Raw genomic sequence first — 53,055 nt, 5'->3', positions numbered from 1 at the left:
AGTTCTCTACAGCCCCCGGCCCTCGGGAACGAGCAGCAGCACCGTCCCGGCCCGGACCGGCAGGGCCTCCCACGGCGCGTCCGGCGAGACCCGGTAGCTCTCGGCGGGGCGCAGCCGCACGAACTCGCGCTGGGGCAGGTCGAGCAGCGCCTCGCCCGTCAGGCAGGTGAGCCAGCCGGGAACGGGAGGGCCGCCGACCTTCCCACGCAGCGCCAGCACGCGCAGCAGGCCGCCGGGCAGCGCCACCCACTCCCCCGGCGTGCTCCCCGCGAGCCGGGCGAGGTGCAGCGCCTGGGGCGGCTCGCGGCGGGGCGGGCGGGTCGGCACCGGGCTACTCCCCGCGCGCCGCCTGGTTGAGCTTCTTGCTCGCCTGGAGGGCCATCCCCTTGGCCTTTTTCACGTCCAGCCCGAGGGTGGGGGCGACCTCCTCCACCCGGCGGCCCTGGTCGCGGGTCGCCGTCACCAGGGCGCGCTCCTGCTCGCTCAGCACGCCGAGGTGGGGTTTGAGGTCCGCCCAGGTGAGGGCCGCTTTGGTGGGGGCTGTTTTGGTGGGGGCCTGGGTCGCCGTCTTGGCCCGGGCAGAGGTGGCTTTGGCGGCAGGCTTCCTCGCCGCCGCCTTGCTCGCGGGGGCCTTTCTCGCCGGGGCTTTGGCCGCCGTCCGCGCCCCCGTGCCCCCCCGGGTCGCCCCAGTCTTCGCCCCGCCCGCTCTCGTGCCCGCCGCCTTGCGCGTACCCTTCCCCGCCTTGCCCTTGGGCTCCTTGCCGCGCTCCTCCAGAATCTCCAGCGCGCGTTCGGGCGTCAGGGTCCCCTCGTCCTCGCCCTTGCGGAGCGTGGCGTTGCGCTCGCCGTCGGTCAGGTACGGCCCGTAGCGGCCCGACTTGAGCGTGATGGGCGCCCGGCCCTGGTACTCGAAGGTCCGCAGGGGAGCCGCCGCCGCGCCCCTCGCCCGGAAGCGCGGCTGCATGAAGAGGGCCTCGGCCTCGGGCAGCGTCACCGTGAACAGTTGCTCGTGCGTGGCGAGGCTGCGCGAGTCGTTGCCGCGCTTCAGGTACGGGCCGAACTTGCCGTTCTGCGCCCAGATTTCCTCACCCTCCGAGACGCCGACGAGGCGCGGAAGGCTCAGCAGCCGCAGGGCGCGTTCCAGGGTGATCGTGTTCAGGTCGTCGCCCGGGAAGAGGCTCGCCGAGCGCACGGGCGGGTTGCCGTCGCCCAGCGTGACGTAGGGGCCGTAACGCCCCGCGCGGGCCACGACGGGGAGGCCGGTCGCCCCGTCCGTGCCGATCACCCGGTCGCCGGTCGGGCGGCCCAGCAGCTCGGCGGCCTTTTCCGGCGTCAGCTCGTCGGGGGCGAGGTCCTCGGGGAGGTTGGCCTTCTCCTCGCCGCGTTGCAGGTACGGCCCGTACCGGCCCACCCGGACCTCGATGCCCGTCCCGTCCAACTTGGGCACGGCGATGGTGGCGATGCCCCGCGCGTCGATCTCGCCCATCTTGGAGTCGATCAGGGGGCGCAGGGCCATCCCCTCGCCGCCCTCGCCCAGGTAGAAGCGGCGCAGGTACGGCACCCGCCGCGCCCGCCCGCCCGCGATGTCGTCGAGGTCCTCCTCCATCCGGGCGGTGAAGTCGTAGTCCACCAGGTTGCCGAAATGGTGTTCCAGCAGGGCGGAGGTGGCGAAGGCCGTCCAGGTCGGCACGAGCGCCTGCCCCTTCTTCACCGCGTAACCCCGCTCCTGAATGGTCCCCAGGATGCTGGCGTAGGTGCTTGGGCGACCGATTCCGGCGGCTTCGAGCGCCTGCACGAGTGAAGCCTCCGTGTAACGGGCGGGCGGCTGGGTCTCGTGGCCTTCCGGTTTCACGCTCTCGGCGGTGACGCGCTCACCCTCCTTGAGCGGCGGCAGCGGCGTCTCTCGGTCCTCCAGCGCGGCGGCGGGATCGTCACGGCCCTCCACGTAGGCGCGCAGGAAGCCGGGGAAGTCGATGGTGCGGCCCGTGGCGCTCAGGCCCACGTCCTCGCCGGTCCCCGCCCTCCCGGCCAGGCGCACCCGCAGGCTGCGGCCCCGCGCGTCGGCCATCTGGCAAGCGACGGTGCGCTTCCAGATCAGGTCGTAGAGGCGCCACTCGTCCCCGCTCAGCTCGCCGCGCAGGCTCTCCGGCGTGCGGAAGCTCGACCCGGCGGGGCGGATCGCCTCGTGCGCCTCCTGCGCGTTCTTCGCCTTCTTCGCGTACACGCGCGGCTGGGGGCTGAGGTACTGCTGGCCGTACATCGCCCCCACCTGCGTGCGGGCCGCATTCATCGCCTCCTGCGAGAGGTTGGTCGAGTCCGTCCGCATATAGGTGATGTAGCCCTGCTCGTACAGCCGCTGCGCCGCGCGCATGGTGCGGGTGGCGGCGAAGCCCAGCTTGCGGCTCCCCTCCTGCTGCAACGTGGAGGTGATGAAGGGCGCGTAGGGCCGCTGGGTGAAGGGCTTCTCCTCGGCGCTGACGACGGTGAGGGGTTGCCCGGTCAGGCCGTCCGCGAGGGAACGGGCCGCCGCCTCGTCGAGCAATCTCACCTCCATCCCCTTCTTCACCTGGCCGGTGAGGGGATCGAAGTCCTTGCCGGTCGCCAGCCGCATGCCGTCCACATCGGTCAGGCGTGCGGGGAAGGTTTCGCCGTCCCTCGTCGCCGCCGTCACCAGCAGGTCCCACCACGTCCCGCTAACAAAGCGCATCCGTTCGCGCTCGCGCTCGACGAGCATCCGGGTCGCCACCGACTGCACCCGGCCCGCGGAAAGCTTGGGCGCCACCTTCTTCCACAGCACCGGGCTGACCTCGTAGCCGTACAGCCGGTCGAGCGCCCGCCGGGCCTCCTGCGCCTCGACGAGGTTGGTGTCGATGTCGCGGGGATGCTCAATCGCGTTCTGGATGGCCTCCCTCGTGATCTCGTGGAAGACCATCCGCTTGACCGGGACCTTCGGTTTCAACTCCTGGTACAGGTGCCAGGCGATGCTCTCGCCCTCGCGGTCGTCGTCGGTCGCCAGGATGATCTCGTCGGCTTCCTGAGCGAGCTTTTTGAGCCGGGCGACCTGCTGGCGCTTTTCCGGCGAGACGACGTACAGGGGCTTGAAGTCGTCCTCGACATCCAGGCCCAGCCGCGCCCACGCCTTGCCCTTGTACTTCTCGGGGATGTCGGCGGCGCTCCGGGGGAGGTCGCGGATATGCCCGATGCTTGATTCCACCGCGTACCCCTTTCCGAGGTACTTCTCGATGGTTTTGGCCTTGGCGGGCGATTCGACGATCACGAGGGTTCTGGGCATAGGTGGTCACTCCCGGCGGGAATTGACGGTGAGGGTAGCACGGCCCCCCGGCAGGGCAAGGGGAGGCTCGTTACCAGCGTAGCGGCCCGCCTTTCCCCATGAGGCCGCATTTCCTTCATGCTACGCTCGTCACAATGCGCGCCCGGGGCTCGACCGTCACGCTGCTGCCGCTCGCCGTGATCGCGGCGCTGGCCCTCGGTTTTCTGCTGCTCCCCGGCGCCCGCGCCCCCCGCGCCGAGCGCCCCCACCCCGCCCTGATCGTGCTGGGGGCGGCCCAGTACGCCGGAAGACCCAGCCCCGCCTTCCAGCGGCGGCTCGACCACGCCCTCGCGCTGTACCGGGCGGGCGGCGTGCGGACCATCGTGGTCACGGGCGGACGGCGGCCCGGCGACCCCCACTCCGAGGGTGAGGTCGGCGTGCGTTACCTGGGCCGTCACGGTGTTCCGTCCGCCGCCCTGATCGCCGAAACGCGCAGCCGCACTACGTTGGAGAACCTGCGCAATGCCCGCGTGACCCTACCCCCCGGCACGCCCGTCACCCTCGTGACCGATGAGGCCCACGCCCCCCGCGCCCTGGCCCTGGCCCGCGCCCTGGGGCTGGATGCGAATGCGAGCGCCAGCCCCCTGAGCCCCCACCCCGACCGCCGCTACCTGCTGCGGGAGAAGCTGGCGTTGGTGGCGTATGCGTTGCTGGGGATCAGAGGGTAGGAATAGGGTAAGCCTCTGCAAGCAGATCGTAGATTACGGATTTGAGAGGGCAGCCTATGGCTGCCACCCCTCTCCCCAGCCCTCTCCCGCAAGGGGAGAGGGAGCAACAACGCCAAAGCTCCTGCTTCCCAAAACCGTCTATTGCGGACGGCCCATTCCCCCAAGCAAACTTGCGCTCGCACCGCCTTCACCACGTCGGCTCGCGCAGCGAGACGGTGGGCCCGCGGCTCAGCAAGCAACAAGATCAAACCTTGCGCGTCGAGAACACGGCCTACTGGCGAACTGGGCCGAGCCCCTTGCCGAGCGCAGCGGAAAGCTCCCCCCTGCCCCCGGTGGGGGTAGGGGGGCAGGGGGGGTGGGGGCAAAGCGTAGCAAGTTGCCCTGCCCCCAACACCCCTCCTTTACCGCCTCAACCGCCGCAACACCCCCGCTACCTCCGGCAGCCGTAGAGCGAGGGCACCCACCAGGTACACGCCCAGCCCGACACCCCCCGCCACCGCCAGCCCGAACACCCCGGGCACGATGAAGCCAGGAGCAGGCAGCACCCGCGAGACGAGCCAGGCAACGAGACCCGCAACGGCGGCCAGCGGCACGACCCGGCCCAGGTGCGCGAGGACAGCCCACGCGGGAAAGCCCAACTTGAGCCCATACATCCAGCCCAGCGCGGAAGCCATCAGCACGCCGCTCATCGTGGTACTGAGGCCGAACCCGATCAGCCCCAGCCGGGGCACCAGCAGGTGATAGAGCAGAACTTCCACCACGAAACCGGTCGCGCTGACGAGAACGGCCACGCGGGTGCGCTCGCGGGCATAGAAGGTCCGCAGCAGGATGGTCACGACCGCCCAGGGCACCAGGGCGAGGGCCCAGCCGATCAGGATGCCCGTTCCGGCCTGGAAGCGGGGCACGTCGAAACTGGGACGCAGGTTAAAGAGGCTGACCGCGTACGGGGCGAGCGCGACGAGCAGGGCACTCATGGGCGCGGCGAGGAAAGTGGTGGTGCGGATGGCCTGCACGGTGAGCGCCCGGAACTCGGCCCAGTTCCCCTCGGCGGCGTACTGCGAGAAGCGCGGGAAGAGGGCGAGCGCGGGCGAGACGACGAAGAGGCCGTTGACGGTGGTGAACAGCGTCTCGGCGTAGAAGTAACCGGACTGGGTGCCTGCCGGAAACTGCCCGGCGTTGCTGAGCAGGCGCGTGACATACAGGTTCAGGAACTGCCGCGCGCCCGCCGTCAGGGTGAAGGGGGCCATCTGCCGCAGCACCCGCCCGAGCGCCGGGTGCCCGCGCAGGGCGGGCGTGGGCAGAAGCCCGAAGCGCCGCAACGCCGGGAGCTGCACGACGAGTTGCGCCACCCCGCCGAGCAGCCACCCAAAGGCCAGCCAGGTTGCCGTATCCGGGAGCAGCAGCAGCACGACGATGCCCGCGATGTTGAACGCGACCGGGGCGAAGCTGCTCTCCCGAAAGTGCTCGTCGGCGTTCAGCAGGCCCATCGCCACCGACGCCAGGCTGATGAGCATCAGGAACGGCATGACGAGCTGCGTCATGTAGATCGCCAGCGCCCGGTCCACGTTCGGTGAGCCCGCCAGCAGCAGGTCCACGATCCACGGGGCGGCCAGGATGCCCAGGGCCATCAGCAGCAGGTTGACGGCGATCAGCACCCCGCTGAAGGCCGAGGCGAGTTGCCGTCGCCCCACGTCGTCCAGCGTCTTATACACGGGGATGAAAGAGTTGACGAGCGCCCCCTCCGCCAGCAGCTCCCGGAGCAGGTTCGGCACCCTCACGGCGATCAGGAAGGCGTCGAGCAGCGTGTTCCCGAACAGGGCCATGACCTGCGCCCGCACGATGCCCGAAAGCCTTGAGCCCAGCGTCCCTGCCATCACGATCAGGGTGTTCGCCCGCAGGGAGCGGCGCGGGGCCGGGGCAGGCGAAGCGGGACCCTGTGGGGACAAGCCGGGATCGGGAGCAGCGGGCGGGACGGTCACCGGCCAACTGTAGCGCCTGGCCCCCTCCCCAAGTGTTGGCCCCTGTGCTATATTCCCGTTTGCCCACCGGCCACGCCGGAAGCAGCCACACGCGGAGAGGTGCCAGAGTGGTTGAATGGGTCGGTCTCGAAAACCGAAGTAGTCGCAAGGCTACCGTGGGTTCGAATCCCACCCTCTTCGCCAAACGCTTCACCCCTGACCCAGCCGGTTGGGGGTGAAGTCCTTTTGGAGTTGGCTACAGCCCGAACTGCCTCCCCCACACCACCACCACGAGCAGTGCGGCCAGCAGGACCAGGGCGACGATCAAGCCGCGCTGCAATCTGGACGGGGCCAGGACCAGCGCCACCCCTCCGAAGGCCACGAGACACAGGAACGGCACCGGGATGAGCAGGCTCGGCCAGGCCAGCGCCCCGCCGGGCAGATTTCCCAGGCCGACCGCGAAGGCGAGCACGTAGGAAGGCAATAGGAGCGCAGCTCCCGCGATGCTCAGACCCGCGGCCCACCGCGCGGCGCGGACCCTGCCAGGAGAGCCCGGCGCGGCCCTCAGACCGACCAGAGCGGTCCACCCGGCGGCCAGCAGCACGAGCAGGGCCGAGAGGATCATCGGTTCACCGAGCCAGAATCCGTGTGGGAGGAGGCCAGCCAGCGAGGGCGCATACAGGAGAAGTGTAGGTGAGGAACAGGGAGGCTCCTGTCAGGCTCGGCCAACCGCCACCCACACCCTTCTAAACAGCACTCCTGCCTACCCCGCTACGCCACCCAGCCGATGTCCCCACGCCGCCTTTGTGGTAAACTGAGCGTACTGTGATCAAGTTTCTTAAGTAAAGGCACACCTTTTCTGCGCGGCTCCGACTTAGGCTGGGGGCAATGCCAAGACGTTGCTTTCCCCGCCGCGCGGACCTGCTCCGGGTGGCCTGGACGGCGTTTCTCCGCTCTCATAACCCCACGAAGGAAGTGACCTTCTATCGATAAAGTGCATGGCAACACGTCGGGCCTGCGCCCGGCTCAACTGAAAGCCCTCGGGAACCTGTACCGCCGCCGCATCGAGCCGGGGCGGATCGGGTCGCCCGAACTCGCGCGCAACCTCGCCGAACTGTCGGACGACATCCGGCGCGAGGTCAGCGTTCTGATTGACCGTCGAGGCCGCGTGATCTCAGTCAGCGTGGCGGATGCCAAGGGTGCTGAACTGCCCGACCTCCGCCTGGGCGAGCACCGGCTGGCGGGCTTCCACCTGCTCCACACCCACCCGCGCGGCGGGACGCTCAGCAAGGGCGACCTCTCCACGCTGTTCCTTAAGCGGCTGGACGCGGTCAGCGCCATCGAGGTGCGCAGCGAGGGTCAGCCCGGCCTCGTCCATACCGCGCATCTCACCCCGCCCGGCACGGTCGGCGAGGAGGAGGACTGGCGCATCCTCGACCCGGTGCCCTCCTTCCAGATCGACGACTTCGACCTGGGGGCGCAGGTCTCGGCGCTGGAGGAGGAGATCGCCCGCGCCGCCCGCACCCGCGAGGCGAAGAAGGACCGCGAGCGCGCCATCCTCGTCCAGATCGACCAGGGCGAGTTCGACGCCGAGGAGCGGCTGGAGGAGCTGAGCGAACTCGCCCGCACGGCGGGCGCCGAGGTCGTCCACAAGGAACTCGTCTACCGCCGCCACCTCAAGGCGGGCACGCTCGTCGGGGCGGGCAAGCTCGAAGAACTCACCAGCAAGGCGTACCACCTCGACGCCGACCTGCTGATCTTCGGGCAGGAACTCGGCCCGGCCCAGGCGCGCGAGATCGAGGCCGCGACCGGGCTCAAGGTGCTCGACCGCACGCAGCTCATCCTCGACATCTTCGCCCTGCACGCGCAGGGGGTGGAGTCGCGCCTCCAGGTCGAACTCGCGCAGCTCCGGTACATGAAGCCGCGGCTGCTCGGGGCGGGCGCTCAGCTCTCGCGCATCGGCGGCAGTGCGGGCAGCGCGGCGGGCGGCGCCATCGGCACGCGCGGCCCCGGCGAGACGAAGCTGGAGCTGGACCGCCGCCGCATCAACGACCGCATCTCCTTCCTCGAAAAGCAGCTTGAGGGCGTCGCCGTCCGCCGCGACGAACGCCGCAAGGGCCGCGCCCGCAACGACGTGCCCGTGATCTCCATCGTCGGGTACACGAACGCGGGCAAGTCCACGCTGCTCAACGCCTTTACCCACGCCGCCGAGGAGCCGCGCCGGGTACTCGCCGAGAACAAGCTCTTCGCCACCCTGCGCCCGACGAGCCGCCAGGGCTTCATCGAGGGCATCGGCCCCGTCATCTTCACCGATACGGTGGGCTTTATCCGCGACCTGCCCAAGGACCTGACCCGCGCCTTCCGCGCCACCCTGGAGGAGATCGGGGACGCCGACGTGCTGCTGCATGTGGTGGACGTGGCGGGACCCGGCGCCGACACCCGCCTGGACGCCGTGAACCGCATCCTGGAGGACCTCGGCTTCCGCGAGATGCCGACCGTCATCGCGCTCAACAAGGCCGAGGCCGCCGACCCCGACGTGCTGGAACGGGAGGTGGAGCGTACCGCGGGCATCCCCGTCAGCGCCCTGAAGAGCCTCGGCCTGCCCGAACTCAAGGAGGGACTGGCCGACGCCATCGGGCAGGTGCAGCGCCAGGAACTCGCCGCGCGGGAAGAGGCGCGCGAGCGGGCGGCGGACTACCTCTGAGGCGCGAGCCTCGCCCGACACGTCCCCGGCCCACCACCGGGGGCGCTTTGTTCACCATGCCCAGAGCAAAGCCTACAGACCTTCTCCCCTATCCGCGCTCCACTGGAGCCATGACCCGCTCGCCGCTCGACATCCGCCACATCTACCTGGAGCCCGGGGTGGAGAACTACGCCCGGGGCCGGGAGATTCTGGCGCGTTTCCCGGAGGCCGAGCGGACGGAGGTGCCGTCCCACTGGAACATCCCCGGGCTGCACGGCAACGCGGGGCTGGTGAAGGACTGGGTAAGGATCAAGCGGCAGGTTCTCGTGCTGGGCGTCCGCAAGACCTTCACCCTGCGCGAGAACGGGCGGAGTGCGGACTGGATCGCCCCGGGCCTCGCCAATGGGTGCGCGCTGGCCTGCGCCTACTGCTACGTGCCCCGCCGCAAGGGTTTTGCCAACCCCATCACAACGTTCGTGAACATCGAGGACGCCGTCAAAGCCCTGCGCCGTCACGCGGAGAAGCTGGGCCCGAAGACGGAGCCCAACCAGGTGGACCCTCACCTCTGGGTCTACGACATCGGCGAGAACAGCGACCTGAGCGTGGACGCCATGCTCTCGGACAATGTGCGCGACCTTGTGGCGCTGTACCGGACGTTGCCCAACGCCAAGGCCTCCTTCGCCACCAAGTACGTGAATCGCGAGTTGCTGGAGTATGACCCGCAGGGCAAGACTCGCATTCGCTTCTCGCTGATGCCGCGCCCCATCGCCCGGGTGCTCGACGTGCGGACCTCGCCCATCCGCGAGCGCATCGCCGCGATTAACGACTTCGTGGAGGCCGGGTACGAGGTCCACCTCAACTTCTCCCCCGTCGTAATTTACGAGGGCTGGACGGCGGACTATACGGAGTTGCTGCGGGAGGTGCGGGACTCGCTCTCGGACAAGGCCCGGGTCCAACTCGCCGCCGAGGTCATCTTCCTGACCCATAACGCCGCCCTGCATGAGGTCAACCTGGGCTGGCACCCCAAGGCCGAGAAATTGCTGTGGCGCCCCGCCTGGCAGGAGAACAAGCGTTCGGAGTACGGCGGCGAGAACATCCGCTACCGCCACGGCTTCAAGGGCAAGGCGGTGGCCCGCTTCACGGAACTGCTGGCGCGGGAATTGCCGGAGTGCCGGGTGCGGTACGCCTTTTAGATAGTTCCCCCTTCTGACGGATGACGCCGCCTTCCCCCGGGTGGGAGGCTTCCGGGCATGTGGCGCTCGCGGCTGGCCTGGGCCTATCTCTTCTTGGTGGCGCTGGGATGGTGTCTGGGCGCATGGGTGGGGGAGCGGACAGTTCCCACGCTGCTGCTCGCCTACCTGCCCCCCATCGTCTGGCTGCTGCCCGCCCCGTTCGTGCTGGGCTGGACGCTGCTCCGGCGGCGGGGCGTTCCGGTCGCCCTGGCTGGACTTCTGCTGGCAACCCTCGGCGCGGGCGTTCAGTTCCGGCCCCAGAGTGGGGGCACCCTGCGCGTGGTGACGTTCAACCTGGCGCGGGGAACGCTGGGAACGCCCGAGCGGGCCGCAGCCGTTCTCCGCGCCTCGCGGCCGGACGTGATCCTGCTTCAGGAGACGAACTTCGTGCCCGCGGACTACGGGGCCACCCTGCTGCGCCTGCTCCCCGGCTACCCATCCACCGCCGGGCATGAGGTGATGACCCTGACGCGGCTGCCGCACCGTGCTGGAGACGACGCTGCGGTGGCGCGGGCAGCCCCTGACGGTGGTGAACGCCCACCTGAACACCGTGCTCGTGTCTAGCGCGGCAAAGGGCAACTGGGACGCGGTGCGCAGTACGAACCGGGCGCGGGTCTGGCAGGTCGGGCTGCTGTGCCGTCTCGCCCCGGGGCGTTCCGGGCGGATGCTGGTCGGCGGTGACCTGAACACGCCGCCGCGTGGCCTGTTGTACCGTCAGCTCAGGACCTGTATCGGGCCGGACGCGCACGAGGAGGCGGGGCGCGGCCCGGGGTGGACCTTTCCCCGGCTGTTCCTGCGAATCGACCACCTGTTCGCCCGTGGGCTGACCCCCACCCGCGCCCGGGTTCTCCCAGCAGGAGGCAGCGACCACCGCCCCCTGCTCGTCGAATACCGCTGAACCCCCCGCAATCCTGCTGTCCAGCTTAATGCGGGAAGGAATACAGTCTTGCTATGACCCTCGACTTCCAGCCTGCCCCACCGGTCAGCGGCACGGACGTGACGGACGCCACGGTGATCTTCAACAGCAAGGCGGGCGGCAGCACCAAAGCCAGCCCCGACTTGCTGGTTGAGGCGCTCTACCGGCAGGGCTACCGCCCGGTCTACCGCGCGACCGACGACGAGGCGGATCTCCAAACTGCCCTTCAGGACGTGCGCGGCACCGTGTTCGTGGCGGGGGGCGACGGTACCGTGAGGGCGGCGGCCCTGCGCCTGGCGGGCCGAACGGAGGTACGCCTGGGCGTCATCCCCATGGGTACGGCGAACAACATCGGGCGGACGCTGGGCATTGAGGGCGAGCCGCTCGACGTGCTGGCGAGCTACGCGGGGGGCAGGGCGCTCCCCCTCGACCTGGGGCGCATCACGGCACCCTGGGGTGAGGACCTCTTTCTGGAGGCGTGCGGCTGCGGCGCCTTCGCCGATGTGATGGCCGAGTACGACCCGGAGGGGGGCAAGAGCCCGCTGCGGGCGCTGACGGCCCTGACGACCACGCTGGGCAACTTCACTCCCCTGGAACTGACCCTCACCCTGGACGGGCAGCCCCAGCCGGAGATGGCCTGCATGCTCGTGGAGGTGATGAACACCCAGGCCACCGGCCCCCGCCTGCGGCTCGCCCCCAGCGCCGATCCGAGCGACGGGGCACTGAACGTGATCCGGGTGGACGCCGGGGGGCGCGAGGGCCTGCTCGCCTACGTCGCCGCCCTGGCCCGGGGCAACTTCGAGGAACTCGCCAGCGTGCAGAACGACCTTGCCCGCCGCATTGACATTCCCTATGTGGGGCAGGCCTTTCACGTGGACGGCGAGGTGCGGCCCGCGCGGCCGGGAGGTTCCGGGGTGGTGAGGATAGAGGTCTGGGCCGGGGCGCTCTCGGTCCTCATGCCGAAGGGTCAGGAGGGTTGAGGATGCGTCCCCTCCCCAACAATCTCGTGTTCCGCGAGGGCGTGCAGGTCATGCGGATGGACCTCCACACCCACACCGAGGTCAGCCACGACTGCCGCACCCGGCTGCGTGACATTCCCGCCTGGATGCTCCGCACGAATACCCGCGTCATCGCCGTGACCGATCACGATCAACAGCGCGGCGGCCCCGAACTCGCGCGCATCGTCATCGACCTGGGCCTGGACGACCGCCTCAGCATCATTCCGGGCGAGGAGGTCACCACCTCGGAGGGCGAGCTGATCGGCCTCTTCCTGCGGGAGCGCATCCCGCCGGGCCTCACCCCTGAGGAGACGGTGTCCGAAATCAAGGCGCAGGGCGGCCTGGTGATGCTCCAGCACGGCTTCGATCCCCTCAAGCGTTACCGCCTGAAGCCGGAGGCGACCCGCCGCATCGCCGACAGCGTGGACATCGTGGAAACCTTCAACTCGCGCGTGTCCCGCCACCACTGGAACCTGGTGGCGGCGGCCTGGGCGCGGGAACGGAACCTGCCCGTGTGCGCTGGAAGCGACGCCCACACCCTGCGTGACATCGGCGAGGCGTGGGTAGAGACACCCTTCCGCGTGATCTACTCGCCCGCTGACCTCCTGGCCGCGCTGCGGGAAGGCATAGTCGCCGGAAAGTGGACACACCCCGTCTATGCCTACGGGCGCAAGCAGTGGCGAACGCTGAACGGGCGGTTCCGGCGGGATGGTGAGGGGCAGCAGGGTTAGAGCGAGGTGGTCGAACCATCGGGAGAACGCAAAACCGCACGGTTCCAAGAGAAGCCCTGCTCGTTGCTCAAGCATTCGATAGCCCGGCCATCCTCCAGCATCAGTCGCAACGCCGGACAGTCATTGAAAATGAATATCTCCAGTTGCCGCAAGGGCAAGCCATAGCACTCCTGCGCCACTTCTGTCACTGGGTAGAGATATTTAGGCCCACCATCCCACGAGACGGGCTCTTCGCCCCATTGACGGATGTGGAGTGCGTAACCTTCCGCAAACGAGCGCCACCACTGGCCTTCCATGCGCCAGTAGGCGATGTGGCAGCGACCTTCCTGAACTCCATTCTGGATCATGCCCTCGATGCGGAGGCCCTCCAAAACTCGGCCCTCGACTTCAGGCAGCACACCAACGAATTCCAACTCTGAGGGCACCATTCCGCTCCTCCTCTCCGACCCAGGATGAGCCCACATCGTGCCCAAGCTCAATATCCCGCCCGCCGCCCTCTGCTATATTTTGGTCGCCGGAGTGATCCGGCCGCTCTACCCGCTGGGGGTGACCCGGTTTCGACAGGGGAACTGAAGGCGCTGTTGCGTGTCGAGGTGCCGTTGGCCTCGTAAACAAACGGCAAAGCCATTAACTGGCAACCAGAACTACGCTCTCGCTGCTTAAGTGAGACAGTGACCGCCTAGCCCGGCCTTTGGCGCGGCGCGAACTGAACCAAAAGAAGGCTAGCCCCGGCGAGGTTCCATAGCCGAAGGCGAAAACAAGTGGGAATACGGTTCCGGGCAGTCCGCCCTCTGACGGCCCTGAACTCGACAATTAAACAGAGGGATACACACGTAGACGCACGCTGAACGGACTCTTGGACGGCGGTTCGACTCCGCCCACCTCCACCACCGGCCCCGCCCCCACAGGCGGGGTTTTTCATCCATTCTCCCTGTGCATTTTTTGTAAGGAGAGATGAAGTAGCCTCCATCATGCCCAAGGAAGAACGCCTGCAAGAGATCCTGAAGGCCTTTGTGGACACGCTGAACAGCTTCGCGGAGGGACGGCACTCCCCGGAAGTCCACGCGGCCACCATTGGGCGCCTCCTGGCCGAGGTTCGGGAACTCAAGGGCACGGGCGATTCGCTGGGAACTGTGGGTGCCCCCGCGCGCCTGTCGGCCTAGGCAGCGTCTTTAGCCACCTGACCTCGCCCCTTGGGGGAAACGCCATTCCAGCCGCCTGCTATACTCCGGCCCGGGCCGGGATGGCGGAATCGGTAGACGCATCCGACTTAAAATCGGCCGGGGCAACCCGTGCGGGTTCAAGTCCCGCTCTCGGCACCAGCAAAGTCCGTCCAGTACGGGCTTTTTCGTTTTCTATCCCGGGTAAGTTTACCTGCTGTCGCTCCCACACGGGCAGGGTCGCTCCATCCGACGACCCCTCCTCAGGAGGGGTGAGAACAGAGCCTCTTCCAAACAGGAAGGCATGTGTGCAGCCGGTGTTCCTCCCGGGGATACTCACCCCGCCCTCAGTAGGCGAGGCCTCCCCGTCTGAACTGAAAGCCCGCCTTGGTGAAGGCCACCATCACGGTGTGACCGTCGGCCTTGAACGTCAGCTCTGAGTTCTGGAAGGTCTTGTCCTTGCCCAGACAGGTGGCCTGGAGGTTATAGGTCCTGCCCTTCTCGAAGCGGGGCAGCGGGGCACTCTTCCCGACCGGCGAAACCTTCCCGGTCGGCAGTACGGCGACCTGAGACTTGAGCTGACTCCCCTCGTACACCCGGACGGCGACACTCAGGCAGGGGGAGGGGCTGTCGTACACAGCCAGCAGGCCGTCAAGCTGGAAAGTGTTGCCTGCCGCAGCCGCACCGCAGGTCACAGCGCCCAAGAGGACGACCGCCAGACACGCCGGGTGAACAAGGGGAAGGTTGGGCATTTGACCCAGGGTACGAAGGGATGACATGCAGACTTCTTACGGCCCCGCGGGCCCGCCTAAGCCCGCGCCTCGCGCAGCAGCTCGGAAAGGCGGCTGAGGCAGCGGCTGTATTTCTTGGCATAGGCGCCGTGGCGGTAGGTCTCGCTGAAAAGCTGCCCCAGCGGCACCCCGGTAAAAGCCGCCCGCAGCCCCAGGTCGTACAGCTTGTCGATGAAATGCACGAAGCGCAGGGCGACGTTCTGGTCGGGCATGGGCGTGAGATCGGTCACGCCCAGCCCCTCCACCCCGGCGAGCAGCCGGCCAAAGCGGCTGGGATGGACCTCCAGCAGGTGCCGGTTGAGGTCGCGGTGGCTGACAACCGCCAGGGTCGCGTCGGGCTGCCGGGAGAGCCACGCGCGGAACTCCTCGGGCGTGAGGGGCTGGGCGGGGGTGGTGCCGCGCTGGCGGTAGTCGGGGCCGTCGATGCGGTGCGTCTCGAAGCGCTCGGCGATGCCCTGAATCTGACGCTGGAAGTCGGCGGCGTTGAAGCGGCCCTGCCCCAGGGCGCCGGGCTCGGTGTTGCTCGTGGCGACCACGCTCGTCCCGGCGGGCATCAGTTGGCCCAGGAAGGTGTTCGCCATGTGGGTGTTGCCGGGATCGTCGAGCTCGAATTCGTCGATCAGCAGCAGGTCGTGGCCGCGAAAGGTTTCCACGGCGCGGGTCATGCCGAGCGCACCGATCACATACATCAGGTCCTGAAAGCTCATCAGGGCGCGTCTGCCCTCCGCCGCGTGGTAGGTGCTGGCGAGCAGGTGCGTCTTGCCGACCCCGAAGCCGCCGTCGAGGTACAGGCCCCGCCCCTCGGGCTTGGCGCGGCGAAAGAGGCGAAAGCCGCCGGGCCGCACCTGCGCCCCCTTCAGAAAGGCCTGGAGGCTGGCGCGGGCCTCCTCCTGGCTGGGGTAGGCGGGGTTGGGGCGGTAGGTCTCGAAGCGCACGTCCCGGAAGCGGGCGCTGGGGGCGAGGCTCGCCGTCAGTTCTTCCGGGGTGAGGGTGGGGGTGCGGGAGAGAAGGTCAATCATGGGTGAAGTGATGAGGCATAAGGGTGTGAGTGAGCAGGAGAGGGGGCGGGAGACACGAATGGGGAGGCTTGCGAGAGCGGGGGCACGTCCGCCCCACTCATCGCCGGGACCACGTCACCGGTGCACTTCCAGTTCCACCTTGAAATTGCCGCGCCGGGTCTCGTTCACCACGCGGCGGAAGTCGATGCGCCCGATCCCCTCGGCGCTGAGGCTGTCGCCCTCGCGGATCTCGGAACTGGCGCGGGCGGGCTGGCCGTTCAGGCGCACCTTGCCCCCGTCGATCCCCTGCTGGAAGTAGGCGCGGCTGACGCCAAAACCCTTGGCCCCCACCACGTCCACCCGCATGGAGGGCACCACGACCTCGCGCGTCTTGGAGCCCCGCCCCGCCGTCTCGCCGACCTCCTCGACCTCGACCTCGCGGCCCCCCAGTTCGGTGAGGCCTTCCAGCGTCTGCGCGGCCTTGCCGGTAGCAGCGATCAGGAAGGAGCCGCCGCGCTCCTCGCGCACGTCGCCGAGCCCGTCTTCGGGCAGGTTCAGGCGGCGCAGATGCACGGTGAAGTCCTGCACGTCCCAGGGGGGACCGCCCGCCTGTGGGGTTACGCGCAGCACGGTCACGCCGCTGTCCACCTCGGGAATATGAGCGGGATACAGGGTGAGGATCACCCGCCGGGCGTCGGGGAAGCCGCCCGCGATCACGAAGCGCACCTCGTCGTCCTGGAGTTGGCGGCGGTCGATGTCATCACCGTCGAGAAAGGGGGTGCGGACCACGCGCCCACCTCGCGCCTGCGCCACCAGCGTGGGGAGCTTCTGCTTCATGGGCGCAGGATAGCGTCGCGGGAACCGGGGACGCCGCGCGCCCGCTCCTCTACACTGGCCCCCATGCAGATCGCTGACCCGTTCGGGGTGCCCGGGGCACCGCTGGAGACGCTGCACGCCGTCCTCTCGCAGTTAGAGGGCGTGGACCGCGGGGGCGGCCGGCTCATCCTGATTAGCGACCGGCAGGGGGACCGCCCCGCCACCCGCTACGCGGCCCTCTTCATCTTGGGAGAAGACGCCCTCATCACCGCGCCCGCCTTCGGCCCGGAGTACGGCGCGGTGGGCGCCCAGGCCCTCGCCGACCTGACCCGCTGGGCGCAGGAGCGCGGCTGGCCGGTGCGCGAGACGATCCTGCCGCCCCCCGACTTCGTGCGCGTCCTCGCCGAGCCGGACGAGGGCGAGGTGGCCCGGCTGATCGCCGCGAGCAATCCCAGCGACCCCGCGATCTACACCACGCTGCCCAAACGCCGAACCGCCGACGAGTGGGAGGAATGAACCCCCGCTAGACTGCCCCCATGTTGCTGTACGGACGGAATCCGGTGCTCGAAGCCCTGCGCGACGGGCGCGTGACCGAGGTGCTTGTCGCGCGGGGCGTCGAGGAGGCGTTCGTGCGCGACCTCAAGGGTTTTGACGTGCGGGTGCGGTTTGCCCCCCGCATCGAGCTCGACCAGATCGCGGGTACGACCCAGCACCAGGGCGTCATCGCGGAGGTCGAGGACCTGGAATGGGCGACGGTGGACGACATCCTCGACCGGGCCGAGGCGCGGGGGGAAGACCTGCTGATCGTCCTCCTCGACGGCATCACCAACCCGCGCAACTTCGGGGCGATCATCCGCTCGGCGGAAGTATTGGGCGCGCACGGCGTCGTGGTGGAGGAACGGCGCAGCGCCCCCCTCTCCCCGGTCGTCGCCAAGACGGCGGCGGGGGCGACGAGCTACCTCCCGGTCGCGCAGACGAAGAACCTCCCGCGCCTGATGGAGCAGCTCAAGCAGGGCGGCGTGTGGGTCTACGGCGCGGCGGGCGAGGCGGCGCAGGACGTGGGCAGCACGGATTTCAGCGGCAAGGTCGCCCTGGTGATCGGTGCGGAGGGCGAGGGGCTGAGGCGCCTGGTCCGCGAGAAGTGCGACGCGCTCGTGCGGATTCCCACCCGGGGACAGGTGCAGTCCCTGAACGCCTCCGTCGCGGCGGGTATCCTGCTGTACGAGGCGGCGCGGACGAGGGGGGCGAAGTGACCTTCCGGGTCGAAACCATCGCCAGCGAGCGCCTGACACTGGAGGTACTGCCCGAACTCGGCGCGAGCGTGCTCAACCTCCGGGCCGCCTCGGGCCGTCCGGTCCTGCGCCCGGTGGACCTCTCCAAGGTGGAGACGAGCAGCCAGTGCGCCTGCTTCACCCTGCTGCCCTTCTCCAACCGCATCCGGGACGCGCGCTTCACCTTTGGGGGACGGGAGGTCCAACTCCGGGCCACAACGAAGGACGGCCTGACCCAGCACGGCGACGTGCGGAATCGGCCCTGGCAAGTTTCGCGCCCCTCTGAACAGCACCTGCGCTGTGACTTCGACAGCCGGGATTTTGCTGACATGAACTGGCCCTGGGCCTTCACCGCCCGGGTGGAGTACCTGCTGCACGGACCGCACCTCGATCTCAGCGTGACCCTGACGAATGCCGACACCTCGGAGATGCCCGCCGGGATGGGCCTTCACCCGTACTTTCAGCGGCGGGAGGACGGCGTGGACCCCCGGCTGAGCTTCGACGCGGCGCTGCTCTACGACACCGGTGAGCGGCAACTGCCAACGGCCGAGGCACGCCCCGTCCGGCCCGACGAGGACTACCGAACGTCCCGCGAGATCGGTAAAGAGCAGTTCGACCGGGTATACACCGCCTGGGACGGCACGGCCCGCCTCGACTGGGGTACGCGCGCCCTCGTCCTGACCGCCGACCCCGTGTTCTCGCACCTGGTGGTCTACACCGCGCCGGACGGCAGCCTCGCCCTGGAGCCCGTCAGCCACGCGACCGACGCCTTCAACCTGGCGGCGCGGGGCGTGGGCGGGACGGACATGCGGACGTTGAGCCCTGGGCAGAGCCTGGCGGGTGCTGCGCGGATCACGCTAGAGGGCGAGTGGTAGACGGCTGACCCGGCCGCCTCGCTACGCGGTCATCGTGGCGAGCAGCGCCCCGTCGTCGCCCCGCAGCTCGAAGCCGGGGCGGCCCCGGGTTTCCAGCCAGCGCAGGGCGCCGAGCAGGTCGTCGGTCTCGCGCACCGTCTCGGGACCGCCCGGACCCCGCCAAATCAGGCGGTAGGCGCGGGCGGCTGCGGGCGGGGTCCAGCGTTCGCCGCCGTCTTCCTTCACGAAGGCACGTGACATGGTTCCAGGGTTCGCCGCGCAGGTGAGGCGCGGCCCGGAGGAGCGTGATCAGGGGTTCAGGTCCGGGACCGAGCGCCCTCCGACGAGGGTGATGCGGGCCTCGCGCCGCTCGTTCCCCCGCAGGTAGCCCAGGGTGATCGTGTCGCCCACGCTCGCCTTGCGAATGGCGGTGATGACCTCGTTCGCGTCGCGGGTCCGCTCGCCGTTCACGCTCAGGATGATGTCGCCCAGCCCGCTGAGGTTGCCGTTCTCGTCGAAGGTGGCGCCGCGCAGTCCGGCCCGGGCGGCGGGACTGCCGCGCGCCACCCGGGAGACGACCGCGCCCGGCGGGTCGGTCTGCCCGCTGTGGATGATGTCGAGGTTCAGGCCCACCACCGGCACGTCCCGCTTCCCGCCCGCCCGCAGCGCGGCGATCAGGCGGTTGCCCTCGGTCACGGGCACGGCGTAGCTCGCGCGGGTCTGGTTGCTGTCGTCCACCCGGATGTAGCTCACCACCCCGATGGCCTGCCCGTTGCCGTCGAGGATCGGGCCGCCGCTGTCGCCGGGCGCGAGCGGCGCCGACATCTCCAGGGTGCCCTGCGGGAAATCCGCGCGCCCCGCCTCCACGTTCAGGCGCAGCAGTTGCCCCCGCCGGGGTTGCAGGAAGTCGCCGCCGCTGTTCCCGATGGCGAGGACTGTCTCCCCCACCCGGGGTGGCCGGGTGGCGAGGTTGAGGACGGGAAAGGGACCCCGGCCCTCCACCTGGAGGAGCGCCACGTCCGCCCCCGCGTCGTAGGCGGTCAGGCGGGCGGGGAGGCGGCGGCCCGAGAGGGTTTGCACCTGGAAAAGCTGCCCGCTCCCAACCACGTGGTACGCCGTGAGCACCTGCCCCGTCTCCGAGATGAAAAAGCCGGTGCCCAGGCCCGCCTCCTGGGTGCGGGCGTTGAGCGCCTCCAGCCGCACGACCGCCGGGCGGGAGCGCTCGAACAGCGCCCGCGTCTCCTCCGGGAGCTGGTTGGGCAGGGGCTGGGTTGCCGCGGGTGAGGACGGGCCCGTCACACTCGGCAGCGTCAGGCGTTCCGGCAGGATATAGGCCGCCAGCGCGAGCAGCAGCAGCACGGGAAGCCAGGGGGAGAGGCGCGGACGCACGCGCCGAGTGTAGGTCCGCCCGGCACGCGACAGGGTGCCCAAAGGTACGGAGCCCCCCGGGAACGCTAACCTCATCCCCTATGGCGCTCTCACCGCCGCAGTTCTGGCTGCTCAAGTCCGAGCCGGACGTGTTCGGATTCGACGACCTCGTGCGGGTGGGGCGCGAGGCGTGGAGCGGCGTGCGGAACTACCAGGCGCGCAATTTCCTGCGCCAGATGCGGGTGAATGACCTCTGCCTCTTCTACCACTCCAGCACGGCGTTGCCCGGTGTGGCGGGTGTCGCGCGGGTGGGGCGGGAGCCGTACCCGGACGACCTGCAATTCGACCCGGAGAGCGCCTACTTCGACCCCAAAAGTACGCCCCAGAATCCGCGCTGGAGCATGGTGGACGTGGTTCCCGTCCTGGCCTTCCCGGCGGTATTGCCCCTTGACACCCTGCGAACGCTCCCCGAGTGGCAGGACTCACCCCTGACACGCAGGGGGAACCGCCTGAGTGTCCTGCCCGTGACCCCGGAGCAGTTCCGCGCCGCGTTGAAAGCCGCCGGGATGGACCCCCGGGAGGTGGAACTGTGAGGGGCGTCAGCCCAACCCTGTCAACGTTCTGTCAGACCTCGGCGTTCACACTGGTGCATGGACCTCCTGCTTGCCGCACTGGTGATCGTCCTGTCGCTGCTGCTGACCGTGCAGGATGAGCGCCGCACCCCGCAGTCCAGCGCCGTGCATGTCCGCTCTGCCCGCCGCTGAAGAATCCGCCACAGACCACCCCAAATGCTCGCCCGTCCCACTTCCCCGGGTCGGGCGTTAAGCTGGGGCGCGATGACTGTGACCCCCGCCCACCCCCCCACCCTCTACCCCCTGGGCGACGGCCTGGGCAGCGTCAGCCTCGTGCAGCACGTGGGCGACGACAAGATGATTACGAATGCGGCGAGAGTTTCCTTTGGTGGTGATTCAGACACGCCACTCAACCAAAAGGATGAAAAGTTGATCCGCTATCTGCTGCGGCATCAACACGGCAGTCCATTTGAACATAATTTAATCACTTTCAAAATTGTTTGCCCTATTTTTGTGGACCGGCAGATGGTGCGCCACCGCATTGGGACCTGCTTGACTGGGGACACCGTTGTAACGTTCGTCAACATCAATGGCGAGGCTCTCCCGAGGCTCAGAAAGACGGTCTCCGAGCTGTACAGGATGTGGACCGAGGGCGAGGTACATACGATGACTGCTCGGCCTGAGCAGGTAGCGACCGCACTCCGTGTTCTTCAGGAGGAGGGGGGGCGATACGGCGGTATTGCCAAGGCAGTTCGGGCCTCCGGTCTCTCCCGAAACACCATCCAGAGGTACGTCGGGGGCAGTATCGTCGGTCACCGCAGCAGCCGGAAACGTCTTCAGAATATGCGGCTTCGTGTTCTGAACGAAGCCACGGGACTATTTACCACCGGCCATGTAGCGGAGGTGATGTACCAGGGCGAGCAACCTGTCTACCGAGTCACCCTGGCTGACGGCAAGGGCCTGACGATGACGGCCCATCACCGGGTCCTGACCTCACGGGGCTGGCAGACTCTGGGCGAGGCCGTGGGGCTGGAGGTTCAGGGGAACACAGCCACGATGAGCCGCGAGGCGTTCCTGATGGTGAATGGGCTGGAGGTCTACCGGGACCGTGAGTGGATGGCTGATCAGCGCGCACAGCGCAAGAGCATTCAGCAGATGGCTGACGAGGCCGGGTGCAGCTACCACACCATTCGCAAGTGGCTCAAGGTTCACGGCTTGCAGTTCTCGCCGGAAGAAACCCGCTTCCCGGAGGGCTTCAGGCCCTGGAATAAGGGCAAAGGCGGCTACCGAGCGCCACGTGTTCTAACCGAAGAACACCGCATGGCTATTCGTGCCGCCCGGAGTGGCGAACGCAGCAACTTCTGGAAAGGCGGGATCAGCAGCGAACGCGCGAACATCAACCGTTGGACCTGGGAGCAGTCCCGGCGAGTTCACGAGAAGTTCCACTTCACCTGTCAGAACTGCGGGGAGCGCAAACCCGAGCTGCACGCCCATCATGTCGTTCCTGTCTGGGCCGACCGCTCTCTGGCCTTGAAGTTCGACAACCTCGTTACCCTGTGCGGCGATTGCCACAGAAATATTCACCGCTCACAGGAAAATGAGCTGGCGTTCGCGCAACGGTTCGACCCAGACATCGTGATCTCCGGGGAACGTCCCAAACCCAGGGGGAGAAAGCTCAAAGCCCACCCCACCAAGGTCGTGAAGGTGGAGTACCTCGGCATTCAACCGACGTACGATCTGGAAGTGGCAGGGGATTGGCATAACTTTGTCGCCAACGGAATTGTCGTTCACAACAGTAAGAATGAGATTTCCGGCCGCTATGTCGAGATGCAGGAACGTAACTTCACGCCGCCCTCCTTCCGCAAGCAGGCGCCCAGCAACCGGCAGGCGAGTGTGGAGGATGATGGAACACTGGATCAGGCTGAGGCAGCGCGAGTTTGGGAGGAAGCCTGGCGCCATGCCTTTGGTGCGTATCAGGAACTCCTGCATCTCGGCGTGACGCGCGAGCAGGCGCGGGGGGTATTGCCGCTCTCGCTGTATACCGAATCGTATTACACCTTTAATGTCAGGAGCCTCCTTCATTTCCTCGAACTGCGTGACCACGAGGGGGCGCAGTACGAGACGCGCCTCTTCGCGCGGGCGATGGCGCAACTCGCCGAACCACTTTTCCCGGTCACGTTCAGGGAGTGGCGGGCTCTGCACGCGGGGGACTGAGCACGCTCCGCGCCGAGAAGGCATCTGGACGAGGCAGCAGTCAATAACTGTTCCTTTGGAAGGCGTCCTTTCCACACTCCACCGGTCCCCGTCTCCCAGGCGAACTGCTCAAACTCGTGTCGCGTCTGGCAGAGTGTGACGCCCCCGTAACCGTCCCCTGCTAGACTCCCTCCTGCACCACAATTGAGGGTTGGAAAGGGGGGAGGATGCCCACACACTGGTCGATCAGCAGGCCGGATGACGAGCGCGGCGCGGCGCCATGACGGCGGGCGCAGCCCTGGAGGCGCGCCACCTCGTCAAGGATTTCCGCGGGTTTCGCGCCACGAACGACGTGAGCCTCCAGATTCGGGAGGGCGAGATTCATGCGATCATCGGGCCGAACGGGGCGGGCAAGACCACGCTCTTCAATCTGCTCTCGGGCTTCCTGCGGCCCAGCAGCGGCGAGGTGAGGCTGCACGGGGAGCGCATCGACACGCTGCCGCCGTACGCCATCGTGCGGCGGGGGCTCTCGCGCTCCTTTCAGATCAGCAGCGTGTTTCCCAGCCTGACGGTGCGGGACAACGTACTCGTGGCCCTGGAGTCCCCGACCCGGCTGCCGGGACAGTTCTGGACGCCGCTCGCCCGGCTGGAGGCGCTGGGGCCACGCGCCGACCAGATTCTGGCGGACGTGGGCCTGGCGGGGGCGCATTCGCGGCTCGCCGCCGACCTCAGCCACGGCGAGAAGCGGCAGCTTGAAATCGGCCTCTCGCTCTCGCAGGACCCGCGCGTGCTGCTCCTCGACGAGCCGACGAGCGGCATGGGCTCGGAGGGGATTGGCCGCGTGATCGCGCTCGTGCGGCAGGTGGCGCGGGGACGCACGGTCGTCCTCGTGGAACACAACATGAGCGTGGTGGCCGAACTCGCCGACCGCATCACGGTCCTCCAGTACGGGCAGGTGCTGGCGAGCGGGACCTACGACGAGGTGCGGCGCGACCCCCGGGTGATCGAGGCCTACCTGGGCGAGGAGGCGCACGCGTGACCATGCCCGCCGTCTCCCCCGACCGCCCGACCCTGGGGGCCATGCCGCTGCTCGAAGTCCGTGACCTGAACGCCTACTACGGTCAGAGTCACGTCCTGCATGGAGTCAACCTGCACGTCATGCCCGGCGAGGTCGTCAGCCTGATCGGGCGCAACGGGGCGGGCAAGACGACGACCCTCAAAAGCATCATGGGCGTGCTGCGCAGCCGCACGGGGCAAATCACCTTCGAGGGCCAGGACATCACCCGGCTGCCCAGCAACCGCATCGCCGCGCGGGGCCTGGCCTGGGTGCCGGAGGAGCGGGCGATCCTGAGCAGCCTGACGGTGCGCGAGAACCTGGAACTGCCCCCGGCGCGGCCCGGCGGCTGGAGCCTGGAGCGGGCGTACCAGGCCTTCCCGGTGCTGCGCGAACGCGGCCACCACCCCGGCTCCAAGCTCTCGGGCGGCGAGCAGCAGATGCTCGCCATCGTGCGCGTGCTGCGGAGCGGCCCGAAACTCCTGCTTCTCGACGAGCCCAGCGAGGGCCTGGCCCCGGTGATCGTCCAGCGGATCGGCGACATGCTGGCCGAGCTGCGCCGCGAGGGGCTGGCCGTGATCCTGGTCGAACAGAACCTGAAATTCGCCACCCGCCTCGCCGACCGCCACTACGTCCTGGTGGACGGGCAGGTGGTGGACGAGGTGCGCGCCGATGAGGTGGAAGCCCGCCGCGCGGACCTCTTGCGTTTCCTGAGCGTCTGAACCTCTCCCCCATTCCTACGGAGGAACTTATGCAGAAAAAGACTTTCACCGCCCTCGTCTCCACCGCCGCCCTCGCCGCCGTGACGGTTGCCCTCGCGCAGAGCGTGAAGCTCAGCGACAACGTGGTCCGCATCGGCGTCCTGACCGACCTCTCCGGCGTGTACTCCGAACTCTCCGGGCAGGGCAGCGTGAAGGCCGCGCAGATGGCCGCCGCCGACTTCATGGCGCAGAACCCCTCCTTCCGGGGCAAGGTGCAGGTCGTCGGCGTGGACCACCAGAACAAGGCGGATGTGGCGAGCAACAAGGCCGCCGAGATGATCGACCGCCAGAAGGTGGACATGCTGGTGGACATGCCGACGAGCAGCGCCGCGCTCGCCGCCAGCGAGGTCGCCCGCCAGAAGAAGATTCCGGCCCTGGTGGTGACCGGCGGGACCACCGCCCTCACGAACGAGAAGTGCAACAAGTACACCTTCCACTACGCCTACGACAACTACATGCTCGCCAACGGGACGGGCACGGCGGTGACCAAGCGCGGCGGGAACTCCTGGTACATCATCTACCCCAACTACGCCTTCGGCCAGGACCTGAACAAGCAGATGACTGCGGCGATCACCGAGAACAAGGGCAGGATCGTCGCGCCGAGTGACGCCACCCCCTTTCCCAACACCGACTTCTCCTCGTACCTGCTCAAGGCGCAGGGCCTCAAGCCCAAGGTGTTCGGCACCATGCAGGCGGGCGCGGACCTGGTGAACGTGGTCAAGCAGTACAACGAGTTCGGGCTGCGGCAGCAGGGCATCGGGTTGGGGATCGGCCTGCTGTTCGAGACGGACGTAGCGGCGCTGGGCCAGGACGCCTTCGCGGGCGCGCTCGCCACCGTGCCGTGGTACTGGAACGTGGACCAGCGGGCGCGCGACTGGGCCGCGAAGTTCGAGAAGGCGTTCGGCAAGAAGCCCACCTGGGCGCAGGCCGGGGTGTACTCCGCGACCATGACCTACCTGAACGCGGTCGCCCGCGCCAAGAGCGACGGCGGCGACGCGGTCGTGAAGGCGCTCGAAGGCTTCCGCTTCAGCGACTTCTTCGCCCGCAACGCCTACATCCGCCCGCAGGACCACCGGGTGCTGCTCGACGCCTACACCGTGCAGGTCAAGCCCAAGGCCCAGGCCAGGGAGAACGGGGACATCTTCACGAAGATCGCTACCATTCCCGCTGCCCGGGCCTTTATGCCGCTGTCCGAGAGCAAGTGCAAGATGTGAGGAGGGTCCAGGGGTCAGAGCGAACCATTGGAGGAGGACTTGTCATGCTGAGCGCAGCGAAGCATCTGCGGAACACGTTGGAAGGCGAGGCCCTTCACTTCGTTCAGGGTGACACATCGGTTATCGCCCCTACCTCCAACCCGGTTCGGGAAACAAACCCCGGCGCTCTGACCCCTGACCTCGTGATTCGCCTATGAACACGCAACTTCTCCTCATTCAGGTTTTCAACGGGCTGGTGAACGGCGCCTTCTACGCGCTGCTCTCCCTGGGCCTGGCCGTCATCTTCGGGATGCTCAGGATCGTGAACTTCATGCACGGGGCGCTGTACATGCTGGGAGCCTTCACGGCGTTTGCGTTGGGGCAGGCGTTCGGGCTGGGGTTCTGGCCGTCGCTGATCCTCGCGCCGCTGATCGTGGGGCTGCTCGGCATGGGGCTGGAGCGCGGGCTGCTCTCGCGGCTGTACGGGCTGGAGCCGAGCTACAACCTGCTGCTGACCTTCGGGCTGACGCTGCTGACCCAGGACCTCGTCAAGCAGGTCATGCTCTCGCGGTTCGCGGTGTCGAGCGCGCCGTACACGCCTCCCGCCGCCCTGTCCGGGGTCGTCAACCTCGGCTTCGTGGTCTTTCCCAAGTACCGCCTGTTCGTGATCGCGCTGGCCCTCGTCATCTGTCTCGTCACCTGGTTCGTGATCGAGAAGACCCGGGTGGGGGCGATCATCCGGGCGAGTACCGAGAACCCGAACGTCACCCGCGCCTTCGGCATCGACGTGGGCAAGTGGGTGACGGGCGTGTTCGGGGTCGGCGTGGCACTCGCCGGGCTGGCGGGCGTGCTGGCGGCCCCGATCTACTCGGTCGAGCCGTACATGGGCGCCGAACTCATCATCACGACCTTCGCGGTGGTGGTGATCGGGGGGATGGGGAGCATCCTGGGCAGTATCGTCACCGGCTTCGCGGTGGGGGTGCTGGCGGCGGTCGGCTCGGCGCTGTACCCGCCCATCGCCAACACGCTGGTGTTCATCCTCATGGCGCTCGTGCTGCTCGTGCGGCCCAGCGGGCTGTTCGGGCTGCCGGAGGGGGCGCGATGACGGTCCTTCCCGGCACACCCGCCCGCACCGACCGGGGAAGGATGGCCCGCGCGGCGTGGCTGATCGGCCTGGGAATCGTGCTGCTGATCCTGCCCCGGCTGATCTATCCCGTCCTGGCGCTCGACATTCTCGCCTGGGGCCTCTTCGCGGTGGCCTTCGACCTGCTGTTCGGCTTTTCCGGCCTGCTCAGCTTCGGGCACGCGGCCTTCTGGGGCACGAGTGCGTACGTGACGGCCTTCCTGCTCTCACACGGGCAGAGCGTGCCGGTCGCCATGCTGGGCGGCACCGGGGCGGCGCTGCTCATCGCCGTGCCCATCGGTTTCCTGAGCGTGCGCTCGGTCGGCATCTACTTCTCCATGATCACGCTCGCCTTCGCGCAGATGCTCTCGTTCCTGGCGCTCCAGTGGACGGACGTGACGGGCGGCGAGAACGGGCTCCAGGGCTTCGCGCGGCCGAACTTTCTGGGGCTGGACTTCAGCGACTCGGTCACCCGCTACTACTTCGCGCTCGCGGTGTTCACCGTCGGCTTCTACGTCGCCTACCGCACCGTCCGCAGCCCCTTCGGGCAGGTGCAGCAGGCCGTGCGCGACAACGAGCAGCGGGCGCAGAGCATCGGCTACAACCCCGCCCGCTTCAAGTTCACCGCCTTCCTGATCAGCGCGGGGCTCGCGGGATTGGCGGGCAGCCTGTACACCTTCGGCCACGGGGTCGTCAGCCTGGAGGTCGTCAACTGGCGCACCTCCGGCGAGGTCGTGATGATGACCCTGCTGGGCGGCACGACCACCCTCTTCGGCCCGGTGATCGGCGCCGGGCTGGTGCTGCTGCTGCGCGACGTGCTGACGACTGCGAACCTCCCGGCGGGCATCGTCACGGGCGTGGTCTTCGTGCTCGTGGTGCTGTTCTTCCGGCGGGGGGTGGTGGGGACACTGCAATACTGGCTGCGGCGCCGGTAGCCCAACCCTCAACGGTCAGCCGTCAGCTTGAAAGGGCTGGCGGCTGAAAGCATTCCCGGGGCACCTCCACCCTGAACGAAGTGAAGGGTCCCGCCTTCCAGCCCTGCCTGGGATACTTCGCCTGCGGCTCAGCCTGACAACCTCCCGCCTACTCCCCCCCCTCCCGATCCTTCAACCCCTGAATCTCCTCGATAAATCTTTCCAGGCTGTCGAAATCACGGTAGACGCTGGCGAAGCGGATATAGGCCACGTCGTCGAGCGGGCGCAGGAAGGTCATCGCGCGGCGGCCGATCTCCTCGCTCCGCAACTCGGGCACGCCCACCTCGTCCTCGAAGCCGTAGGCGAAGGCGCGCAATTTCTCCGGGTCCACCGGGCGTTTCTCGGTCGCCAGGGTCAGGCCGCGCAGCAGCTTGTCAGGGTTGAAGGCCTCGCGCTGGCCGCCGCGCTTGACGACCATCAGCGGCTCAAGCTGGGCCCGCTCGTAGGTGGTGAATCTCCGGGCGCAGCCCAGGCACTCGCGGCGGCGCCGGATGCTGGCCCCGTCGTCACTGGGGCGCGAGTTGACCACCCGCGAGTCGGGCGCGGAGCAGTAGGGGCACTTCACCGCAGGGCCGCCTCGGGGGCACGCACCTTGGGCACGGGCGGCAGGGGCACCTCCAGCACCGCCCCGCGCAGGTGCCGCAGGGCCGGGGTGGCGAGCGCGAGCACCGCGTCGGCCAGCGGGCGGTCGAGCGCCTCATCCCCGCTGCTGGCGCGGGAGGGCAGCACGAGGTTCACCCGCAGGTCCTCGTCGTGGGCGTGTTCCACCAGGCCGCGCAGCGCCCCGCGCTGGGGATGCGCCTGGAGCCCGGCCTCGTCCAGGTGCGGCCCGACGAGGGTGAGCCAGGTGCCGGGCAGGCGGCGGCGCACGATCTGGGCGATGGCGACGCTGCTCTTCACGTTGCAGTTGAACAGCTCCATCCACTCGTTCTCGGAGAGCATCGTGAAGTTGGTGTGGGCGCGTTTGTCAGCCAGGTGAACGATGCCGTGGAGCGCCCCGAAAATCTCCAGGATGCGGTTCTGGGCGCTGAGCCAGTCGAGCGGCACGCCCACGTCGGCCTTGATGGGAATGGCCGTGCCGCCCGCGAGTTCCAGCCCGCTCGCGGCGGCGGCCAGCGTCTCGCTGTTGCCCCCGATCAGGACCACGCTCGCGCCCGCCCGGGCGAGCACGGCGCTGATCGTCCGGCCATACCCCTGGTCCGCGCCCGTCACCGCGATCACCTGTCCGGCCAGCACGGCTGGGCCGAGAGGGGAAGGGGATGAGGCGGCAGTCATACCCCCAGCATAGCGCCCCCACCGGAGAGGCGGGGGCGGGGCACCACTTCAGGACTTCAGCCCGCGTGGGGCAGGGGCCGCAATGCCCGGGCCGGGGGATCGCCCGCGCGGTGCCCCTTGCCGCAGGGATCGCACCAGTACGCCTGATCGCCGTCGCGCAGGTCGTAGAGGGCCAGCGGCTCGCCGCAGGAGGGGCAGACGTGGGCGTACCCGCGTCCGCTGACGGGATAGGAAATCGCCTCCTCACCGGAGGGCTTGTTACGTAACACCCGCTTCATATTCTGATTGTAGCAGAAGGAAGTGGGGGAGGTTCGGTGTGCCCAGGTAGGTGAACGGACGCGTTGATGAGGGGTTTTTCTCCCTCTCCCCCTGTGGGAGAGGGCCGGGGTGAGGGGGCGTGTGAGTAGCCGGAGCGCCTGCAAGATGGCTTGCTTTGTCTACTGGCCGCGCCGCAGGGCGTGCCCGCTCACCCCCTCCCAACCTCCCCCCTCAAGGGGGAGGAGCTTTGCCCACTCTCCTGAACGTGATTTCCTCGCCCAAGCGACTCATGGGCGTTGCTCAAGGGGGCTGGGATGCCGCGTCAAAGCGCCTTTTCACAGTGACCTACACCCGCGGGCTACAAATCCGCCTCGTCCGTCGGCTCGTCCGCCAGCTCGGGCTGGACGGCGCCGACACCCACCCGGCGGCGTTTGCGGAGCATGGCGGGTTCCTTGTCGAGGTTGAAGACGAAGTGCCGGGGCCGCCGCTCGCGCAGCCAGGTTTCAAGGGCGACCAGCCGGGGGCGAAAGCGGATGAACTCACGCAACTGGCGGATGGGCACAAATTTGGCCTCCTGCACGTCGCGGTCGGGGTCGCGGGGACCCAGTGTGCCGCCCACCTCGCGCCCGGTGTAGAAGAACTGGAGGTGATGCCCCCAGGTCTGCGCCTGGAACTCGACGATAAAGGCGAGGTCGCGCAGCTCCACGACCAGCCCGGTCTCCTCGTAGGTCTCGCGCCGGGCGCCCTCCTGCACGAGTTCCCCGGATTCCAGCCCGCCCTTGGGGAGCGACCAGCGACCGCGCTCACGCACGAGCAGGATCTCCTCGCCGCGCAGCACGATGCAGCCCACGCCAATGCGCGGCTCGGCGAGCGGACGCCCCTTCTTCTGCCCGCGCTTGCTGGGGGCGGCGGGCACCGGCACGCTCGTCGCGTTCGACACCTGGCCGGGCCCGGGCACCCGCGTCTGCTCGGGCGCACGACCACTGCGCCTGCGCCTGCGCCGCCGCCCCGTGTTCGCCCCCTCCGCCGCCTTCGCCTTCACGTCCTCCGTCATCAGACGCCCTCCGGCGCGAGGTCGTTGAAGCGCACGTGGGCAGAGTGGAACTGGAGTTTCACCGTGCCGACGGGGCCGTTGCGCTGCTTACCAATGATGATTTCGGCGATACCTTGCTGATCGGTCTCTTTATTATAGTACTCATCTCTGTATATGAACATAACAATGTCTGCGTCTTGCTCAATGGCGCCAGATTCACGTAAGTCGGAGAGCATCGGCCTATGATTCGGCCTCTGTTCTACAGCACGGCTGAGCTGACTAAGAACGATGATGGGCACTTCCAATTCACGCGCCAGCCCTTTCAACCCGCGTGAGATGGTGCTGATCTCCTGCTGCCTATTGTCGCTGCCGCCGCTGTTCTTACCGCCCGACATGAGTTGCAGGTAGTCGATCACGACCAGCCCGAGCTGCCCGTACTGCGCGGCGATGCGCCGGAGCTTGCTCCTCAGCCCGTTGAGGGTCAGGTCGGGCTCGTCGTCAATGACCATCGGGGCGTCGGCCAAGCGCCCCGCCGCGTGCGCTAGCCGCTCGAAGTCGCGCTCGTTGAGCTGCCCGGAGCGGATGCGGTTCATGTCCACCCTCGCCTCGGAACACAGCATTCGCAGGGCGAGTTGCACGCTCGGCATCTCCAGGCTGAAGACCGCCACCGTCTTCTCGCCGCGCAGGGCGACATTCTGGGCGATGGAGAGGGCGAAGGCTGTCTTTCCCATACTCGGCCTGGCCGCCAGTACGTTCAGGCTTCCCTTCTGGAGCCCCGAAATCTGCTCGTCCAGGTCGCGGAAGCCGCTGCTCACACCGTCGGGAATGCCTTTGTTCTGGTGCAGCAGGGTGATGTACTCGAAGGTATCGTGGACAACTGCGTCCATCGCCTGGAAGGCCTCGCCCCGCTTCTTCTGCTCGGCGACCTCGAAGATCATCTTTTCCGCTCGGTCAAGCAGGTCTTCGAGCGGCAGTTGCGCGTCGTAGGCGAGCTGCATCGCCTTGCCCGACGCACTGATGAGCTGCCGCAGCGTGTGCTTTTCCTGCACAATGCGCGCGTAGTGTTCGGCGTAGGCGGCGGTCGGCACCTGGTCCGACAGGCCGATCAGGTAGGTCAGGCCGCCCACCTCGTCGAGTTGCCCCTTGACCCGCAGGTCCTCGCTGAGGGTCACGAGGTCCACCGGCTCGCCGCGTTCCTGGAGGGCCCGCATCGCCGTGAAAATCTTGCGGTGGCCCTCTCGGTAGAACATGTCGGGGGTCACCGTGTCTCCCAGTTGGGTCAGCGTGTCGTTGTCCAGCAGGACACTTCCCAGAACGCTGATCTCGGCGTCGTTGCTGTGGGGGGGAACGCGCGGTGTCAGTTCCATGCAGGGCCTTTCGCGCACGCGGCAGGAAAAGCGCGTCGCCGGGAAGAGGCCCGGGCGCGCCGCGCGTGCAGAGGGTGGAATAGGGGTGGGGCTGCGTGAGCCCATTCGGGAGGCAAGCTCAGCCGAACTGCCGAGAATCATACCACTGCTGCCTGTCACGGGGCTGACAGAGCAGGCGGTGCCCCCCGAAGATCAAAGGGGGAAAGCGGGAGAACCGCGCCTGCCTCCCTCTCCCACGGCGATCAGGCGTCCAGCACGTCCGCGCCCAGTGTTCGCAGGTCGCCGTCAAAACTCGCCACCGGCAGGGCCAACGTCCGGCCCAGAGCCGCCAGGTAAGCGTCCGCGAAATCCACGCGCCGTTCCTTCAGCCGCCGCAGGGCCTCCGTCACGGCCTGTTCTTCCGGCACAACCGCGCCTGGTAGGTTCAGCACCTTGAGCAGGCCACTGGCGACCTCGGCGCGGGGCAACTTGTACAAGGTTTTCAGGGTGGAGAAGCACTCCGCGGGAACGGTGGGCGGAATGACGAGCTGCACGGCCCCAACCGCCGCACGCTCAAACAGGGCCACGGCACGGGGAGCGAGTTCCGGATGGTCCTCCAGCACAAAACGCGGAATCACATCCGCGTCAGTGAGGACTCTCAAGGGGCGTACTTCCCGGCCACCGCTTCCCCAAAGGCGGCGCGTTCTTCGGCACGAGTCGTGCCCGGCCGGGCCGCGTGCCCGAAAATCCCGCGCACGTCCTCAACCTTCGGCGTGCGCTCCACAGACGCCGTGAAGCCGTTTTCCGTGAGGCTCAGAATCAGCCGGTCCCCGGCTTGCAGGTGCAATGCCTCCCGGATGACTGCGGGGATCGTGACCTGGCCCTTGCTGGTCAGTGTGGTGCGCTTTATAGCGCCTCCTTCTTTACACGGTACGTGGCCTTACCTCCTGACAAGGTAAGGGACACCACCCCCCCCGATCCCCCCATGCACGCGTTTTCCATGTAAGGGCTCTGTTAGAGCCTCCTAAATAAGCTCATGCCAGCAAGGACGGGAGACACCCGGACCTGCAAAGCAATCCCCGGCTGGACGGAACTTCTCCCGATTCCTTATCCCGACAGCCACCAGGAGACCCTATGAAGAACGGAACCCAAGGCTTCACCCTCATCGAACTGCTGATCGTAATCGCCATCATCGGCATTCTGGCGGCGGTGCTGATCCCTAACCTGCTGAACGCTCGGCAGGCGGCGAACAACAGCGCAGCTCAGAGCTTCCTGCGTAACGCGGTGACTCAGGCTGAGTCCGCGCGCGCAAACGGTACTGCTGTTGGTGCAACGGTGGGGGCTGTCCTCAAGTGTACGGCTGCTCCGCTCTCGATGACCGAGCCTGCGGCTGTTAAGGCGGGTACTTGCGAAGTTCGTCAGGGACCGAACGAGACGACTGGCTACATTGAAGCGAGCACTGGCAACAAGTACGTTTTCAATGGCAGCACCCTTACCTCCACGACAACCGCTGGCGCTCCCGCTCCCACGGGCATCACGAGCACTCCCTAACATACTGTAGTTTAAGGCCGCCCCGACGCTACGGGGCGGCCTTAAACTACTCAATCTAAGGGTCTCCTCGACGAAGTTTCTTTAAAGGTAGCTGACCGGAAATGCAACAGGAGCATACAAGATCTGCCACTCCTAAGCGTCAAGGCTTTACTTTGATTGAATTACTGTCGGTTGTTGCAATTATTTCCCTTATATTGTTCTTCCTGTTTCCCAACATAATAAGTGCGCGCGCAGCATCTAATAATAATAGCGCTAAATCTTTAGCTCGTAATGCAGTAACGAGAGCCGAAATACAACGTAGTAGCGATAACGGTAAACCTATATACACTAATTTGACTCCCTGTGCGCCAGCCATCTTTTCCGAACTTCCTGCTAATGTATCCAGTTGTCAGGTACGGCAGGACGAAAACACTTCTTATGTCCTTGTCAAATCATCAGACGGTGCTTACTTCCAATTTGATGGACAGCAATTACTCGGCCCACTTGCCACAGCACCAGCTTCCTGGTAATCCTGTCAGAGCCTATAAGGTAGCTAGATATTCCTGTTAGATTACCCCCAGCCGCTTCTCCTCCTCGTACACCCTTTCCAGCACGAACTCCTTGAGGAGTGTCTGGTAGGAGGTGCCTTTCAGTTCGGCGAGGTGGCGCAGCCGCCGCTCCAGGTCGGTGCCCAGGCGGATGCTGGTGGGATTGGATTTGTGGGGCCGGGCGGGAGGAAGAAGATCGCCCTCCACGTTCTCTAGGCGCAGCAGATGTTCAGCTAGGGAGTGTGTGGCCCAGAACTCGGCCTCCTCGGCCTCACTTGTAAAGGCGGGAATGTCGTCCTGATGATGGATAATCTGCGTCCTCTTTGCCACAGAGTCCCTAGGAGTTCATCCGGAAAATCGTCACGGTCGTGAGGCGAGGACGGGTGACAACCTGAAGCAGTGCGGTTGACCGATGAACAGTGGGCGATCCTCGCGCCTCTGCTGCCTCCTCCTGAAAAGCAGACCCGCCGCGGACGACCGCGGCGGGGTGACAAAGAACTGTTGGAAGGCATCCTCTGGGTGCTCGGTACAGGGGCCCAGTGGCACCACCTCCCGCGTCCGGAGTACCCGCCTAAGTCCACCTGCTTCGAGCGGTTTCAGGAGTGGAACGAGCGCGGCGTGTTCCCGAACATCCTGGGACAGCTCTACGAGCTGTTGGAGGACCAGGGACTACTCGACCTGCGCGAGGCCTTCATTGACGGCACCTTCAGTGCCGCGAAAAAGGGGGCGCGAACGTTGGCCCAACCAAGAAGGGCAAGGGCACCAAAATCATGCTGATGGTGGATGCGAGCGGTCTGCCGCTCGCCGTCCACACTGAGCGTGCCAGCCCGGGGGAGGTCACGCTGGTTCACGCCACCCTGGAGGCCTCCTTCGGACTGGACTTCCCACAGCGGCTGATCGGGGACAAGGCCTACGACCGTGACCCCCTGGATGCGGAGTTGGCCGCGCTGGGGATCGAGATGATCGCGCCCAACCGCAAGAACCGGAAGCAGAAAACGCAGGATGGACGACCACTGCGCCGCTACAAGCGGCGCTGGAAGGTCGAGCGCACCATCGCTTGGTTACAGTCCTTCCGGCGTGTCCGAACCCGTGACGAGCGCAAAGCCGAGAACTTCCTGGGCTTCGTCCAGCTCGCCTGCATCCTCATTCTGCTTCGCCAAATTTCCGGATGAACTCTACAGGAAGATAGACCGGTCTACCCCGAACCGTTGCGCGAACGCTTCAGCCAGCTTCTTCCCCACACCTCGCTTGCCACTCAGAATCCGGCTGATCGTGCCTTGATCGGCCAAGTCGGCCAGGTCCGTCTGCTTGAGTCTGTGTTGCTCCATCAGGAAAGCCAGGACCTCGGCGGGGCTGGCATCGGCAGGAGGGTGGTGAGCCTCGTCGTAGGCACTCAGCTTCTCAGCGAGGAGGGCGGCGAGGACTGTATGGGGGCCGTCTCCGTCCTGTTCGGTCAGGCGGTCGAGTTCTTCCAGCAGAGCGGCAGCCTGATCGTAATCCTGCTCGGTGTCAATTCCGCGCAGGAGCCGGTGCAGGTCGCCATCCAGGGCGTTCCAGTGAGTCAGGGTTTGCTGAAGGTTCAGGGTCATCCCTTGCCTCCTTTGCGGTTCTGCTCGGTCCAGAGGTCGTATTCACGGTGGGTGAAAACGTGCTTGATATAGACCCGCTGGGCACTGTAGGCGACGAAGGTAATCAGACGGTACTTGTTGCCTCCGATATCGAACACGGTGGACTCAGGCGGGACGAAATCGACGCTGCCGAAAATCTGCTTCAGTTCGTCGAAATGGGTGGGGGCCGATCTACGAATAAGTTTCTCCCAGGCGCGGAGCGGCTTTTCGGCCTGTGGATGTTCCTGCCAGAAGTCGCGGAGCTTACGGGGCGTGATGACGTTCACCCAATCCAATGTATGCCAAAAAGGCATATAGCGCAACCCCTCGACCGCGCTACCCTCTCCCCATGACCCCCGCCACCGCCCTCAAGGAATGGGACGCCCAGTGTCAGGCGCTCACCTCTGCTCACACCGCCCTCCTCATCCGCAAGGGGGGCATCATGGAGACGCACGCGGGCTTCGAGGTCGAGCACCGCCGCTTTCTCCTCTACCCTACCTTCCTGCACCAGAATCTGGCGGAGTTGAAACCGGAGTTCGCGGGCCTACTGCGTGACGATCCGCAACCCGGGCGCATCGTGCTTCCCGCACTCGCCGAGGTGGTCGCCATCTACAAAGTGGAGTCGCTGGAGCGGGCCCTGGCGCTGGAACCGTACCAGGCGCTGACGGCAGGAGCCATCGAGCGGCGCTTTCACTACCGGAATCGCCCCTGGGTCCACGCGCTGCTCCTGCGGGTGCGCCCGCTGCGCGAGCCCCTCGTGCTGGAGGAGACGCCCGAGATGCTGGGCTGCGTGAGTTGGGTGCCGCTGCCGGACGTGTCCACCGAAGCGGAGGCGCCCGTGCTGGGGGAGGGGGAACTGGAACGGCTGCGGGCAGGGGTGGAAGGGATAGTCGGCGGGCAGGCTTTACCACGCTGAGCGGGGATGAATGCGGTCAGCTCTGAGGATGAACGCAATCTCAGGGGGTCGGCGCCGGGGAGAGGGGCAGAGGGGCTACGCAGCCGGGATGACCACTTCCTCCCCAACCCGAACGGGCCACTGAGCAGAAGGGAGAAGGGGCGGGACCCCATCAGGGCACCCCGCCCCTTCTGCCCTTCCACCAACCTCTACCCACGCGCCGCCGGAGGTTGCGTCCCACTATCCGCGAGCTGGATGAGCCACGCCATCAGTTGCACCAGGGCGAGCCCGGTCGCCGGGAGCCCGGCCAGCATCATGATCCAGCCGCTGATCTGCTGGTTTTCCAGCGGCGAGAGGTTCCACAGGCACAGCGCCCCGACGTAGGGGCTGTACAGCACCCGCCGGGAGTACAGCCACACGGCGGCGACCGCCATCATGGGCAGGCCCGCGATCAGCCCGAACCACCCGCGCGAGCCGATGTGGGCGGGCTGCACGCTCGGCAGGGGCCGCAGCACGACGCCCCAGACGAGCAGGCTGCTCAGCAGGTACAGCGCGGGCAGGAGCGCGGCGGCCGTGTTCGTGACCACCGAGGCGTTGAAGCCCGCCGGGATGTTCCAGAAGATGATGACGGCGGCCCACACGGCGAGCGCCACCCAGGGGTCGAGCAGCACGCCAAGCACCCGGCCCAGCGGACGGCGCGGGTTGATGGTAATGCCGCGCGGCAGGCCCAGGATCAGCAGTGGCGGCACGACCTCCGCGAGGACCATCAGGCGGCCCATGTACAGCGCCATGCTGTTCAGCGTGAGGGTGACGGCGGCAGTCTGCGTGGCGAGGATAAGCAGCACCATGCCCAGCCCGAACAGCACGGCCTTCCAGACCGGCCAGCGGGCCTGCCCGGCGGGGGTGCGGCGGGCCTGAGCGAAGTGCCACAGGTAAAGGCCGGAGACCGCCAGCACGGGCAGCCACACCAGGGGGTCGAAACGCAGGGCGAGGAGGTCCGCGAGGCTGGGATTCAGGTCAGGGGCACTCATGAGGAGGGGTTCTCCAGCACGTGGCGCAGGTCGCGCACCACGCGGTCCACCTGGGTGAGCTGGGTGTAGTCCCACAGCACCCGTAGGCGGCCGGAGGCGTCGATCAGGTAGGTGGCGGTCGTGTGGTTGATCTGGTAATTGGTCGGGCTCTTCACGTCCGCCTTCTGGTAGGCGACGCCGTAACCCCGGGCGACCTGCGAGAGGGCGGGCTCGGGCACCCGCACGCCCGTCGCCTGGCCGAAGAACTCGACGTACTCCTTGAGCCGGGCGGGGGTGTCACGGTCCGGGTCCACACTGACGAGCACGATGTCGAGCCGCTCACGTTCCCGGGGCGGAAGCGCCTCGCGGGCCTTTTCCAGGTACGCCAGGCTGAGGGGGCAGATGTTCGGGCAGTGGGTGAAGCCGAAGAAGAGCGCGGTGGTGCGGCCCGTGCCCCCCGGCTGGAAGGTCCAGGGCTGGCCGTTCTGGTCGGTGCCGCTGAAGGTCTGGGCGGCGCGGGGCGGGGTGTACGCCGTGCCGTAGAAAGGGAAAGGACTCCTGAGCCGCGCGAAGACCCACGCGCCGCCCAGCACGAGCACGACCGAGGCGGCGGCCAGCAGGGCGGATACATACCAGGGCCGCGCGGCGGGGGCGGGAGCAGGGGCGGGCAGGTCGGTCACGGGACTTCCTTTCGGGCTCAGGGCTTGCGGACGACGGCGCTGACGGTGAGGCTGCGGCCATCGCGGGTGCTCAGCGTCAGGGGCACCTTCTCCCCCACTCTGGGAACGCGCGCCAGGTCCATCAGCATGAGGTGGTCGCCGTCCGGGCCGAGCTTCAGGGTGCCGCCCGCGGGGACGGTCAGGGTGTTGACAGCACTCATGCCCGTGAGGCCCTGGGCGTCACGCCGGGTGGTCATCAGCATGGCGTGGCGGGCGAGGGGGGTGCGGACGCCCGTGAGGACGACTGGCGCCCGGCCCGTATTCCGCAGCGTCAGGAAGGCGCTCGTCTCCGTCGCGCCGGGCGGCACGGCCACGACGGTCGCGCCTATGGCGGTAAGGGGCAGCGGGCGGGCAGAGGTCTGGGGGGCAGGAGCCGAGCCCGCCGCGCCGTGGTCGGCGTGCCCCGCCGCCGCGGGCAGCAGGATCGCCGCGAGCGCGAGGGCCGCGAGCAGGGGGGTGGGTCTGGACATGCGGGAAAGCCTCCTGGGAATGAACAGGGAAGCGAGGGGAGGGGGGAAAGCCCCTTCCCCCGGAGTCTAGCGGCGCCACACGGGCCGAATTGTCCCCCTGTCCCGCGCCCAGCCCAAAGTGGTGGAACAGGTTCCACGGCCCGGGGTATGGTGGGCACACAGTGATGCGCAAACCCACGATTCAGGATGTGGCCCGGCGGGCGGGCGTGGGGGTCGGCACGGTCTCCCGGGTGCTGAACAACCACACCGCCGTGAAGGGCGCCACGCGCGAGACGGTCCTCAAGGCCATCGCCGACCTCGACTACACCCCCAATCCCCATGCCCGGCGGATCGCGGGCGGCAAGAGCTACACCATCAGCGTGCTGCTGCCCGTCGTGACGACCGAGTTCTATGTGCGGCTGCTCGACGGGCTGGAGACGGCCTTTCAGGAGGCGCGCTACGACGTGGCGATCTTCCCGCTGCTCGACCGCTCGCGGCTGGAGCGCTACCTGGGCTCGCACACCCTGGCCTACCAGGCGGACGGGCTGGTGATGGCGACGTACAACCTCACCGCGCTGCTCAGCGAGCGCCGGGTGCGCGCCCAGCAGCCCACCGTCCTGGTGGACGCCTTTGCTACCAACGTGGACTGCGCCTACATGGACAACGTGACGGGTGGGCGGCTGGCGGGCGAGTACGCGGCCACGCTGCCGGGCGAGCTGTACGCGATCTGGGTGGAGACCGAACTCGACCAGCTCTTCACCACCCGCGTGTTCGAGGAGCGCCGCTCGGGCTTCCTGGGGGCGCTGGGAGCGGCGGGCCGCACCCTCCGCGCGGAATTTACCGCCAGCTTCGACGCGCTCGCGGCCCGCAACGCCGCCGTGACGCTGCTCGACGGGGCGCAGCTTCCCTGCACGGTCTTCGCCTCCGCCGACCTGCTGGCGGGCGCGCTGCTCGACGAGGCGAGGCTGCGCGGCCTGACGCCCGGGCAGGACGTGCGCGTCATCGGCTTCGACGACCAGCCCTGGGCGGCGGCGCGGGGGCTGACCACCCTGCACCAGCCCGTCGAGCAGATGGGCTACGAGGCCGCGCACCTGCTGCTGAGCCGGCTGGGCGGGTTCCGGGGGCCGCCGCGCGCCCGCCGCTTCGAGCCGCGCCTGATCGTGCGCGACACGGCATAAGGAGGGCTCAGCCCGGCCCGTGGTCCTCGGGAAAGGCCTCCGGCACGCCGCCGTGGTGGGTGCGCTGGAGGTCAGCGTGCTGCACATCGTTGCGGCCCCGGTGCTTGGCGGCGTACATGGCCGCGTCCGCGCGGGCGAGGACGGCGTCGGGATGTTCGCCCTCCCGCGCGGTGGCGACGCCGAAGCTGGCCGTGATGCCGGTCACCTCACCGTGGCGCTGCCCTCCCAGTTGGGCCCGCAGCGTGTCCAGCATCTCGCGCACTTGCCGGGTACTCAGGACGGGCAGGATGAGGAGGAACTCCTCGCCGCCCCAGCGGGCCGCGACGCCGCCGCGGGGGAGTACGCCCTGCGCCGCCTGGGCCACCCCCCGCAGCACGAGGTCGCCCGTCGCGTGCCCGTGCTGGTCATTGACAGCCTTGAAATGGTCGAGGTCGAACAGCACCAGGGTGAAGCGGTCCCCGTCCTGGGCCAGGGCCGCGAGGCGTTCCTCGGCGGCGCGGCGGTTGGCGAGCCCGGTCAGGGCGTCGCGGTAGGCCGCCTCGCGCTCGGCGAGCAGTTGCACCCGCTGCACCCCGAAGGTCGCCTGCACGATGATCATGACCGCCCCCACCAGCAGGAACTGCGCAACCGCCCCGACCAGCCGCGGGTCGCCCGCCGAGGCGCCGGTGACGAGGTGGTTCACGCAGACCCCGAAGGCGAGCAGGTACGTGGTTCCGGCCAGCCAGGCCGCCCGCCGGGGGGGGTACAGCAGAAAGGCCCCGGCGTAGAGCACCGGGAACCAGTACGTGCTCTCGCTGAGCATGCGAACCTGCGGCGCGAACACCCGGAACTGCTGCTCCAGCGCGAGCAGGAAATACACGCTCGTCACCCCGTAGGCGATCGTGGCCGCCACCCCGACCGTCAGCCGCCGCAGCAGCAGCGCGAGTTGCAGCCCCAGCAGGATCAGCGCCAGCACGGGCAGCGCCACCCGGTCCAGCGGATCGAAATTGGGGGCCTGGGCCCACAGGGCGCCCACGCAGGCCAGGGTCCCGAACGCCACCAGCAGGGCGAACATGCGCCGCTGCGATGTCTGCCAGAAGGCGGCCTCATACCGCGGTGGGGAATGCTGGGGGGGGTTGGTCAAAGGCCCTCCGGATGCTGTCCAGGCCCCCATATTCTAAACCATTGATGAAAAGCTTGACGTGGAAACTAGAGGGGTGATCTTCATGTGGGGCGTGGGCACCGGCCTCCTCAGCGCAGCACGGTGTGGTGAACCCGGCAGCGCGCCTCGTAGGCCTCCTCGGCGCCCACCAGCACCACCGGGTCGTCGAAGCGGGCGGGGCGGCCCCCGATCAGGCGCTGCGAGCGGGTCGCGGGAGCGCCGCAGACGGTGCAGATCGCGGTCAGCTTCTCGACGCTCTCGGCGCGGGCCAGCAGGTCGGGGATGCAGCCGAAGGGCTCGGCGCGGAAATCCAGGTCCAGGCCCGCCAGGATCACCCGCACCCCCGCCCCGGCCAGGTCCAGCACCAGCGGCCCCAGGTCCGGCCCGAAGAACTGCGCCTCGTCGATGCCGACCACCTCGGGCAGCGTGTGATCGGGCGCCGAGAGCAGCGGCCCCTCACCCAGCAGGTGCGCCCGGATTTCCGCTGCCTCGCGCACGGCAACCGCCGGGGTCGAGCGCCCCGCGTGGCTGGCGACCTGCGCGACGTGGTAGCGGTCGTCGATGGCGGGCTTGAACACGGCGACCCGCTGCCGGGCGATCACGGCGCGGGTCACGCGGCGAATCAGCTCCTCGCTCTTGCCGCTGAACATCGGCCCGACGATCACTTCCAGGTGCCCGCCGTGGTAGGGAGACTTCAGCACGCAGGGGATTATGGCAGAGGGCCGGAAAGGAGAGGGGCCGGGGACCGGGAGCCTCCCCGGACGGCGCCAAGGGGAAGAGGAGCTCCTGCCGCTCAGCCTTTGATCTCGGTGCCGGAAACTTATTTTCAACCGAACAGCAGAGAGCCAACCATGAGCGCCTTTGCCCAGGCCTTGATCTCCACCGAGGACACCCACTTGTGACCCTCCCCCCTCGTGGGAGAAAGCCTGGCGCCGCCAGGGGTGAGGGGCGCCCATCCGGCAGCCTCGCCCCATCCGCGCAGCTTCCAGAGCCGGGACGGCGCAGAGATCAGAGCCTGGCCTTTGCCTGTTGCCTTTGCCCTTCCCCACCCCTGGGCAAGCCGCCATAAAAAACCGCCCTGCCGTGACGGCAGGGCGATCAGAGGCTTCGCGCCTTACTTCTTGTTCTTGTTGCGGTAGCTGTCGCCGAAGCGCTTGTTGAACTTGTCCACGCGGCCCTCGGTGTCGACGAAGCGCTCCTCGCCGGTCCAGAAGGGGTGAACGCCGCTCCACACGTCCACGTGGATCTCGGGACGGGTGCTCAGGGTCTCCATGACGACCTTGCCCTGGTAGATGATCTTGGTGGGCACAGCCTTGGGGTGGGCATCTTTCTTCATGTCTCTTCCTCCTCCGTCACGTCGGGGGTGCGTGACGGGCAACCTCGGGATAATAGCACGTCACCAGACGTAATGCGCGTGCCAGCTCTCCCCCCGGCGGAGGTGCGGGGTCGGTGTCCCGGTCACCCGGTGCCCCCCCTTGACCGCCGCCCGCACGAGCAGCCGGGGGTCGAGGTCGGGGTAGAGGCGGCGAGCAAAGGCCACATCCTCGCGCACGTCAAGGCTACCCCCGCTGGCGATGGAGTCGGTGCCGATGGCGACCTCCACCCCCGCCGCCGCGAAGGCCGCCCAGGGGAAGGTGCCGCACTCCAGGTGGGCGTTGCTGCGTGGGCAGGTCACGACCGGGCAACCAGCACGGGCGACCCACGCAATATCGCCCGCCGTCACGTTCACCATGTGGACGAGGGTGGGCCGAGCGGCCAGAACGCCGAGCTCATCGAGATAGCGGACGGGGGTGAGGTCCGGCTCCGGCTCCCGCCCGATCACCCCCGCCAGCGTCTCCGGGTAGAGGGCGGGCAGCCGGTTCTCCCAGATGGGGCCGCCGCCCGTCCGAAACAATTCCAGTTCGGCGGGGTGTTCGGCCACATGAATCTGCAGGGGCAGGCCCTCCCCCGCCGCGTACTCGGCCACGAGGCGCATCAGGCGGTGGCTGACGGTGAAGGGCGTGTGCGGCGAGAGGCCGACGCGGGGGCCGCCGGGCCGCTCCCGCCCGCGCCATGCCTCCACCCGTTCGCGGAGGCTGCGGAACGTCTCGTCGGCCCGCTCGGGAAAAGGGCCGATTACCTCGAAATAGAGGACGCCCCTCAGGTCGGCCCTCGCCAGCAACTCGTCCATGACCTCCGGCGACCACACGATGTCGCCCACCGCGCCCACCCCCAGCCGCGCGAGGTCGTCCGCTCCGGCCAGGGCACCCGCCATCCCCCGCTTCTCCCGCTGGGCGATCACGACCTCGGGAATCCAGCGGAAGTAGGGCAGGGCCTGGAATTCGTAGGCGCTCATGTCGAGGTGGGTGTGCGCGTTCACGGGGGGCGGGGCGATAACCTCACCCACTCGCCGCTCCCGCGCGTGGGGGTAGCCCGCCCGCAGGGTCGCCGGGTCGCCCGCCGCCGCGATCGCGCCGTTCGCCACCACCACCCCGCCCGGCGCGTGCCCGCCCCCGATGCCGGTGTACAGCACGTCACAGGTGAGGAGTTCGGGGGCGTGGGTGTCGGGAGTTGCGGGCAGGGTCATGGCCCGCATTCTGCCGCGCCGTTACCAAGAGGCGAGGGGACCGACGTGGCGCACGCCGGTTCCCCCCTCCCGACCGCCTAGCTCAGCCGCTGCACCCGCGCCTGCAACTCGCGGGCGACGGCGTCCGGCCCCCCCGCGAGCAGCCCGGCGGGCACGTGCCAGCGGCCCTTCTGCTCGAATTCGGAGGTGAACAGGCTGGCGAGGCCGGTCGCGCGGCGGTCCACCTCCAGGATCACGTCGAGGCCGCCCGCCGCCGGGAACATCATCATCTCCAGCTCGCTGATGCGGTACTGGCCGTAGGGGGGCCGGAAGCTGAGTTCCTGCACGATCCGCCCGTGGTGGTACTCCACCTCGCTGGAACTCAGCCGGAAGCCCAGGCGGTCCGCCGCCGCGATCACGACCTCCATCTCGCGGCTGGGGAGAATCTGGAGCGGGTCGTTGTCCCCGGGGTCCATCGCCCCCGCGATGTCCGCGTCGGTAACCAGCCACACCGCCGTCCCCGGCAGGGTGAGGGGCGTGCCCGCCGGGACGGTCAGGCGGAAGGGGAACTCCCGCGTCTCCCCCGGACGAATCTCGAACCCGCCCACCACAGGCTGCGAGAACAGCGTGTGCGTCACGTACGAGTCGTCGGACTTGTAGCGCGTCGCCAGACCGAGGTTGAGGCGCTCGATGCGCTGCTCGATGGCCCCGCCCCGCACGACCACCACGCCCGTCAGGTCCTCGCCGATCCGCACCGCCGGGTTCTGCACCCGCGCGTCCACCGCTGCCCCGCCCACACCCACCGCCGCCATCATCTTCTTGAGGAATCCCATACAGATGACATTACGGAGGTGGGGACGGGCGGGTTCCCTCTCTCAGCGTCCCTGTGCCCGGCGGCCCGCCATCATCGCCGCGCCGACGATTCCGGCCTCGTTCTGGAGGGTGGCGGGGACCAGCTTGGTCCGCTCGGTCTTGAGATGCTCCTGCCACTTCTCGGCCTTCTTGCTGATGCCGCCGCCGATGATGAAGAGGTCGGGGGAAAACAGTCCTTCCAGATGCTGGAGATAGGTGCTCGCGCGCTTGGCCCACTGCTTCCAGTTCAGGTCGTCACGCTCGCGGGCGCGGTCCGAAGCCCAGGCCTCGGCCTCCTTGTCCCCCTTGAGCCACAGGTGGCCGAATTCGGTATTCGGCACGAGAACGCCGTCGTGGATGAGTGCGCTGCCGATCCCGGTGCCGAAAGTCAGCAGCATGACCACGCCGGACACGCCCGCCCCCGCCCCGAACCGCGCCTCGGCGAGGCCCGCCGCGTCGGCGTCGTTGATCAGGGTCACGTCGCGCCCGGTCGCCTGGGTGAAGAGGGCGTCAGCGTCCAGCCCGATCCAGCCCTTGTCCACATTGGCCGCGCTGAGCGTCTTGCCGTGCTGCACGATGCCGGGAAAGGTCACGCCGACCGGCCCCTGGTGCCCGAAGTGCCGCACGAGTTCGGCCACCACGTCCTTGACCGCGTCGGGCCGCGCGCCCTCCGGGGTGGGAATGCGGTGGCGCTCGGCCATCAGCTTCCCGGTTGCCGTGTCCACGGGCGCCCCCTTGATGCCGCTGCCGCCGATATCGATGCCCAGGATCACGCTCATGGGGTACAGCGTAAGCGACAGAGGCAACTCATCGGTAGCGGGAAAACCCTCAGCCACCCGCATGGACCTTTCCATATTCCCCCTTCCCCACTGGCGGCCACAAAAAACCGCCCCCACGGTGGGAGGCGGTCTTTCTTCATCCTTCGCCTACTGGCCGCGGGCACCCTTGGCGGTGTTCACCAGCACCTGGAAAGCCTCGGGCTCGCGGGCGGCGATGTCGGCGAGCACCTTGCGGTTGAGGTCCACCCCGGCGCGCTTGAGGCCGTTGATAAAGGTGGAGTAGTTCATGCCGTGCAACCTCGCGCCCGCGTTGATGCGCTGAATCCACAGGCGGCGGAAGTCGCGCTTCTTGTTGCGGCGGTCGCGGTACTCGTAGGTCGCGGCGTTGAGCAGCGTCTGGAAGGCGTTGCGGTACTGCTTGGAGCGGCTGCCCCAGAAGCCCTTGGCGCGCTTGAGCACCTTCTTGTGGCGGCGGCGGCGGACGGTCCCGGTCTTAACGCGCGGCATCTATCTCACTTCCCCTTCGCCAGCAGCCCGAGCTTCATGCGGGCCCACTCGCTCTTGGCGAGCACAAACCCCTTGCCCTTGCCGCGAATCTCGTCGCCGCTCTTGCCGGTGTTCTGGTGGCGCTTACCACTCTTGAACGCCATGACCTTGCCGGTGGCCGTAACCTTCACCCGGCGGGTCATGCTCTTCTTCGTCTTCATCTTCGGCATGTCTGCTCCTTGGCCCAGTCGCACTTCCTGAGAAGGCTCCTGTCCGGGGTGCGGGCCGCCCCTGCACCACATTTGGCGCTGAGGCTGTTGGTCGCCCTGCCCCACTTGACCAAGAGGAGACTATACAGGGGGCGGCGGGGGGAGGGCAAGAGGGGCGTTAGGGCTGCCGGAAATACATCTGGGTGACGGTGGGGCGGCTGCCGTTTTTCTCGAAGATGCGGCGCATGGCGTGGTTGCCCGCGGAGGTCAGCCCGCCGTGTGTGGCGAAGTCTCGGGTCAGACGGGAGAGCAGATGCGCGTGCAGCCGCGTCCCCTGCCCCCTGCCCCTCATGGCCGGATGCACGCCGATCATGTCCGCGCCGCCATAACCGGGTCTGGACGGCCCATAGGCGCCCAGGGCCACGAAGGGCAACTCGTCCGCCTCTCCGCGCAGGGCCACGAGCGTCCAGTCCTCGCGGCCCTCCTCATCCGGGCGGCCCAGGGTTGTCAGGAGGGCGGCAATGTCTGGGTGTTGCCACAACTCCTCGCCGCCCTCGACGGCTTCAGGAATGGGGGCATAGGAACGCGCTCGCAGGTCCGTCTCGTACATCACCTCGGTGCTGCCGTATCGCCAGCCCGCAGCCTCGACCGCCTCACGGTTCAGGGGCGCTTGGTCGTCCTGAAGCAGCAAGACCCGCTCCGACTCCGCCCGCTCACGAATGGCGCGGGCCAGGACGGTCAGTGCGTCAGCGGATACGTCCGGTCGAAAGCGCGGAAAGACAGGAACTCGGGGCGCAGCAGGAATCAGGGCGGTGCCCTCCACGCCCCTCCCGGAACGGAGGATCAGCACGTTCTCCAGCCGCACCTTGCCCGCCTCGACGTTCCCCCGAAGCACGGGCAGCCGCTTCGCCACGTCCGCCGGGTCGGGGTGCAGGGCGAAGAAGTCGGCCAGAGTGCCCAACTCGGGATGTTCAAGGGTGTAGGTGTCCAAAGGGGAACTCCACAGAGAGATGACAGGCCGCGCCGGGAAGGTCAGGAAGCCCGGCGGCACAGAGGAAAGTGAGCCAGATGTTCGTGTCCCTTACTCCGGCGGCCTCTCCCGGCTTGCCCGGCGGATGGCGTTGAGTAACCGGGTGACAGCCTGGGCGACGTTTGCGGCCTCGCGGCGCACTTCGGGGTCGCGGCTGAGCTGGGTCAGGCGCTCGGCGGCGCGGCGGGCAGCGTTCAGCAGGGCCTCGGTCGAGATGCGGGCGCGGCGGGGGCGGGTCATACGGGCACCTCGGAGGTGGTCAGCCACAGCGCGCGGTAGGGGTCCAGCCGCACGGTGGGGCGGTCGAGGGAGAAGACGCTGCCGCTCAGGCGATCCTGGGCGTGGTCACCCAGCACGCCCCGCAGCACGTAGCTCGGCAGCATGACCGCGTCCTCGCTGAAGTTGTACGCCTGCACCATCGTCCCCAGGGGGTGTTCGCGGCGCAGCAGCAGCACGCGACCGTCGGGACTGAGCAGCACGTGACTCTCGATGCTGGCGTGGAGGTGGGGCGTCTCCCGGCGCACGCGCAGCAGGTGGCGCAGACCCGTATTCACCCGCGCGACGGGGGTGTGCGGTGTTCCCTCCTCCTCCTCGGCGCGCACCGCCTCGGCCAGCGCCCAGTCCATGCGCGGGCGGTGGACCCAGCGGTTGTCGGGCGCGTGTTCGGGCACGTCCTCGAAGGCGTAGTCGTTGAGCATCGCCAGTTCGTCGCCCATGTACAGCAGCGGCACGCCCCCGAAGCCCAGAATGACGGCGTGGAGCAGCAGCAGCCTCCGCACGGCGTCGTCGATGCGGCCCGGGTCGCCGGTCTCCAGCGCCTCCTCCAGCCCGGCCAGGCTCGCCGCCGAGCCGCTGATCCGGCGGTCACCCGTTTCCGGGTTGTACTGGAAGACCAGACCCCGAGCGAAGGACCCCGGGAACTCGCCGCTGTAAAAGTCGCTCAGGAAGTGGCGGTGGCCCGGCCCACTCAGCCCCGCGCGGGCCGCGTCCTCGTCGGAGATCGCCCAGCCGATGTCGTCGTGGCAGCGGACGTACACGCCCCAGGTCGTACTCGTGGGCTTGGGGGGAAAGGCGCGCAGGGCCTCCTCGAAGAGCCGGGTGTTGCGGCTCGCCAGGCTGGACCAGAGCTGCACCATCAGGCTGTTGTGGTAGGCCATCTCGCTGACCTTGCCGTAGTGGACGCCACGGCCCAGGTAGTGGATCAGGTCGGCGGGCGCCACGATGGCCTCGGCCTTAAAGGCCACGGCGGGCGCCACGATCCGGGCGGCGGCCCGCAGCGCCCGGGTGAGCAGGTGGACCTCGGGCTGGTTCTGGCTCGTCGTCCCCAGGCGCTTCCAGATGAAGGCGATGGCGTCCAGCCGGAACACCTCTACCCCCCGGTTGGCGAGGTGCAGGATGATGTCCACGAACTCCAGGAACACGTCCGGGTTCGCCCAGTTCAGGTCCCACTGGTAGCTGTTAAAGGTGGTCCAGACCCAGCCCCCCGCCGCGTCGTCCCAGGTGAAGTTGCCGGGTGCGAAGTCGGGGAAGACCTCGGGCAGAGTCATCTCGTAGGCATCAGGCGCCGCGCGGTTGGGGAAGATGTGGAAATAATCGCGGTACTTGGGATCGCCCGCCCGCGCCTTCTGCGCCCACTCGTGTTCGCGCGCCACGTGGTTGAGCACGAGGTCGAGGACCAGGCTGATGCCCCGGCCCCGAAGTCCCCGTGCCAGCGCCGAGAGGTCGTCCATCGTCCCCAGGTCGGGGCGCACGGCGCGGTAGTCGGCGACCGCGTAGCCGCCGTCGTTCTCACCCTCACGGGGTCTCAGGAGGGGCATCAGGTGGAGGTAGCCCACGCCCAGCCCCTCCAGGTAATCCAGGCGCTCGCCCACCCCCTTCAGCGTTCCGGCGAAGCGGTCGGCGTAGGCGACGTAGCCCACCATCTCGGGGGCCTGGAGCCAGTCGGGGCGCAGCAGCCGGGCCTCGTCCAGCCGCCGCAGGTCCGCCGGTCGGGCGTGGAAGGCGTGGAGCATCACCTCCAGCAGGCGCTCCAGCAACTCGTCCGTGGCCTCGCCGTACACGGCGTGCAGGCTCTGCGAGAGGTCGTCGCCGTAGCGTTCCAGCCGCAGCAGGAAGGTGTCGGCGTCCCGGTCGTCGTCGAAGGCGCCCCTCAGCCGCGCCGCCAGATCGGTCTTCAGCACGTGCCCAGCATACGACGGGGGTGGGAACGGTTCCAAAATCTAAAGTTGGGAGGGCCTGTTCCTCACTCCGCACCACGGCCCACCCCTCTGAGCGCGCGTGGGGCAGCCGATTTTCGCCGGACATGAGGTTCTTTTTTAAAGAGATGGCAGCAAGATTATGTGTGGAGGCTTCCAGAGCATGAATGATGCGATTTCTCAATGCCACAAACTTCTGGTGGCAAGCGGTATTGTAGCGGGAAGTCAGTCCGAAAGATGCACTCATGGCATGATCAGGGAACTGATGGAAGCCCAGGCCGTTGCGACGCTCCCCAAGTTATACGTCGATTTTATGACCCTCATGGGAAGGAGTAGGTCATTTCTCGTGGGGTCAGATATAATGTATCCAGAAGTCAAGGGAAACAAGGAGGGACTGACCGAGCTCCTGATGGAGGAGTGGCCCGAACACAATTTAGACACAAGCAGTGTCTTTGTATTCTATGGTCATCAGGGCTATCAGTATTCCTTCTTTTTTGTTGATTCGGCCAGCGACGATCCATGCGTCCATTATTATCTCTTCAACGAGAAGGCATTCAAGGTAGCCAGCGAATCCTTCTCAAAGTGGTTGACAGAGGCCGTTGATTACACACTAAAAGGATACCTGTAGAGAAGTAGTCCACAGCGAGAGGGCGGCACGTCTCCCCCGCCGCCCCTTTCGCCCTGTCTTTTACTGAACTTCGCTGTGCGGGATGGTCAGATACACCGCCACATCGTCCATGCCCCGGACCTGCGAGAGGGGGACGTAGTGGTGCTGGCCGTCGTGGCTGCCGCTGCGGGTGAGCTTGAGCTGATCGCCCTCCAGGTGATCCACCGTGCCGACGTACTCGCCGTTCACGTCCTTGACCTGCATGTGATCGCCCTGGCTCTCCAGGCGCTGGCGCAGGTCCTGCATGAGGCGCTCGTCGATCTGGGCGGCGGCCTGATCGTTCTGTCCGTCGTTCTGGGTCATGGGGGGAGCATAGGCCGCTCTTCCGTAGGGTCAGATGACAGTCAGGTGGAGAAAAAGGTCACGGAACATTTGGGGAATCTCCATCTGCCGCCGCCTACCCCGGCAGCCGGGCCAGCACATGCCGGGCGCGGGGCAACTTCAGCCGCTGCTGGCGGTCGAACTCGTAGGGCTCGTTCATCAGGAACCAGTACAGGTCGTGCAGGTAGGTGTGGGCGAGGTAGGCCCGCAGCCGCGTCACCGTCTCCTGGGCCTGGTCCGGCAGGAAGGTCAGGGCGGCGTCGAGGCTGGCGTCGGGGCTCAGCAGGTCGAGGGTGCCCGTCTTGAGGAGCGCCACGTCGCGCAGGGGGTCGTCCCAGCCCGCCTTCGTCCAGTCGATCACCAGCACGTCGCCGCCCGGCGCGATCAGGATGTTGTCGTGCCACAGGTCGAGGTGGCAGAAGGCGGCGGGCTGATCGAGCAGGCCCCGTTCCAGCGGCAGTTCAACGGCGTCGAACAGATCGTCGAGCGGATAGGCCGCAAGAGCGCTGCGAAAACGCCGGAGTCTCTCTCTGAGCCTTCGCAGGTCCACCCGGCCCGCCCTCTCGCGGTGCAGCGCCTCCAGAATCGCGCGCAGGCGGGGCAGGGCGATGGGCACATCGGCGGCGCGCAGGGGGCGGCCCGGGAAGCGGCGCAGGATGAGGGCCTCCACGCCATCGGCCTCCACGGTGTCCACCACCCAGTCGCCGAGATCGGCGCGGCGCATGTTCCCTGCCTCCAGGCGGTGGTGGCCCTGGTGGTTGCGGTAGACCTTCACGACCACGTCCCCACCCGCCGCCGCATAGACCCGGCTCTGCATTCCCGCGTCCATCGGCGTCAGGGGGCCGAAGCGGGCTTCCAGCACGGGAAAGCGGTGGGATGGCAGGCCGCCCGGAATCACCCGCGCATCATAGCGGGAAGGATGAGGGCCGCAGGAAACGCCCGGTTCACTTGTCCTGCCCCAGCGCGAAGCCCTTGCTGAACTGCTCTTGGAGCACCGTGAAGACGAGCAGCGGCGGCAGCAGGGTCACGATAGCCCCCGCCATCACCGCGCCCCAGTCCGTCTGCCCGCCCACGTCGATCAGCTTGCGAAGGCCCACCTGCACGACCTGCCGCTCGTCACTCTGCATGATGACCAGCGGCCAGAGGTACTGGTCCCACACGTAGACGAACTGAATCACGGCGAGCGCCCCGATGGTGTTCAGGCTCAGGGGCAAGAGGACGTGGCGCAGGAAGAGCAGCGGCCCGCACCCGTCGATCCGCGCCGCGTCGGCCAGCGAGGTCGGGATATTCAGGAAGTGCTGCCGGAAGAGGAAGGTCCCCGTCGCCGAGGCCAGGAACGGCACGATGATCGCCAGGTACGAGTTCGCCCACCCCAGCCGCGTGGACACGAGGTCGAACAGCGCCACGATAAGCAGCTCAGTCGGCAGCATCAGGGTGAACAGCACCAGGGCGAAAGTGAGCGAGCGCAGCGGGAAGCGGAAGTACACAAAGGCGAGGGCGGCGAGGACGGAGAGGATCGTCTTGCCCACGACGACCGCGACCGTCACGATGAGCGAGTTGAGCATGTACCGCCCCAGGTTCGCCTCGGTCCATACCCGCCCCAGGTTGGTGAAGAACGCGCCCCCCGGGAGCAGGTTGGGCGTGATGACCTGATCGCTGGGTTGCGTCGCCTTGACGAGCGCGAAGAGCAGCGGCACCGCGACGAGAAACACCGCGACGATGAGCGCCGCGTGCGTCAGCGCGTGCGAGAGGCGCCTGCGCCCGCTGACCGACGGGGCCGCCCGCCGGACCTCCACCCGCTCAAGCGCCATAGTGGACCCTCCGGCTGCCGAAGCGGAACTGGAGCAGGGTGATCACGCCGACGAGCAGCAACATCAGCACGGCCTCGGCCGCCGCGATGCCGGTGCGGAAGTTGCGGAAGGCGTCCTCATACAGTTGATAGACGAGGAAGGTCGTCACGCCCGCCTGCCCCTCGACCGGCCCGCCGCGCGTCAGGATGTCCACCAGACCGAAGGAGTCGAACAGCGCGTACACGACGTTGGTGAAGAGCAGGAAAAAGGTCATGGGCGAGAGCAGCGGCACGACCACCCGCCAGAAGCTCTGCCAGCCGTTCGCCCCGTCGATCTCGGCGGCCTCCAGCACTTCTTTGGGCAGGTTCGTCAGCGCGGCGAGGTAGAAGACCACGTTGTACCCCAGGCCCTTCCACACGGCGGCGGCGGTCACCAGCCCGAAGGCGAGGGTGGGGTCGTCCAGCCAGCGGGGCCGCACGCCGAAGAGCGAGCCGAGGAGCTGGTTGACCGCCCCGACCTCCGGGTTGAACAGGAAGAGCCACAGCGTTCCCGCGACCGCGGGCGAGAGCGCGTACGGGAAGATCAGCAGCAGGCGGTAGATGCGCCCCCCACGAATGGGGCGACTCGCCAGCCACGCGAGCCCCAGTCCCAAGCCCAACCCCAGCACGACGACGAGCGCGACGAAGGCGAGGGTCTGCGCGGCGACTTGGCGGTAGGCGGGGCTGCTCAGGAGCTCGGCGAAGTTGGAGAGGCCCACGAACTGCCGGGTGCCCAGGACGATGTTGCTGCGGTACGTGCTGAGCGAGAGGGTCTGCATGGCGGGCAGGTACAGGAAGACGGCGAGGACGAGCAGGGTGGGCGCGAGAAAGAGCCACGGCAGCAGGCGGCCACGGAAAGCGGGAGCCGCCGTGGTCTCCCGGGCGGCGGGGGCGGCCTCCGTGGGCGCGGTGGGTAGGGCGGTCATGGGTCCTCCGGGCGGGAAAGGAAAGCCGCGCGGCGCACACCCGATCTCCGGGGCGCGCGCCACGCGGGCGGGCTTCAGCGGAAGTTCTGGTTGTACTCGCGCAGGGCGGCGTCCACCTGCGCCTTGGTGTCCTTCAGCGCGGCGTCCACGCTCTGCCCACCCAGCACCTTCTGGATGCCCTGTTCGATGATCTGGCGCGTCTGAATGGCCGTGCCGTTCAGCGCCCCCGCCGAGGCGAGGTTCGGCTTGGTCGCCAGCAGTTGGTTAAAGGCCACGAGTTGCAGCGGTGTCTGGGTAAACCACCCCTGCGACCGCAGCAGCGCGATGGAGGAGTTCCGCACCGGGTAGTAGCCGGTGAGCTTGTGCCAGTCGGCCATGTTCTTCGTGTTCGTCATGTACAGCGCGAAGTCGAGCGCCGCCTGTGCCTGAGCCGGGCTGATGTTCTTGGCGATCCACAGGCTGGCCCCGCCGATCACCACCCCGTTGCGCTTCACCCCGTCGGGGATGGGCAGCACGCCGATTCCCAACCCAAACCCCGCCTTCTTCGCCGCGTCGTTCACGTTGCCGATGTCGGCGGTGGAGT

63 protein-coding genes, 2 tRNA genes and 1 other RNA gene (1 of these 66 only partly in view) are annotated in these 53,055 nt (G+C 67.8%); 27 read left to right on the top strand and 39 right to left on the bottom strand.

The window, feature by feature from the left end:
- Positions 1–6 precede the first annotated feature (6 nt).
- Positions 7–327, bottom strand: coding sequence for a hypothetical protein (locus tag DAERI_RS09265; protein WP_103129132.1), 321 nt, complete (start codon positions 325–327; stop codon positions 7–9).
- A gap of 4 nt (positions 328–331) precedes the next feature.
- The gene (gene topA / locus DAERI_RS09260) at positions 332–3,292 is read right to left on the bottom strand and encodes a type I DNA topoisomerase (protein ID WP_103129131.1); all 2,961 of its coding nucleotides are present in this window, start codon (positions 3,290–3,292) and stop codon (positions 332–334) included.
- Positions 3,293–3,426: 134 nt separating this feature from the next.
- Here topA and DAERI_RS09255 point away from each other — a divergent pair, with 134 nt between their 5' ends.
- Positions 3,427–3,999, top strand: coding sequence for a YdcF family protein (locus DAERI_RS09255; RefSeq protein WP_103129130.1), 573 nt, complete (start codon positions 3,427–3,429; stop codon positions 3,997–3,999).
- A 401-nt stretch (positions 4,000–4,400) separates the two neighbouring features.
- Here DAERI_RS09255 and murJ read toward each other — a convergent pair whose 3' ends face one another.
- The gene (gene murJ, locus DAERI_RS09250; protein ID WP_103129129.1) at positions 4,401–5,978 is read right to left on the bottom strand and encodes a murein biosynthesis integral membrane protein MurJ; all 1,578 of its coding nucleotides are present in this window, start codon (positions 5,976–5,978) and stop codon (positions 4,401–4,403) included.
- Positions 5,979–6,071: 93 nt separating this feature from the next.
- On the opposite strand from murJ, the gene DAERI_RS09245 reads away from it, so the two are divergent.
- Positions 6,072–6,161, top strand: a tRNA-Ser gene (locus DAERI_RS09245).
- Positions 6,162–6,213: 52 nt separating this feature from the next.
- Here DAERI_RS09245 and DAERI_RS09240 read toward each other — a convergent pair.
- A complete protein-coding gene (locus DAERI_RS09240; RefSeq protein ID WP_103129128.1) occupies positions 6,214–6,582 on the bottom strand; it encodes a hypothetical protein in 369 nt (122 codons plus the stop codon).
- Positions 6,583–6,951: 369 nt separating this feature from the next.
- On the opposite strand from DAERI_RS09240, the gene hflX reads away from it, so the two are divergent.
- From hflX to DAERI_RS09215, 6 genes are all read left to right on the top strand, one after another.
- Complete coding sequence (gene hflX / locus DAERI_RS09235) at positions 6,952–8,661, top strand: GTPase HflX (protein WP_165794138.1); 1,710 nt, start codon at positions 6,952–6,954, stop codon at positions 8,659–8,661.
- A gap of 110 nt (positions 8,662–8,771) precedes the next feature.
- The gene (locus DAERI_RS09230; protein ID WP_103129127.1) at positions 8,772–9,833 is read left to right on the top strand and encodes a spore photoproduct lyase family protein; all 1,062 of its coding nucleotides are present in this window, start codon (positions 8,772–8,774) and stop codon (positions 9,831–9,833) included.
- Between the two features lie 57 nt (positions 9,834–9,890).
- Positions 9,891–10,436: an endonuclease/exonuclease/phosphatase family protein gene (locus DAERI_RS22770; protein ID WP_235610320.1), complete on the top strand. Its 546-nt coding sequence runs from the start codon at positions 9,891–9,893 to the stop codon at positions 10,434–10,436.
- Entirely contained in the window at positions 10,402–10,770 is a 369-nt protein-coding gene (locus DAERI_RS22765) for an endonuclease/exonuclease/phosphatase family protein (RefSeq protein WP_235610319.1), read from the top strand. The genes DAERI_RS22770 and DAERI_RS22765 overlap by 35 nt, the downstream gene beginning before the upstream one ends.
- Positions 10,771–10,823: 53 nt before the next feature.
- The gene (locus DAERI_RS09220; protein ID WP_103129126.1) at positions 10,824–11,768 is read left to right on the top strand and encodes a diacylglycerol/lipid kinase family protein; all 945 of its coding nucleotides are present in this window, start codon (positions 10,824–10,826) and stop codon (positions 11,766–11,768) included.
- Positions 11,769–11,770: 2 nt separating this feature from the next.
- Positions 11,771–12,517 (top strand): PHP domain-containing protein, encoded by a 747-nt coding sequence (locus DAERI_RS09215; RefSeq protein WP_103129125.1) that lies wholly within the window; start codon positions 11,771–11,773, stop codon positions 12,515–12,517.
- Here the strand turns inward: DAERI_RS09215 and DAERI_RS09210 are convergent.
- Positions 12,514–12,945 (bottom strand): hypothetical protein, encoded by a 432-nt coding sequence (locus tag DAERI_RS09210; protein ID WP_103129124.1) that lies wholly within the window; start codon positions 12,943–12,945, stop codon positions 12,514–12,516. The genes DAERI_RS09215 and DAERI_RS09210 overlap by 4 nt on opposite strands.
- A gap of 114 nt (positions 12,946–13,059) precedes the next feature.
- Between DAERI_RS09210 and ssrA the strand changes: the two genes are divergently transcribed.
- From ssrA to DAERI_RS09195, 3 genes are all read left to right on the top strand, one after another.
- Positions 13,060–13,407: a transfer-messenger RNA gene (gene ssrA, locus DAERI_RS09205) on the top strand.
- An 81-nt stretch (positions 13,408–13,488) separates the two neighbouring features.
- Positions 13,489–13,680, top strand: coding sequence for a hypothetical protein (locus DAERI_RS09200; protein ID WP_103129123.1), 192 nt, complete (start codon positions 13,489–13,491; stop codon positions 13,678–13,680).
- 74 nt (positions 13,681–13,754) lie between these two features.
- Positions 13,755–13,839 (top strand) — tRNA-Leu (locus tag DAERI_RS09195).
- A gap of 185 nt (positions 13,840–14,024) precedes the next feature.
- Here DAERI_RS09195 and DAERI_RS09190 read toward each other — a convergent pair.
- The 3 genes from DAERI_RS09190 to DAERI_RS09180 form a co-directional block, all read right to left on the bottom strand.
- Complete coding sequence (locus tag DAERI_RS09190; RefSeq protein ID WP_235610318.1) at positions 14,025–14,429, bottom strand: hypothetical protein; 405 nt, start codon at positions 14,427–14,429, stop codon at positions 14,025–14,027.
- A gap of 56 nt (positions 14,430–14,485) precedes the next feature.
- Complete coding sequence (zapE, locus tag DAERI_RS09185) at positions 14,486–15,487, bottom strand: cell division protein ZapE (protein WP_103129121.1); 1,002 nt, start codon at positions 15,485–15,487, stop codon at positions 14,486–14,488.
- Positions 15,488–15,601: 114 nt separating this feature from the next.
- Positions 15,602–16,303, bottom strand: a complete 702-nt coding sequence (locus DAERI_RS09180) for a S4 domain-containing protein (protein WP_103129120.1) — start codon at positions 16,301–16,303, stop codon at positions 15,602–15,604.
- Positions 16,304–16,366: 63 nt separating this feature from the next.
- On the opposite strand from DAERI_RS09180, the gene DAERI_RS09175 reads away from it, so the two are divergent.
- The 3 genes from DAERI_RS09175 to DAERI_RS09165 are packed head-to-tail and all read left to right on the top strand — an operon-like array spanning position 16,367 to position 18,428.
- Positions 16,367–16,798: a DUF3197 domain-containing protein gene (locus DAERI_RS09175; RefSeq protein WP_103129119.1), complete on the top strand. Its 432-nt coding sequence runs from the start codon at positions 16,367–16,369 to the stop codon at positions 16,796–16,798.
- Between the two features lie 20 nt (positions 16,799–16,818).
- On the top strand, positions 16,819–17,535 hold the full coding sequence (gene rlmB / locus DAERI_RS09170; RefSeq protein ID WP_103129118.1) for a 23S rRNA (guanosine(2251)-2'-O)-methyltransferase RlmB: 717 nt from the start codon (positions 16,819–16,821) through the stop codon (positions 17,533–17,535).
- Entirely contained in the window at positions 17,532–18,428 is an 897-nt protein-coding gene (locus tag DAERI_RS09165; protein WP_103129117.1) for an aldose 1-epimerase, read from the top strand. The genes rlmB and DAERI_RS09165 overlap by 4 nt, the downstream gene beginning before the upstream one ends.
- 21 nt (positions 18,429–18,449) lie before the next feature.
- On the opposite strand, the gene DAERI_RS09160 is transcribed toward DAERI_RS09165, so the two are convergent.
- Positions 18,450–18,668 carry a hypothetical protein gene (locus tag DAERI_RS09160; protein ID WP_103129116.1) on the bottom strand — a complete coding sequence of 73 codons (219 nt, stop codon included), beginning with the start codon at positions 18,666–18,668 and terminating at the stop codon, positions 18,450–18,452.
- 48 nt (positions 18,669–18,716) lie between these two features.
- Entirely contained in the window at positions 18,717–19,871 is a 1,155-nt protein-coding gene (locus tag DAERI_RS09155; RefSeq protein WP_439952252.1) for a S1C family serine protease, read from the bottom strand.
- A gap of 5 nt (positions 19,872–19,876) precedes the next feature.
- On the opposite strand from DAERI_RS09155, the gene DAERI_RS09150 reads away from it, so the two are divergent.
- The 7 genes from DAERI_RS09150 (at position 19,877) to DAERI_RS09110 (ending at position 27,606) form a co-directional block, all read left to right on the top strand.
- A complete protein-coding gene (locus DAERI_RS09150; RefSeq protein ID WP_103129114.1) occupies positions 19,877–20,368 on the top strand; it encodes an EVE domain-containing protein in 492 nt (163 codons plus the stop codon).
- Positions 20,369–20,611: 243 nt separating this feature from the next.
- Positions 20,612–22,561, top strand: coding sequence for an FAD-dependent thymidylate synthase (gene thyX / locus DAERI_RS22375; RefSeq protein WP_235610317.1), 1,950 nt, complete (start codon positions 20,612–20,614; stop codon positions 22,559–22,561).
- Positions 22,562–22,820: 259 nt separating this feature from the next.
- Positions 22,821–23,579, top strand: a complete 759-nt coding sequence (locus tag DAERI_RS09130; RefSeq protein WP_103129113.1) for an ABC transporter ATP-binding protein — start codon at positions 22,821–22,823, stop codon at positions 23,577–23,579.
- A gap of 2 nt (positions 23,580–23,581) precedes the next feature.
- The gene (locus tag DAERI_RS09125) at positions 23,582–24,316 is read left to right on the top strand and encodes an ABC transporter ATP-binding protein (RefSeq protein WP_103129112.1); all 735 of its coding nucleotides are present in this window, start codon (positions 23,582–23,584) and stop codon (positions 24,314–24,316) included.
- Between the two features lie 29 nt (positions 24,317–24,345).
- Positions 24,346–25,569 carry an ABC transporter substrate-binding protein gene (locus DAERI_RS09120; protein WP_103129111.1) on the top strand — a complete coding sequence of 408 codons (1,224 nt, stop codon included), beginning with the start codon at positions 24,346–24,348 and terminating at the stop codon, positions 25,567–25,569.
- Positions 25,570–25,762: 193 nt separating this feature from the next.
- Positions 25,763–26,653, top strand: coding sequence for a branched-chain amino acid ABC transporter permease (locus DAERI_RS09115; protein ID WP_103129110.1), 891 nt, complete (start codon positions 25,763–25,765; stop codon positions 26,651–26,653).
- Positions 26,650–27,606 carry a branched-chain amino acid ABC transporter permease gene (locus DAERI_RS09110; RefSeq protein ID WP_103129109.1) on the top strand — a complete coding sequence of 319 codons (957 nt, stop codon included), beginning with the start codon at positions 26,650–26,652 and terminating at the stop codon, positions 27,604–27,606. The genes DAERI_RS09115 and DAERI_RS09110 overlap by 4 nt, the downstream gene beginning before the upstream one ends.
- A gap of 148 nt (positions 27,607–27,754) precedes the next feature.
- On the opposite strand, the gene nrdR is transcribed toward DAERI_RS09110, so the two are convergent.
- The 7 genes from nrdR to DAERI_RS09075 form a co-directional block, all read right to left on the bottom strand.
- Positions 27,755–28,210, bottom strand: a complete 456-nt coding sequence (nrdR, locus tag DAERI_RS09105; protein WP_103129108.1) for a transcriptional regulator NrdR — start codon at positions 28,208–28,210, stop codon at positions 27,755–27,757.
- Positions 28,207–28,920 (bottom strand): SDR family NAD(P)-dependent oxidoreductase, encoded by a 714-nt coding sequence (locus tag DAERI_RS09100; protein ID WP_103129107.1) that lies wholly within the window; start codon positions 28,918–28,920, stop codon positions 28,207–28,209. Before DAERI_RS09100 ends, nrdR begins: the two co-directional genes overlap by 4 nt.
- 56 nt (positions 28,921–28,976) lie before the next feature.
- Positions 28,977–29,198 carry a hypothetical protein gene (locus tag DAERI_RS09095; RefSeq protein ID WP_103129106.1) on the bottom strand — a complete coding sequence of 74 codons (222 nt, stop codon included), beginning with the start codon at positions 29,196–29,198 and terminating at the stop codon, positions 28,977–28,979.
- Between the two features lie 338 nt (positions 29,199–29,536).
- Complete coding sequence (locus DAERI_RS09090) at positions 29,537–30,232, bottom strand: NUDIX domain-containing protein (protein ID WP_103129105.1); 696 nt, start codon at positions 30,230–30,232, stop codon at positions 29,537–29,539.
- Entirely contained in the window at positions 30,232–31,578 is a 1,347-nt protein-coding gene (gene dnaB, locus DAERI_RS09085) for a replicative DNA helicase (RefSeq protein WP_103129104.1), read from the bottom strand. The genes DAERI_RS09090 and dnaB overlap by 1 nt, the downstream gene beginning before the upstream one ends.
- Positions 31,579–31,820: 242 nt before the next feature.
- On the bottom strand, positions 31,821–32,219 hold the full coding sequence (locus DAERI_RS09080; RefSeq protein ID WP_103129103.1) for a type II toxin-antitoxin system VapC family toxin: 399 nt from the start codon (positions 32,217–32,219) through the stop codon (positions 31,821–31,823).
- On the bottom strand, positions 32,216–32,452 hold the full coding sequence (locus tag DAERI_RS09075) for an AbrB/MazE/SpoVT family DNA-binding domain-containing protein (protein WP_268806345.1): 237 nt from the start codon (positions 32,450–32,452) through the stop codon (positions 32,216–32,218). The genes DAERI_RS09080 and DAERI_RS09075 overlap by 4 nt, the downstream gene beginning before the upstream one ends.
- A 239-nt stretch (positions 32,453–32,691) precedes the next feature.
- On the opposite strand from DAERI_RS09075, the gene DAERI_RS09070 reads away from it, so the two are divergent.
- Together DAERI_RS09070 and DAERI_RS23320 are read left to right on the top strand one after the other, a co-directional pair.
- Positions 32,692–33,108, top strand: coding sequence for a prepilin-type N-terminal cleavage/methylation domain-containing protein (locus DAERI_RS09070; RefSeq protein ID WP_103129101.1), 417 nt, complete (start codon positions 32,692–32,694; stop codon positions 33,106–33,108).
- A gap of 101 nt (positions 33,109–33,209) precedes the next feature.
- Positions 33,210–33,617: a prepilin-type N-terminal cleavage/methylation domain-containing protein gene (locus DAERI_RS23320; RefSeq protein WP_103129100.1), complete on the top strand. Its 408-nt coding sequence runs from the start codon at positions 33,210–33,212 to the stop codon at positions 33,615–33,617.
- Between the two features lie 36 nt (positions 33,618–33,653).
- Here the strand turns inward: DAERI_RS23320 and DAERI_RS09060 are convergent, their stop codons facing one another.
- A complete protein-coding gene (locus DAERI_RS09060) occupies positions 33,654–33,965 on the bottom strand; it encodes a CopG family antitoxin (RefSeq protein ID WP_235610315.1) in 312 nt (103 codons plus the stop codon).
- 69 nt (positions 33,966–34,034) lie between these two features.
- Between DAERI_RS09060 and DAERI_RS09055 the strand changes: the two genes are divergently transcribed.
- Positions 34,035–34,807 (top strand): IS5 family transposase gene (locus tag DAERI_RS09055; protein WP_201262726.1). Its coding sequence is split into 2 segments (ribosomal slippage): positions 34,035–34,371 and positions 34,371–34,807, totalling 774 coding nucleotides; the frame shifts between segments, so codons are not numbered across the junction.
- Between the two features lie 3 nt (positions 34,808–34,810).
- On the opposite strand, the gene DAERI_RS09050 is transcribed toward DAERI_RS09055, so the two are convergent.
- Positions 34,811–35,224 (bottom strand): helix-turn-helix domain-containing protein, encoded by a 414-nt coding sequence (locus tag DAERI_RS09050; RefSeq protein WP_103129099.1) that lies wholly within the window; start codon positions 35,222–35,224, stop codon positions 34,811–34,813.
- Positions 35,221–35,529 carry a type II toxin-antitoxin system HigB family toxin gene (locus DAERI_RS09045; protein ID WP_103129098.1) on the bottom strand — a complete coding sequence of 103 codons (309 nt, stop codon included), beginning with the start codon at positions 35,527–35,529 and terminating at the stop codon, positions 35,221–35,223. Before DAERI_RS09045 ends, DAERI_RS09050 begins: the two co-directional genes overlap by 4 nt.
- Before the next feature lie 62 nt (positions 35,530–35,591).
- Here DAERI_RS09045 and DAERI_RS09040 point away from each other — a divergent pair, with 62 nt between their 5' ends.
- The gene (locus DAERI_RS09040) at positions 35,592–36,158 is read left to right on the top strand and encodes a DUF1802 family protein (RefSeq protein WP_103129097.1); all 567 of its coding nucleotides are present in this window, start codon (positions 35,592–35,594) and stop codon (positions 36,156–36,158) included.
- A 188-nt stretch (positions 36,159–36,346) separates the two neighbouring features.
- Here the strand turns inward: DAERI_RS09040 and DAERI_RS09035 are convergent, their stop codons facing one another.
- Genes DAERI_RS09035 through DAERI_RS09025 form a run of 3 tightly spaced genes read right to left on the bottom strand, consistent with a single transcriptional unit; the run spans position 36,347 to position 38,336 of the window.
- Positions 36,347–37,168 carry a cytochrome c oxidase assembly protein gene (locus tag DAERI_RS09035; protein WP_103129096.1) on the bottom strand — a complete coding sequence of 274 codons (822 nt, stop codon included), beginning with the start codon at positions 37,166–37,168 and terminating at the stop codon, positions 36,347–36,349.
- Positions 37,165–37,827, bottom strand: coding sequence for an SCO family protein (locus tag DAERI_RS09030; RefSeq protein WP_103129095.1), 663 nt, complete (start codon positions 37,825–37,827; stop codon positions 37,165–37,167). Before DAERI_RS09030 ends, DAERI_RS09035 begins: the two co-directional genes overlap by 4 nt.
- A gap of 17 nt (positions 37,828–37,844) precedes the next feature.
- Positions 37,845–38,336, bottom strand: a complete 492-nt coding sequence (locus tag DAERI_RS09025) for a copper chaperone PCu(A)C (protein ID WP_103129094.1) — start codon at positions 38,334–38,336, stop codon at positions 37,845–37,847.
- Between the two features lie 164 nt (positions 38,337–38,500).
- Here DAERI_RS09025 and DAERI_RS09020 point away from each other — a divergent pair, with 164 nt between their 5' ends.
- Positions 38,501–39,493 carry a substrate-binding domain-containing protein gene (locus DAERI_RS09020; protein ID WP_103129165.1) on the top strand — a complete coding sequence of 331 codons (993 nt, stop codon included), beginning with the start codon at positions 38,501–38,503 and terminating at the stop codon, positions 39,491–39,493.
- Between the two features lie 7 nt (positions 39,494–39,500).
- Here the strand turns inward: DAERI_RS09020 and DAERI_RS09015 are convergent, their stop codons facing one another.
- The 11 genes from DAERI_RS09015 to DAERI_RS08965 form a co-directional block, all read right to left on the bottom strand.
- Positions 39,501–40,616: a GGDEF domain-containing protein gene (locus DAERI_RS09015; protein WP_103129093.1), complete on the bottom strand. Its 1,116-nt coding sequence runs from the start codon at positions 40,614–40,616 to the stop codon at positions 39,501–39,503.
- A gap of 107 nt (positions 40,617–40,723) precedes the next feature.
- Complete coding sequence (locus DAERI_RS09010) at positions 40,724–41,335, bottom strand: thymidine kinase (protein WP_103129092.1); 612 nt, start codon at positions 41,333–41,335, stop codon at positions 40,724–40,726.
- Positions 41,336–41,748: 413 nt separating this feature from the next.
- Complete coding sequence (gene rpmE / locus DAERI_RS09005; RefSeq protein ID WP_103129091.1) at positions 41,749–41,970, bottom strand: 50S ribosomal protein L31; 222 nt, start codon at positions 41,968–41,970, stop codon at positions 41,749–41,751.
- Between the two features lie 60 nt (positions 41,971–42,030).
- Positions 42,031–43,200, bottom strand: coding sequence for an amidohydrolase family protein (locus DAERI_RS09000; protein ID WP_103129090.1), 1,170 nt, complete (start codon positions 43,198–43,200; stop codon positions 42,031–42,033).
- A 77-nt stretch (positions 43,201–43,277) separates the two neighbouring features.
- Complete coding sequence (locus DAERI_RS08995) at positions 43,278–44,012, bottom strand: sporulation protein (RefSeq protein ID WP_103129089.1); 735 nt, start codon at positions 44,010–44,012, stop codon at positions 43,278–43,280.
- A 42-nt stretch (positions 44,013–44,054) separates the two neighbouring features.
- Positions 44,055–44,810: a polyphosphate--glucose phosphotransferase gene (gene ppgK / locus DAERI_RS08990; RefSeq protein ID WP_103129088.1), complete on the bottom strand. Its 756-nt coding sequence runs from the start codon at positions 44,808–44,810 to the stop codon at positions 44,055–44,057.
- 147 nt (positions 44,811–44,957) lie between these two features.
- Entirely contained in the window at positions 44,958–45,317 is a 360-nt protein-coding gene (gene rplT, locus DAERI_RS08985) for a 50S ribosomal protein L20 (RefSeq protein WP_103129087.1), read from the bottom strand.
- 5 nt (positions 45,318–45,322) lie between these two features.
- Positions 45,323–45,526: a 50S ribosomal protein L35 gene (gene rpmI, locus DAERI_RS08980; RefSeq protein WP_011529717.1), complete on the bottom strand. Its 204-nt coding sequence runs from the start codon at positions 45,524–45,526 to the stop codon at positions 45,323–45,325.
- 157 nt (positions 45,527–45,683) lie between these two features.
- Positions 45,684–46,496, bottom strand: a complete 813-nt coding sequence (locus DAERI_RS08975; protein WP_103129086.1) for a GNAT family N-acetyltransferase — start codon at positions 46,494–46,496, stop codon at positions 45,684–45,686.
- A 90-nt stretch (positions 46,497–46,586) separates the two neighbouring features.
- Positions 46,587–46,775: a hypothetical protein gene (locus DAERI_RS08970; protein ID WP_103129085.1), complete on the bottom strand. Its 189-nt coding sequence runs from the start codon at positions 46,773–46,775 to the stop codon at positions 46,587–46,589.
- Positions 46,772–48,715, bottom strand: coding sequence for an alpha-amylase family protein (locus DAERI_RS08965; protein WP_103129084.1), 1,944 nt, complete (start codon positions 48,713–48,715; stop codon positions 46,772–46,774). Before DAERI_RS08965 ends, DAERI_RS08970 begins: the two co-directional genes overlap by 4 nt.
- 178 nt (positions 48,716–48,893) lie before the next feature.
- On the opposite strand from DAERI_RS08965, the gene DAERI_RS08960 reads away from it, so the two are divergent.
- Positions 48,894–49,358, top strand: coding sequence for an SMI1/KNR4 family protein (locus tag DAERI_RS08960; RefSeq protein ID WP_133161999.1), 465 nt, complete (start codon positions 48,894–48,896; stop codon positions 49,356–49,358).
- Between the two features lie 60 nt (positions 49,359–49,418).
- On the opposite strand, the gene DAERI_RS08955 is transcribed toward DAERI_RS08960, so the two are convergent.
- From DAERI_RS08955 to DAERI_RS08935, 5 genes are all read right to left on the bottom strand, one after another.
- On the bottom strand, positions 49,419–49,700 hold the full coding sequence (locus DAERI_RS08955) for a DUF2171 domain-containing protein (RefSeq protein WP_103129082.1): 282 nt from the start codon (positions 49,698–49,700) through the stop codon (positions 49,419–49,421).
- A gap of 94 nt (positions 49,701–49,794) precedes the next feature.
- Positions 49,795–50,616, bottom strand: coding sequence for a phosphotransferase (locus DAERI_RS08950; protein ID WP_103129081.1), 822 nt, complete (start codon positions 50,614–50,616; stop codon positions 49,795–49,797).
- A gap of 46 nt (positions 50,617–50,662) precedes the next feature.
- The gene (locus tag DAERI_RS08945; protein ID WP_103129080.1) at positions 50,663–51,529 is read right to left on the bottom strand and encodes a carbohydrate ABC transporter permease; all 867 of its coding nucleotides are present in this window, start codon (positions 51,527–51,529) and stop codon (positions 50,663–50,665) included.
- Positions 51,519–52,472: a carbohydrate ABC transporter permease gene (locus DAERI_RS08940; protein ID WP_103129079.1), complete on the bottom strand. Its 954-nt coding sequence runs from the start codon at positions 52,470–52,472 to the stop codon at positions 51,519–51,521. Before DAERI_RS08940 ends, DAERI_RS08945 begins: the two co-directional genes overlap by 11 nt.
- A gap of 74 nt (positions 52,473–52,546) precedes the next feature.
- A protein-coding gene (locus tag DAERI_RS08935; RefSeq protein WP_103129078.1) for an ABC transporter substrate-binding protein crosses the window boundary here: on the bottom strand, positions 52,547–53,055 show its final stretch. Its footprint extends 778 nt past the window's final position; the window shows 509 of its 1,287 coding nt (coding positions 779–1,287); the start codon falls outside the window, past its right edge — the gene reads right to left on this strand; its stop codon occupies positions 52,547–52,549.

Origin of the sequence: Deinococcus aerius (assembly GCF_002897375.1) — a bacterium.
GTDB classification, from domain to species: Bacteria; Deinococcota; Deinococci; order Deinococcales; family Deinococcaceae; genus Deinococcus; species Deinococcus aerius.
Note: the sequence above shows the minus strand (reverse complement) of the source record. Positions and strands in the feature narration are given on the sequence as shown.

Coding starts and splice junctions, on each gene's coding strand:
- DAERI_RS08995 (WP_103129089.1), bottom strand. CDS start 44,012: ATGGGATTCCTCAAGAAGATGATGGCGGCGGTGGGTGTGGGCGGGGCA.
- DAERI_RS09020 (WP_103129165.1), top strand. CDS start 38,501: ATGCGCAAACCCACGATTCAGGATGTGGCCCGGCGGGCGGGCGTGGGG.
- DAERI_RS08945 (WP_103129080.1), bottom strand. CDS start 51,529: ATGGCGCTTGAGCGGGTGGAGGTCCGGCGGGCGGCCCCGTCGGTCAGC.
- topA (WP_103129131.1), bottom strand. CDS start 3,292: ATGCCCAGAACCCTCGTGATCGTCGAATCGCCCGCCAAGGCCAAAACC.
- rlmB (WP_103129118.1), top strand. CDS start 16,819: ATGTTGCTGTACGGACGGAATCCGGTGCTCGAAGCCCTGCGCGACGGG.
- DAERI_RS09210 (WP_103129124.1), bottom strand. CDS start 12,945: ATGGTGCCCTCAGAGTTGGAATTCGTTGGTGTGCTGCCTGAAGTCGAG.
- rpmE (WP_103129091.1), bottom strand. CDS start 41,970: ATGAAGAAAGATGCCCACCCCAAGGCTGTGCCCACCAAGATCATCTAC.
- DAERI_RS09095 (WP_103129106.1), bottom strand. CDS start 29,198: ATGAAGCGGGTGTTACGTAACAAGCCCTCCGGTGAGGAGGCGATTTCC.
- DAERI_RS09000 (WP_103129090.1), bottom strand. CDS start 43,200: ATGACCCTGCCCGCAACTCCCGACACCCACGCCCCCGAACTCCTCACC.
- DAERI_RS09190 (WP_235610318.1), bottom strand. CDS start 14,429: ATGCCCAACCTTCCCCTTGTTCACCCGGCGTGTCTGGCGGTCGTCCTC.
- DAERI_RS09215 (WP_103129125.1), top strand. CDS start 11,771: ATGCGTCCCCTCCCCAACAATCTCGTGTTCCGCGAGGGCGTGCAGGTC.
- DAERI_RS09040 (WP_103129097.1), top strand. CDS start 35,592: ATGACCCCCGCCACCGCCCTCAAGGAATGGGACGCCCAGTGTCAGGCG.
- DAERI_RS09035 (WP_103129096.1), bottom strand. CDS start 37,168: ATGAGTGCCCCTGACCTGAATCCCAGCCTCGCGGACCTCCTCGCCCTG.
- DAERI_RS09180 (WP_103129120.1), bottom strand. CDS start 16,303: ATGAAGCAGAAGCTCCCCACGCTGGTGGCGCAGGCGCGAGGTGGGCGC.
- DAERI_RS09230 (WP_103129127.1), top strand. CDS start 8,772: ATGACCCGCTCGCCGCTCGACATCCGCCACATCTACCTGGAGCCCGGG.
- ppgK (WP_103129088.1), bottom strand. CDS start 44,810: ATGAGCGTGATCCTGGGCATCGATATCGGCGGCAGCGGCATCAAGGGG.
- thyX (WP_235610317.1), top strand. CDS start 20,612: ATGACTGTGACCCCCGCCCACCCCCCCACCCTCTACCCCCTGGGCGAC.
- DAERI_RS09090 (WP_103129105.1), bottom strand. CDS start 30,232: ATGACGGAGGACGTGAAGGCGAAGGCGGCGGAGGGGGCGAACACGGGG.
- rpmI (WP_011529717.1), bottom strand. CDS start 45,526: ATGCCGAAGATGAAGACGAAGAAGAGCATGACCCGCCGGGTGAAGGTT.
- DAERI_RS09115 (WP_103129110.1), top strand. CDS start 25,763: ATGAACACGCAACTTCTCCTCATTCAGGTTTTCAACGGGCTGGTGAAC.
- DAERI_RS09200 (WP_103129123.1), top strand. CDS start 13,489: ATGCCCAAGGAAGAACGCCTGCAAGAGATCCTGAAGGCCTTTGTGGAC.
- DAERI_RS08940 (WP_103129079.1), bottom strand. CDS start 52,472: ATGACCGCCCTACCCACCGCGCCCACGGAGGCCGCCCCCGCCGCCCGG.
- DAERI_RS09175 (WP_103129119.1), top strand. CDS start 16,367: ATGCAGATCGCTGACCCGTTCGGGGTGCCCGGGGCACCGCTGGAGACG.
- DAERI_RS09160 (WP_103129116.1), bottom strand. CDS start 18,668: ATGTCACGTGCCTTCGTGAAGGAAGACGGCGGCGAACGCTGGACCCCG.
- DAERI_RS09130 (WP_103129113.1), top strand. CDS start 22,821: ATGACGGCGGGCGCAGCCCTGGAGGCGCGCCACCTCGTCAAGGATTTC.
- DAERI_RS09050 (WP_103129099.1), bottom strand. CDS start 35,224: ATGACCCTGAACCTTCAGCAAACCCTGACTCACTGGAACGCCCTGGAT.
- zapE (WP_103129121.1), bottom strand. CDS start 15,487: ATGATTGACCTTCTCTCCCGCACCCCCACCCTCACCCCGGAAGAACTG.
- DAERI_RS09120 (WP_103129111.1), top strand. CDS start 24,346: ATGCAGAAAAAGACTTTCACCGCCCTCGTCTCCACCGCCGCCCTCGCC.
- DAERI_RS08955 (WP_103129082.1), bottom strand. CDS start 49,700: ATGACCCAGAACGACGGACAGAACGATCAGGCCGCCGCCCAGATCGAC.
- DAERI_RS09220 (WP_103129126.1), top strand. CDS start 10,824: ATGACCCTCGACTTCCAGCCTGCCCCACCGGTCAGCGGCACGGACGTG.
- DAERI_RS09125 (WP_103129112.1), top strand. CDS start 23,582: ATGCCCGCCGTCTCCCCCGACCGCCCGACCCTGGGGGCCATGCCGCTG.
- DAERI_RS09155 (WP_439952252.1), bottom strand. CDS start 19,871: ATGAGGTTAGCGTTCCCGGGGGGCTCCGTACCTTTGGGCACCCTGTCG.
- DAERI_RS22770 (WP_235610320.1), top strand. CDS start 9,891: ATGTGGCGCTCGCGGCTGGCCTGGGCCTATCTCTTCTTGGTGGCGCTG.
- DAERI_RS09150 (WP_103129114.1), top strand. CDS start 19,877: ATGGCGCTCTCACCGCCGCAGTTCTGGCTGCTCAAGTCCGAGCCGGAC.
- DAERI_RS08960 (WP_133161999.1), top strand. CDS start 48,894: ATGAATGATGCGATTTCTCAATGCCACAAACTTCTGGTGGCAAGCGGT.
- DAERI_RS09110 (WP_103129109.1), top strand. CDS start 26,650: ATGACGGTCCTTCCCGGCACACCCGCCCGCACCGACCGGGGAAGGATG.
- dnaB (WP_103129104.1), bottom strand. CDS start 31,578: ATGGAACTGACACCGCGCGTTCCCCCCCACAGCAACGACGCCGAGATC.
- DAERI_RS09100 (WP_103129107.1), bottom strand. CDS start 28,920: ATGACTGCCGCCTCATCCCCTTCCCCTCTCGGCCCAGCCGTGCTGGCC.
- DAERI_RS23320 (WP_103129100.1), top strand. CDS start 33,210: ATGCAACAGGAGCATACAAGATCTGCCACTCCTAAGCGTCAAGGCTTT.
- DAERI_RS09025 (WP_103129094.1), bottom strand. CDS start 38,336: ATGTCCAGACCCACCCCCCTGCTCGCGGCCCTCGCGCTCGCGGCGATC.
- DAERI_RS08970 (WP_103129085.1), bottom strand. CDS start 46,775: ATGACCCGCCCCCGCCGCGCCCGCATCTCGACCGAGGCCCTGCTGAAC.
- rplT (WP_103129087.1), bottom strand. CDS start 45,317: ATGCCGCGCGTTAAGACCGGGACCGTCCGCCGCCGCCGCCACAAGAAG.
- DAERI_RS09255 (WP_103129130.1), top strand. CDS start 3,427: ATGCGCGCCCGGGGCTCGACCGTCACGCTGCTGCCGCTCGCCGTGATC.
- DAERI_RS09240 (WP_103129128.1), bottom strand. CDS start 6,582: ATGATCCTCTCGGCCCTGCTCGTGCTGCTGGCCGCCGGGTGGACCGCT.
- DAERI_RS09070 (WP_103129101.1), top strand. CDS start 32,692: ATGAAGAACGGAACCCAAGGCTTCACCCTCATCGAACTGCTGATCGTA.